55 protein-coding genes (2 of these 55 cut by a window edge) are annotated in these 57,671 nt (G+C 44.5%); 45 read left to right on the top strand and 10 right to left on the bottom strand.

The window, feature by feature from the left end; translation table 11 throughout:
- From hflX to argJ, 3 genes are all read left to right on the top strand, one after another.
- Nucleotides 1-1,023, top strand: partial view of a GTPase HflX gene (hflX, locus tag J3U64_RS04820; protein ID WP_267408492.1) — the 3' portion only. 201 nt of this gene lie to the left of the window's left edge; 1,023 of the gene's 1,224 nt are visible here — the last part of the coding sequence; its start codon lies beyond the left edge, outside the window; it ends in the stop codon at nucleotides 1,021-1,023.
- Between the two features lie 4 nt (nucleotides 1,024-1,027).
- On the top strand, nucleotides 1,028-1,786 hold the full coding sequence (gene pssA, locus J3U64_RS04815) for a CDP-diacylglycerol--serine O-phosphatidyltransferase (protein ID WP_100140537.1): 759 nt from the start codon (nucleotides 1,028-1,030) through the stop codon (nucleotides 1,784-1,786).
- 63 nt (nucleotides 1,787-1,849) lie between these two features.
- On the top strand, nucleotides 1,850-3,067 hold the full coding sequence (gene argJ / locus J3U64_RS04810) for a bifunctional glutamate N-acetyltransferase/amino-acid acetyltransferase ArgJ (protein WP_267404233.1): 1,218 nt from the start codon (nucleotides 1,850-1,852) through the stop codon (nucleotides 3,065-3,067).
- 62 nt (nucleotides 3,068-3,129) lie between these two features.
- On the opposite strand, the gene J3U64_RS04805 is transcribed toward argJ, so the two are convergent.
- Nucleotides 3,130-3,480 carry a RidA family protein gene (locus J3U64_RS04805; protein ID WP_267404234.1) on the bottom strand — a complete coding sequence of 117 codons (351 nt, stop codon included), beginning with the start codon at nucleotides 3,478-3,480 and terminating at the stop codon, nucleotides 3,130-3,132.
- 73 nt (nucleotides 3,481-3,553) lie between these two features.
- Here J3U64_RS04805 and ybaK point away from each other — a divergent pair, with 73 nt between their 5' ends.
- Nucleotides 3,554-4,042: a Cys-tRNA(Pro) deacylase gene (gene ybaK, locus J3U64_RS04800; protein ID WP_267404235.1), complete on the top strand. Its 489-nt coding sequence runs from the start codon at nucleotides 3,554-3,556 to the stop codon at nucleotides 4,040-4,042.
- Between the two features lie 67 nt (nucleotides 4,043-4,109).
- On the opposite strand, the gene J3U64_RS04795 is transcribed toward ybaK, so the two are convergent.
- Entirely contained in the window at nucleotides 4,110-5,147 is a 1,038-nt protein-coding gene (locus tag J3U64_RS04795; RefSeq protein ID WP_267408491.1) for an oxidoreductase, read from the bottom strand.
- Nucleotides 5,148-5,385: 238 nt separating this feature from the next.
- Nucleotides 5,386-6,537, bottom strand: coding sequence for a class I SAM-dependent methyltransferase (locus J3U64_RS04790; RefSeq protein WP_267408490.1), 1,152 nt, complete (start codon nucleotides 6,535-6,537; stop codon nucleotides 5,386-5,388).
- A gap of 286 nt (nucleotides 6,538-6,823) precedes the next feature.
- Here J3U64_RS04790 and mraZ point away from each other — a divergent pair, with 286 nt between their 5' ends.
- The 20 genes from mraZ to J3U64_RS04690 all read left to right on the top strand — a co-directional run bounded on the left by mraZ (nucleotide 6,824) and on the right by J3U64_RS04690 (nucleotide 31,436).
- On the top strand, nucleotides 6,824-7,279 hold the full coding sequence (mraZ, locus tag J3U64_RS04785) for a division/cell wall cluster transcriptional repressor MraZ (protein WP_037404983.1): 456 nt from the start codon (nucleotides 6,824-6,826) through the stop codon (nucleotides 7,277-7,279).
- On the top strand, nucleotides 7,276-8,217 hold the full coding sequence (gene rsmH, locus J3U64_RS04780; protein ID WP_267408489.1) for a 16S rRNA (cytosine(1402)-N(4))-methyltransferase RsmH: 942 nt from the start codon (nucleotides 7,276-7,278) through the stop codon (nucleotides 8,215-8,217). Before mraZ ends, rsmH begins: the two co-directional genes overlap by 4 nt.
- A gap of 26 nt (nucleotides 8,218-8,243) precedes the next feature.
- Nucleotides 8,244-8,516, top strand: coding sequence for a cell division protein FtsL (gene ftsL, locus J3U64_RS04775; protein ID WP_100140393.1), 273 nt, complete (start codon nucleotides 8,244-8,246; stop codon nucleotides 8,514-8,516).
- Nucleotides 8,517-8,588: 72 nt separating this feature from the next.
- Entirely contained in the window at nucleotides 8,589-10,331 is a 1,743-nt protein-coding gene (locus J3U64_RS04770) for a peptidoglycan D,D-transpeptidase FtsI family protein (RefSeq protein ID WP_267408488.1), read from the top strand.
- Nucleotides 10,332-10,401: 70 nt separating this feature from the next.
- Nucleotides 10,402-11,883 (top strand): UDP-N-acetylmuramoyl-L-alanyl-D-glutamate--2,6-diaminopimelate ligase, encoded by a 1,482-nt coding sequence (locus J3U64_RS04765; RefSeq protein WP_267408487.1) that lies wholly within the window; start codon nucleotides 10,402-10,404, stop codon nucleotides 11,881-11,883.
- Nucleotides 11,884-11,903: 20 nt separating this feature from the next.
- Nucleotides 11,904-13,262, top strand: a complete 1,359-nt coding sequence (locus tag J3U64_RS04760; protein ID WP_267408486.1) for a UDP-N-acetylmuramoyl-tripeptide--D-alanyl-D-alanine ligase — start codon at nucleotides 11,904-11,906, stop codon at nucleotides 13,260-13,262.
- Nucleotides 13,263-13,399: 137 nt separating this feature from the next.
- Nucleotides 13,400-14,485: a phospho-N-acetylmuramoyl-pentapeptide-transferase gene (mraY, locus tag J3U64_RS04755; RefSeq protein WP_100140389.1), complete on the top strand. Its 1,086-nt coding sequence runs from the start codon at nucleotides 13,400-13,402 to the stop codon at nucleotides 14,483-14,485.
- 64 nt (nucleotides 14,486-14,549) lie between these two features.
- Nucleotides 14,550-15,899, top strand: a complete 1,350-nt coding sequence (gene murD / locus J3U64_RS04750; RefSeq protein ID WP_267408485.1) for a UDP-N-acetylmuramoyl-L-alanine--D-glutamate ligase — start codon at nucleotides 14,550-14,552, stop codon at nucleotides 15,897-15,899.
- Nucleotides 15,896-17,050, top strand: coding sequence for a putative lipid II flippase FtsW (gene ftsW, locus J3U64_RS04745; protein ID WP_100140387.1), 1,155 nt, complete (start codon nucleotides 15,896-15,898; stop codon nucleotides 17,048-17,050). Before murD ends, ftsW begins: the two co-directional genes overlap by 4 nt.
- A 36-nt stretch (nucleotides 17,051-17,086) precedes the next feature.
- Nucleotides 17,087-18,154, top strand: coding sequence for an undecaprenyldiphospho-muramoylpentapeptide beta-N-acetylglucosaminyltransferase (gene murG, locus J3U64_RS04740; protein WP_267408484.1), 1,068 nt, complete (start codon nucleotides 17,087-17,089; stop codon nucleotides 18,152-18,154).
- 77 nt (nucleotides 18,155-18,231) lie between these two features.
- A complete protein-coding gene (gene murC, locus J3U64_RS04735; RefSeq protein ID WP_267408570.1) occupies nucleotides 18,232-19,632 on the top strand; it encodes a UDP-N-acetylmuramate--L-alanine ligase in 1,401 nt (466 codons plus the stop codon).
- Nucleotides 19,633-19,698: 66 nt separating this feature from the next.
- Nucleotides 19,699-20,610 (top strand): D-alanine--D-alanine ligase, encoded by a 912-nt coding sequence (locus tag J3U64_RS04730; RefSeq protein WP_267408483.1) that lies wholly within the window; start codon nucleotides 19,699-19,701, stop codon nucleotides 20,608-20,610.
- Complete coding sequence (locus J3U64_RS04725) at nucleotides 20,594-21,373, top strand: cell division protein FtsQ/DivIB (RefSeq protein ID WP_267408482.1); 780 nt, start codon at nucleotides 20,594-20,596, stop codon at nucleotides 21,371-21,373. The genes J3U64_RS04730 and J3U64_RS04725 overlap by 17 nt, the downstream gene beginning before the upstream one ends.
- Before the next feature lie 42 nt (nucleotides 21,374-21,415).
- The gene (ftsA, locus tag J3U64_RS04720) at nucleotides 21,416-22,651 is read left to right on the top strand and encodes a cell division protein FtsA (protein ID WP_267390622.1); all 1,236 of its coding nucleotides are present in this window, start codon (nucleotides 21,416-21,418) and stop codon (nucleotides 22,649-22,651) included.
- Between the two features lie 114 nt (nucleotides 22,652-22,765).
- Entirely contained in the window at nucleotides 22,766-23,944 is a 1,179-nt protein-coding gene (ftsZ, locus tag J3U64_RS04715; RefSeq protein WP_267390621.1) for a cell division protein FtsZ, read from the top strand.
- A gap of 317 nt (nucleotides 23,945-24,261) precedes the next feature.
- Nucleotides 24,262-26,580, top strand: a complete 2,319-nt coding sequence (gene parC / locus J3U64_RS04710; protein WP_267408481.1) for a DNA topoisomerase IV subunit A — start codon at nucleotides 24,262-24,264, stop codon at nucleotides 26,578-26,580.
- 6 nt (nucleotides 26,581-26,586) lie between these two features.
- On the top strand, nucleotides 26,587-28,161 hold the full coding sequence (locus tag J3U64_RS04705; RefSeq protein WP_267408480.1) for an ATP-binding protein: 1,575 nt from the start codon (nucleotides 26,587-26,589) through the stop codon (nucleotides 28,159-28,161).
- Nucleotides 28,154-29,626 carry a sigma-54-dependent transcriptional regulator gene (locus tag J3U64_RS04700; protein ID WP_267408479.1) on the top strand — a complete coding sequence of 491 codons (1,473 nt, stop codon included), beginning with the start codon at nucleotides 28,154-28,156 and terminating at the stop codon, nucleotides 29,624-29,626. The genes J3U64_RS04705 and J3U64_RS04700 overlap by 8 nt, the downstream gene beginning before the upstream one ends.
- Before the next feature lie 11 nt (nucleotides 29,627-29,637).
- Nucleotides 29,638-30,387 carry a class I SAM-dependent methyltransferase gene (locus J3U64_RS04695; RefSeq protein ID WP_267408478.1) on the top strand — a complete coding sequence of 250 codons (750 nt, stop codon included), beginning with the start codon at nucleotides 29,638-29,640 and terminating at the stop codon, nucleotides 30,385-30,387.
- Between the two features lie 71 nt (nucleotides 30,388-30,458).
- A complete protein-coding gene (locus J3U64_RS04690) occupies nucleotides 30,459-31,436 on the top strand; it encodes a hypothetical protein (RefSeq protein ID WP_267408477.1) in 978 nt (325 codons plus the stop codon).
- Between the two features lie 53 nt (nucleotides 31,437-31,489).
- Here J3U64_RS04690 and amgK read toward each other — a convergent pair whose 3' ends face one another.
- Nucleotides 31,490-32,494 carry an N-acetylmuramate/N-acetylglucosamine kinase AmgK gene (amgK, locus tag J3U64_RS04685; RefSeq protein ID WP_267408475.1) on the bottom strand — a complete coding sequence of 335 codons (1,005 nt, stop codon included), beginning with the start codon at nucleotides 32,492-32,494 and terminating at the stop codon, nucleotides 31,490-31,492.
- Nucleotides 32,495-32,553: 59 nt separating this feature from the next.
- On the opposite strand from amgK, the gene J3U64_RS04680 reads away from it, so the two are divergent.
- The 13 genes from J3U64_RS04680 (at nucleotide 32,554) to greA (ending at nucleotide 44,093) form a co-directional block, all read left to right on the top strand.
- Entirely contained in the window at nucleotides 32,554-34,887 is a 2,334-nt protein-coding gene (locus tag J3U64_RS04680; protein WP_267408474.1) for an LPS-assembly protein LptD, read from the top strand.
- On the top strand, nucleotides 34,887-35,846 hold the full coding sequence (locus J3U64_RS04675; protein WP_267408472.1) for a peptidylprolyl isomerase: 960 nt from the start codon (nucleotides 34,887-34,889) through the stop codon (nucleotides 35,844-35,846). Before J3U64_RS04680 ends, J3U64_RS04675 begins: the two co-directional genes overlap by 1 nt.
- Nucleotides 35,847-35,848: 2 nt before the next feature.
- Nucleotides 35,849-36,856 carry a 4-hydroxythreonine-4-phosphate dehydrogenase PdxA gene (pdxA, locus tag J3U64_RS04670; RefSeq protein ID WP_267408471.1) on the top strand — a complete coding sequence of 336 codons (1,008 nt, stop codon included), beginning with the start codon at nucleotides 35,849-35,851 and terminating at the stop codon, nucleotides 36,854-36,856.
- A 75-nt stretch (nucleotides 36,857-36,931) separates the two neighbouring features.
- A complete protein-coding gene (locus J3U64_RS04665) occupies nucleotides 36,932-37,732 on the top strand; it encodes an ABC transporter ATP-binding protein (protein ID WP_100157255.1) in 801 nt (266 codons plus the stop codon).
- Nucleotides 37,732-38,508 (top strand): lipid asymmetry maintenance ABC transporter permease subunit MlaE, encoded by a 777-nt coding sequence (gene mlaE, locus J3U64_RS04660; RefSeq protein ID WP_100157254.1) that lies wholly within the window; start codon nucleotides 37,732-37,734, stop codon nucleotides 38,506-38,508. Before J3U64_RS04665 ends, mlaE begins: the two co-directional genes overlap by 1 nt.
- 24 nt (nucleotides 38,509-38,532) lie before the next feature.
- Nucleotides 38,533-39,042, top strand: a complete 510-nt coding sequence (gene mlaD, locus J3U64_RS04655; RefSeq protein ID WP_267408470.1) for an outer membrane lipid asymmetry maintenance protein MlaD — start codon at nucleotides 38,533-38,535, stop codon at nucleotides 39,040-39,042.
- A gap of 52 nt (nucleotides 39,043-39,094) precedes the next feature.
- The gene (locus J3U64_RS04650) at nucleotides 39,095-39,697 is read left to right on the top strand and encodes an MlaC/ttg2D family ABC transporter substrate-binding protein (RefSeq protein WP_267408469.1); all 603 of its coding nucleotides are present in this window, start codon (nucleotides 39,095-39,097) and stop codon (nucleotides 39,695-39,697) included.
- Nucleotides 39,698-39,699: 2 nt separating this feature from the next.
- Nucleotides 39,700-39,984, top strand: coding sequence for an STAS domain-containing protein (locus J3U64_RS04645; protein ID WP_267390608.1), 285 nt, complete (start codon nucleotides 39,700-39,702; stop codon nucleotides 39,982-39,984).
- Nucleotides 39,981-40,910: a VacJ family lipoprotein gene (locus J3U64_RS04640; protein WP_267408468.1), complete on the top strand. Its 930-nt coding sequence runs from the start codon at nucleotides 39,981-39,983 to the stop codon at nucleotides 40,908-40,910. The genes J3U64_RS04645 and J3U64_RS04640 overlap by 4 nt, the downstream gene beginning before the upstream one ends.
- 73 nt (nucleotides 40,911-40,983) lie before the next feature.
- Nucleotides 40,984-41,346: a VacJ gene (locus J3U64_RS04635; protein ID WP_267390606.1), complete on the top strand. Its 363-nt coding sequence runs from the start codon at nucleotides 40,984-40,986 to the stop codon at nucleotides 41,344-41,346.
- Nucleotides 41,347-41,577: 231 nt separating this feature from the next.
- Nucleotides 41,578-42,201 carry a lytic transglycosylase domain-containing protein gene (locus J3U64_RS04630; RefSeq protein WP_267390605.1) on the top strand — a complete coding sequence of 208 codons (624 nt, stop codon included), beginning with the start codon at nucleotides 41,578-41,580 and terminating at the stop codon, nucleotides 42,199-42,201.
- An 81-nt stretch (nucleotides 42,202-42,282) separates the two neighbouring features.
- Nucleotides 42,283-42,813, top strand: coding sequence for a single-stranded DNA-binding protein (locus J3U64_RS04625; RefSeq protein WP_100151724.1), 531 nt, complete (start codon nucleotides 42,283-42,285; stop codon nucleotides 42,811-42,813).
- Between the two features lie 803 nt (nucleotides 42,814-43,616).
- The gene (gene greA, locus J3U64_RS04620) at nucleotides 43,617-44,093 is read left to right on the top strand and encodes a transcription elongation factor GreA (RefSeq protein WP_267408569.1); all 477 of its coding nucleotides are present in this window, start codon (nucleotides 43,617-43,619) and stop codon (nucleotides 44,091-44,093) included.
- 86 nt (nucleotides 44,094-44,179) lie between these two features.
- Here the strand turns inward: greA and yhbY are convergent, their stop codons facing one another.
- Nucleotides 44,180-44,470: a ribosome assembly RNA-binding protein YhbY gene (gene yhbY, locus J3U64_RS04615; RefSeq protein ID WP_267390602.1), complete on the bottom strand. Its 291-nt coding sequence runs from the start codon at nucleotides 44,468-44,470 to the stop codon at nucleotides 44,180-44,182.
- Between the two features lie 341 nt (nucleotides 44,471-44,811).
- On the opposite strand from yhbY, the gene J3U64_RS04610 reads away from it, so the two are divergent.
- From J3U64_RS04610 to J3U64_RS04590, 5 genes are all read left to right on the top strand, one after another.
- Nucleotides 44,812-45,438, top strand: a complete 627-nt coding sequence (locus J3U64_RS04610) for an RlmE family RNA methyltransferase (protein WP_267408467.1) — start codon at nucleotides 44,812-44,814, stop codon at nucleotides 45,436-45,438.
- 79 nt (nucleotides 45,439-45,517) lie between these two features.
- Nucleotides 45,518-47,494 carry an ATP-dependent zinc metalloprotease FtsH gene (ftsH, locus tag J3U64_RS04605; protein WP_100140364.1) on the top strand — a complete coding sequence of 659 codons (1,977 nt, stop codon included), beginning with the start codon at nucleotides 45,518-45,520 and terminating at the stop codon, nucleotides 47,492-47,494.
- A 382-nt stretch (nucleotides 47,495-47,876) separates the two neighbouring features.
- The gene (gene folP, locus J3U64_RS04600) at nucleotides 47,877-48,737 is read left to right on the top strand and encodes a dihydropteroate synthase (protein ID WP_267408465.1); all 861 of its coding nucleotides are present in this window, start codon (nucleotides 47,877-47,879) and stop codon (nucleotides 48,735-48,737) included.
- 297 nt (nucleotides 48,738-49,034) lie between these two features.
- Entirely contained in the window at nucleotides 49,035-50,396 is a 1,362-nt protein-coding gene (gene glmM, locus J3U64_RS04595) for a phosphoglucosamine mutase (RefSeq protein ID WP_267408464.1), read from the top strand.
- A gap of 19 nt (nucleotides 50,397-50,415) precedes the next feature.
- Nucleotides 50,416-51,090, top strand: coding sequence for a DedA family protein (locus J3U64_RS04590; protein ID WP_267404255.1), 675 nt, complete (start codon nucleotides 50,416-50,418; stop codon nucleotides 51,088-51,090).
- 62 nt (nucleotides 51,091-51,152) lie between these two features.
- On the opposite strand, the gene plsY is transcribed toward J3U64_RS04590, so the two are convergent.
- Nucleotides 51,153-51,755, bottom strand: coding sequence for a glycerol-3-phosphate 1-O-acyltransferase PlsY (gene plsY, locus J3U64_RS04585; RefSeq protein WP_267408463.1), 603 nt, complete (start codon nucleotides 51,753-51,755; stop codon nucleotides 51,153-51,155).
- Nucleotides 51,756-51,813: 58 nt separating this feature from the next.
- Here plsY and folB point away from each other — a divergent pair, with 58 nt between their 5' ends.
- Nucleotides 51,814-52,173 carry a dihydroneopterin aldolase gene (gene folB, locus J3U64_RS04580; protein ID WP_267408462.1) on the top strand — a complete coding sequence of 120 codons (360 nt, stop codon included), beginning with the start codon at nucleotides 51,814-51,816 and terminating at the stop codon, nucleotides 52,171-52,173.
- 40 nt (nucleotides 52,174-52,213) lie between these two features.
- Nucleotides 52,214-52,834, top strand: coding sequence for an NAD(P)H-hydrate epimerase (locus J3U64_RS04575; RefSeq protein WP_267408461.1), 621 nt, complete (start codon nucleotides 52,214-52,216; stop codon nucleotides 52,832-52,834).
- Here the strand turns inward: J3U64_RS04575 and J3U64_RS04570 are convergent.
- Both J3U64_RS04570 and hemN read right to left on the bottom strand, forming a co-directional pair.
- Entirely contained in the window at nucleotides 52,823-53,458 is a 636-nt protein-coding gene (locus J3U64_RS04570; RefSeq protein ID WP_267408460.1) for an NUDIX hydrolase, read from the bottom strand. The genes J3U64_RS04575 and J3U64_RS04570 overlap by 12 nt on opposite strands.
- 441 nt (nucleotides 53,459-53,899) lie before the next feature.
- Nucleotides 53,900-55,285, bottom strand: a complete 1,386-nt coding sequence (hemN, locus tag J3U64_RS04565) for an oxygen-independent coproporphyrinogen III oxidase (protein ID WP_267408459.1) — start codon at nucleotides 55,283-55,285, stop codon at nucleotides 53,900-53,902.
- A 264-nt stretch (nucleotides 55,286-55,549) separates the two neighbouring features.
- Between hemN and fnr the strand changes: the two genes are divergently transcribed.
- Nucleotides 55,550-56,290, top strand: coding sequence for a fumarate/nitrate reduction transcriptional regulator Fnr (fnr, locus tag J3U64_RS04560; protein WP_100140354.1), 741 nt, complete (start codon nucleotides 55,550-55,552; stop codon nucleotides 56,288-56,290).
- Nucleotides 56,291-56,391: 101 nt separating this feature from the next.
- Here fnr and J3U64_RS04555 read toward each other — a convergent pair whose 3' ends face one another.
- The gene (locus J3U64_RS04555) at nucleotides 56,392-57,174 is read right to left on the bottom strand and encodes a hypothetical protein (protein ID WP_267408458.1); all 783 of its coding nucleotides are present in this window, start codon (nucleotides 57,172-57,174) and stop codon (nucleotides 56,392-56,394) included.
- Nucleotides 57,175-57,241: 67 nt separating this feature from the next.
- Nucleotides 57,242-57,671, bottom strand: the end of a protein-coding gene (locus tag J3U64_RS04550; protein ID WP_267408457.1) for an NAD(P)/FAD-dependent oxidoreductase. Its footprint extends 884 nt past the window's final position; 430 of the gene's 1,314 nt are visible here — the last part of the coding sequence; its start codon lies off the right edge, out of view; its stop codon occupies nucleotides 57,242-57,244.

Here is a 57,671-nt window from a genome sequence, read left to right as displayed (position 1 = left end):
CAGGCAAATGCTGCATTGTTTGTAGGTAAAGGCAAGGCAGAAGAACTGGCTCAGCAGGTATTTGAGACGGAAGCTAATCTGGTTGTCTTTAATCACGCTCTGACACCGACACAGGAACGTAATCTGGAAAGATTGCTGCAATGTCGGGTGTTAGATCGCGTTGGTCTGATTCTGGCTATTTTTGCTCGACGGGCACAAAGTCAAGAAGGGCGCCTGCAGGTTGAGCTGGCGCAGCTGGTGCATTTATCCAGCAGGCTGGTACGTGGTTACGGACATTTGCAGAGTCAGCGTGGTGGTATAGGACTGCGCGGGCCGGGGGAAACTCGTCTGGAAACAGACCGACGCCTGATTAGACAGAAAATCACGCGCTTGCGCCATGAGTTGCAGCGAGTTCGACAGCAGCGGGCTACGCAACGTAAAAGCCGGAATCAAGGAAAATTACCGCTTTTTGCGTTGGTCGGTTATACAAATGTGGGCAAGTCCAGCTTATTTAACCGTCTAAGTAAAGCGCAAGTGGTGGCAGAGGATCAGTTGTTTGCGACGCTGGATAATACGGTGCGTCGCTTGTATCTGAATGAGCAGATCAGTGTGCTTTTATCGGATACTGTTGGTTTTGTTCGCGATTTGCCACATGGTCTGGTAGCTGCATTTGCGGCAACGCTTGAGGAAACAGCTCTGGCTGATGTGCTGCTGCATGTGGTGGATGTAACGCATCCTGAGTTCGAACGCCAAATCGACGATGTAAATACTGTATTGACGGAAATTGATGCAGCAAACATACCACAATTGATTATTTATAATAAAATTGACAGACTGGCTGCAGAGCAGCGGCCGAAGGGAATAGTACGTGACATTCGCGGGCGCCCTCAGGCTGTATATATTTCGGTAAAGGATGGTAGCGGACTAACTGATTTACGTATGGCTATGATAGAACTGGCCAGTCTGAAGCATACACCACATCATGAACAGGACGGGTTGGTGAAGCCTGTCGAGGATAAAACTAAATATGACACAACAAGCTGATGTAATGAAATCTAACCGTCCAAATCGGCCGTACCGACGCCGCCTGCGTGATAATAGTATTTATCTATTGCCCAATGCGTTTACTTTAGCCGCACTGTTTGCCGCTTTTTACGCGATTACTCAGTCTATGCATGGGCATTATGAAATTGCGGCGATTGCTGTTTTTATTTCTATGCTGCTGGACGGTATGGATGGACGGGTAGCGCGTCTCACCAATAGCCAGAGTGCATTTGGAGAACAACTAGACAGTCTGGCCGATATGGTGAGTTTTGGTGTGGCTCCAGCACTTATTGCTTATAAATGGCAATTATTCCATTTTGGTAAAATTGGCTATTCGGTAGCATTTATCTATTGTGCCTGTGCTGCTTTGCGTTTGGCTTTATTTAATACATTGATAGGTAAAGTAAGCAAGAAGTGGTTTATCGGAATTCCTAGTCCGACGGCTGCTGCACTAGTAATTGGCCTGATTTGGGTAAGTCATACTTTTCAAGGACTGCCTCATTTGGACTGGTTATGTCTGATTATTACTTTGTTTGGCGGTTTATCCATGGTGGTGCAGATACCTTTTTGGTCGTTTAAAGAAATTAATGCCTATCGTAAGGTACCCTTTTTTGTAATGATTCTGGCGGTGATTGCATTGCTGGTAGTGACGTGGGAACCATCAGTGGTGCTGTTTGCCTTTTTCTTGCTTTATAGTTTGTCTGGTTATGTGATGTTTATCTGGCGCTTACTGACGAAACGCAAGATTCAGCCTGAATCGTGATAAAAAATAATTTACTAAGGGAACAACAATAAGCTGGTTTATTCGAAATAAAGGAGGATAGCTATGGCTGTTAATCTGGCCGTGCCAAATGATAGGCAGGTTCTAGCCATTGATGGTGTACAGGTCTTTGTGGGACAAGCGGGTGTTAAAAAGCCCGATCATGATGATTTAACCCTGATAGTACTGAATGGCGTCAACAGCATCGGCGCTGTTTTCACTCAAAACCGTTTCTGTGCTGCACCGGTACAAATTGCTAAGCAGCATCTGGCTACGGATACAGGAGTGCGTGCGCTGGTGATTAATACGGGTAATGCCAATGCAGGCACTGGCCGGCAGGGTTTGGCCGATGCTGAATTTATCTGTGAAAAAGTGGCTCAACAAATTGGCTGTGCAGCAGCACAAGTGCTGCCGTTTTCAACTGGCGTGATTCTAGAACCATTACCGGTAGACAGGATCGTGGCGGCACTACCTAAAGTGAAAGTTGTACACTGGCCGCAGGCAGCAGCGGCGATTATGACCACCGATACCGTTCCCAAAATGGCCAGCCGTACAGTCTCTATAGATGGACATAAGGTACATTTCACCGGTATTGCCAAAGGTTCGGGCATGATTCATCCGAACATGGCTACAATGCTGGGATTTGTGTTTACCGATGCTGATATCGCTCAGCCATTGTTGCAGCAGATGGTGGCTGAAGTAGCAAATACTTCTTTTAATGCCATAACGGTAGATGGAGATACTTCTACCAATGATAGTTTTGTGGTGGTAGCTACCGGAAAAACTGAACTTGGTCGGATCGACTCTGAAGCCAGCAAGGATTATGCTGCAATTAAAACGGTACTGGCTGATGTAGCACTGGAGCTGGCGCAGGCTATCGTACGTGATGGTGAGGGTGCATCCAAATTTATTACTATTGATGTGCGTAATGCGTTGACGGAGGCTGAAGCCCGTCAGGTGGGTTATGCAGTAGCCCGTTCACCGCTGGTAAAAACAGCCTTTTACGCCAGTGATCCTAATCTTGGTCGTATCTTGTGTGCCATTGGTTATGCCGGTATTACTGACCTTGATGTTAGCGCTATTAAAGTGTATTTAGGTGATGTATTGGTAGCCGAAAAAGGTGGGCGCGCCTCAAGCTACACTGAAGAAGCCGGACAACAAGTTATGGCACAGGACGAAATAACAGTAACAATTGATTTGGCTCGTGGTGAAGCTCAAGCGAAGATTTATACTTGTGATTTATCTAAAGAGTATGTGGCCATTAATGCGGATTACCGCAGTTAAATATAATGTATGTAATATTCTAGCCATCAAGCCGATATAACATCAGCTTGATGGCTGTTTATTTATTTTTGTACGGCAGTAATTTTGATTTCTACTTTCCATTGCGGATTGGCCAGTGCGGCCTGCACACAGGCTCGTGCCGGTGTGTGGCCAGGGACCACCCATTTATCCCACGCTTGATTCATACCTGCATAATCCTGTAAATCATTCAAGTAAATCACGGCTTCACATATATGTTGTTTGTCGCTGCCACAGGCGGCAAGGATACTGTCAATCTGTGCCAGTACGTTGGCAGTCTGGGCGGTGATGTCTGCTTCTTCATTCGTGGGTACTTGTCCGGCCAGAAATATCAGACCATTGGCAATGGTGGCTTCAGCAAGGCGGTCACCGCTCTGGTAAAATTTGATACTCATATACAGGTTCCTGATGAAGGTAAATAAATGATGTTAGCACAGTTATTTTGGTCTGAAAGGATGCGGTGTACGGATGAGTAAAAGTAAATTTCCAGTCACGCCTGCAATTCGTTTTCTGCGCGACCATCAGATACCATATGAACCAATGGAGTATGCTTACGTTGAGCATGGAGGGACAGCACAATCTGCTTTGGCGCTTAATGTGGACGAGCATGCAGTAATTAAAACCATTGTTCTGCAAAATGAGCAGAAACAGGGACTGATTGTACTGATGCATGGTGACCGGCATATTTCTACACGTCAGCTGGCACGAGAGCTCGGCATGAAACATATCGAACCGGCCAGCCCCCAACAGGCCAGTAAATGGACAGGATATCTGGTAGGTGGTACCAGTCCGTTTGGTAATAAGGCGGGTTTACCGATATATGTCGAAGAGAGTATCTATGCTTTGCCACTGATTTATATAAATGGCGGCAAACGCGGATTTCTTGTAAAAATACAGCCACAGTATTTGGCTTGTCTGCAACCACAATCGGTGCACGTGGCTACAGAAACAGAATAAATATTAATTAGTATACGGGCCAAACCGAATAATGGTCTGGCCTGTGCGTTCTACTACAAGTGAACATTTATTTCAGTTGTCCACGCTGATAAGAATCATTAAAAGGCTTGAAGTTGTGGTCGTGAAGTTTCTGAGCAGCATCAGCCAACCAGTTTGTATTGCGGAGCAATACCCTTCCCTCCATAATCAAGTCGGCCTGTTTGGTTTGCAATATATATTCTGCTAAATCCGGACTATCCAGTAAGCCCACTGTTGCCACTGGAATTCCAACTACTTGCTTCATAGCGGTAGCAAAAGGTGTTTGATAGCCGCCGTGTAAAGGTAAATCAGGAGCGTAATCCATTACGCCACCGGTAGATACATCAATTACATCAATGCCGTCACGTTCTAACCACTGGCCTATTTGCTGCCAGTCGGCAATTGTGTTTTGCTGACCACTTTGGTCGTAGTCTGATAAAGACAGACGTACCCATAGTGAACCAGAAAAATGCGCACGGATATCGGTAACAATTTCATGCAATAGATGATATCGATTGGCTAAAGAACCACCATAGTCATCGCTGCGATGATTACTCAATGGCGAAAGGAATTCACTGATAAGATAGCCATGTGCGGCATGAATTTCAATTACATCTACGCCGGCTTGCTGTGCTCGCCTAGCTGCTGCAATAAAATCAGTACGGATTTGTTTGATTTCGTCCTGAGTAATTGCCTTTGGAATTTTGGAGCTAGAATTAAAGGCAATAGCACTGGGTGCAAGTGGCTGGAGTGCGTCTTCGGCTTTGCGTCCGGCATGAGCCAGCTGTACACCAACTTTACTGCCCAGATAATGCAACGAACCCACCAAATGAGTGAATTTTTCAGTCTGCTTATCATCCCACAAACCTAAATCATGTTTGGTGATACGTCCTTCAGGCTGTACAGCAGTGGCCTCAATCATTATCAGGCCTACATTAGCAATGGCTCGTGCCCCATAATGAGCAAAATGAAACGGCGTGACAATGCCATCTTCTTTTTTAACTTCATACATGCACATTGGTGCCATAACAACGCGGTTTTTCAGCGACAATTGGCCAATGGTAATAGGGGATAACAAGATTGACATTATGTTTTCCTTTTTTTAAGTTCCTACATGAGCGTGATTTTCTGGAACTGTTTGTCTGTAGCCATATTTAGATAAGGTTAAAATCCAGTTTATAAATAGTTATAAAAATCACAGCTTATTAATTAATGTATCTTTTTTATCGGAGTTATAATTTAAATTATTGATATAAATTGAAAATTTTTCCTAATACAGTATCTTTCCAATTCGTACTGGCTAAAAATGCTTAAATTATTTATTGCTATAATTTATGGCACAGATCGCCATATCTAAAACCCAGCCAGTCAACATCAATATTTTTTCCAAAAGCAATCACTTTAAATAATTCGCCCATTTCTTGTGTATCAAGAAGGGTATGACAGGCCGCTGCTGCCTTTATATACGCTGTTTCATCCGGCAGGCCTGTTTGTGCTAAAAGTTCGGTAATACCTAGATTCAGCAGAAAAGTTGCCTGAGTGGTATAGCCAATTAAATCGAGCTTATTTTCTACCCCAGCATCGGCTATGCAGGTGAAATTAACATGTGTAGTTAGATCGGTTAGACCGGGGTAATAAAAAGGATCATGGATGGTGTGATGGCGATAATGGCCGATTAAAGTGCCTTGTCGTCGCTGCGGATGGTAATACTGCGCCGCATCGAAACCATAATCTATCCAAATCATGGCGCCGCGGTGCAGTTTCTGTGCCAGTGTGGACACAAAAGCATGTTGTTGCGGATGCAATTCAGACTGATACATTTCGCTAGTGACAGGAAATGTTTCCATTACCTGTTGCTTTATCTGCAGATTTTTAACTGGCTGAGGAGACCAGCACAAATGGTTATCCTGCCAGCTTACGCCCATTTCTTCTATTTGATTTCCCACACACTGATATATCGGTACCGGCATGGCATCTAATACCTCATTGCCGAGCAAAATGCCGTCAAACTGTGCTGGTAAACAGCTTAAATGAACAACTTTATCGGCCAAATCAGGGATATGGGTCTGAATAAATGTGCGCTGACGCTCGGCCAGCTCGGCTGATAGTTCGATGATGTAGTAATGCTTAAGTTGTCCACTATCTAATGCAGTCAATACAGAAGTAGCTAGCTGGCCAGTACCAGCTCCAAATTCGTAAATATTGCCAGCCGTTTGTGGCAATAATGCATTTAATTGCTGTGCTAGTGTATGACCAAAAAGCGGAGTCAGTATAGGAGCAGTAATAAAATCGCCATCTTGTCCAAATTTCTGTGCACCACCGGTGTAATAACCATAAGCCGGTGTGTACAGTGCCATCTGCATGTAATCAGCAAAAGAAAGCCAACCACCCTGCTGGTTGATTTTTTGCTGAATTAACGAAGTGAGTGTTGCTGAGTTAGCCGCAGCAAGTTTATCCGGGATAGGTAAATTATCCATAGGTTATATGGTGAATATGTAAACAGAAGAGCATTATAAACGCTCCCTTCAGCCTGTGCTGTCTTGCATCAATATGCTTAAACGGCACAATGGTTAGGGTTTAGAAGAATAGTTAATTAATGTATTGAATTAGATGATTTTTTCAATAAATAGTGGTTTTTCTGAGTGGCTAAAATTTGACTTGATTGCATTGACCCTGCAAGCAAAATTGACTTATAGTGTGAATAAGTGTGTAAAGGTGTGGCAAAGTGGGGGATAATCCCGAATCACTCAACTGGAGCTAATAATGTTTGGCGGCGCGTATGAATTAAGTATAGACAGCAAAGGGCGACTGGCAATACCAGCTAAGTTTCGCGACTTGCTGGCGCGTCATTTCACTCCAGTACTGGTGGCTACGCTTGAAAAGCGCACACATTTATTACTTTATCCTGAATCATCATGGCGAAGTGTAGAGGCGCAGCTTTTGCAGCTACCGGTGGCGGGTAACAGGGTATTGCAGGCTTATCAGAATTTGCTCTTGCATAATGCAGACACTATGGAACTGGATAGTGCAGGCAGAGTTTTGTTGCCGGCGCATCTGCGTCGGTTGGTGAATTTTGAGCGTGAAGTATATGTTGTAGGTCGTGCTAATCGCATCGAAGTATGGGGTAGGGCACTGTGGGAAGAACAAAATAATGCCGCATTGGATATGGATGAAGACATGCTGGCAGCAGAGCTGGGCAAGACCCAGCTGCAATTATGAATAAATCAATGAGTAATGGCGGCCACATAACAGTGCTGCTGAATGAAGCAGTTGCTGCTTTACATGTGAAACCTAACGGTGTCTATGTTGACGGAACTTTTGGCCGTGGCGGCCATTCGCGCCAGATACTGTCGCAGCTGGGAAATAATGGCAGGCTGGTGGTGTTTGACAAGGATCCACAGGCAATAGCTGTGGCGAGGCAGCTGGCACAGCAGGATAATCGGGTACAGGTAGTACATGAAGGCTTTTCAGCGTTAAACAGCTCACTGAAGCAGTTGGGTATCAACAAGATTAACGGAGCGCTGTTTGATTTGGGGATTTCATCCCCGCAAATTGATGAAGCAGAGAGAGGCTTTAGTTTTCGCTTCGATGCACCGTTGGATATGCGCATGGATACCACACGCGGGCAATCGGCTGCAGAATGGCTGGAGGTGGCTGAGGAGCAGGCGATACACGAGGTAATTAAAAATTATGGTGAAGAACGGTTTAGTCGCCAGATTGCACGGGCAATTGTGGCACAGAGAGAAGAGAAGCCAATTACCACAACCGGCCAGCTGGCGCGTCTCGTCGCACAAGTCGTCCGTACTCGTGAGCGCGCACAGGATCCGGCCACACGTACCTTCCAGGCCATTCGCATCTTTATTAACCGTGAACTGGAAGAAATAAGCGGGGTGCTGCCACAGGCAATGGAACGCCTGAATACTGGTGGCAGGCTGGCAGTGATTTCATTCCATTCACTTGAAGATAGAATTGTAAAACATTTTATGCAACAAAATAGTCGGCCAGCGCCTCTGCCACGCTGGGCTGTGCTTAAGGAAGCGGAGCGTGAACAGCCTCCGCTACGTCTGATTGGTAAAGCGCAGAAGCCTGCTGCTGCTGAAATTGCAGCTAATCCACGCGCCCGTTCGGCAGTATTGCGTGTAGCAGAACGTAGTTGATGGAAAAGATTTATGGTTGATTGGCTATGAATAAAATCAACATTATTTTGCTGGTATTAGTACTGGCTTCAGCTTTTGCTGTTGTAACAGTACAAGATCGTTCGCGCCAGTTTTTTATAGCGTTGGATAAGGCTCAAAAAGGGGAGAGTCTTTTAAATGAAGATTTCAGCCGGCTGAAATTGGCACAGGCGCGGCTATCCAATCATCAGCTGATTCAGGACGCTTCAGCACGCCAGAATCTGCATTCACCATCATTGGCCGAGACACGGATGCTGGCTGCTCCGCGGCCTGTTAAATGATGAAATAAAAGGTTACAGATTAATGGAAACGCTGCTAACCGGCAGCACTATCCAGCAGTGGAACAAACTACTATGTTAATTAAAAACGATTATAAGCCACGCATGCTGACCCGCGAAGTGCAGCAGGTAAAACCTGTGACCACGAACGGAAGAATAGTATTGGTGCTGGGTGCTCTGGCTGTGGCCTTCGCCATGCTAATCGGACGCGGTGTGTATTTACAGACTGAAAAACACGAATTTTTAAAAGAACAAGGTGACCAGAGATTTGTGCGTACTCTGCCATTGGTAGCCACACGCGGCACAATTACTGACCGTAATGGCGCGGCACTGGCTATCAGTGCGCCGGCTGATTCTTTGTATGCAGTGCCTTCAGCCATGGAGCAGATGCCGACCGATGCGCAACTACAGCAATTGTCAGCTTTGATAGATGTGCCATTGGCAACGATTAAAAGCCGTCTCAGCCGTAATAAAGACTTTATCTATCTGAAACGTCAGCTGCCACCAGAAGTTGCCGAAAAAGTTGCTGCGCTTAATATAAAAGGCCTGGCATTTCAACATGAAAGTAAGCGTCATTATCCTATGGGGCCGATTTTTTCCCATATTATTGGTTTCACTAATATTGACGGCAAAGGACAGGAAGGCTTGGAGCTGTCCCGCGAAAGTGTTCTGCACGGTGTAGACGGTGCTAAAGTGGTATTACGCGATAACAAAGGCAACATAGTTGACAGTCTAGATTCACCACGTAACCAGCCGCCCAGAAATGGTACCAATATGGTACTGTCCGTTGATCAGCGTATTCAGTCTATTGCTTATGAGTCTTTAAATAAAGCAATGCAATTCCATCAAGCTTCAGCGGGTTCGGTAGTGGTACTGGATGGTAAAACAGGGGAAATTCTTGCACTGGTAAATTCACCGGGATATGACCCTAATAACCCTGGAGCCACAGAGAGTGATGCCCGCCGTAACCGTGCGGTAACCGATATGATTGAGCCGGGTAGTGCGATGAAACCGTTTACCATTGCTAAAGGGCTGGACAGCGGTAAAATCAGACCTAGCAGCGGTTTCAATACTCTACCGTATAAAATTGGTCCGGCCACAGTGCGGGATACACATAATTACCCTTACCTAGATGTCCGCGGCATTATTCAGAAGTCGTCTAATGTAGGTACAAGTAAAATTTCTGCTATGTTTACGCCGGAAGAAATGTACAACATGTATACTTCTATCGGTTTTGGCCATCGCATGCATTCTGGTTTTCCCGGTGAAACACCAGGGGTCGTGCGTGACTGGCATAGCTGGCGCCCTATTGAGCAGGCAACCATGTCTTTTGGATACGGCATTCAGATGAGTTTGCTCCAGTTGGCACGTGCATACACCATATTTACTAATGATGGTGTACTATTGCCGGTAAGTTTTCTGAAACTGGACAAAGCACCGCAGGGTGAGCGCATCATCCAGCCGAAAACGGCGCAGGAAGTACGGCATATGATGATTGCCGTTACCCAACCAGGTGGTACCGGCCTGCAAGGTGCGATTGACGGCTATGATGTTGCAGCTAAAACTGGTACTGCACGTATGCTTGTTGATGGTCATTACTCAGATTCCAAGCACATGGCTACATTCATTGGTTTTGCACCGGCAGATAATCCGCGAGTAATCGTAGCGGTGAATATCCAGAATCCTACTGCCAATGGCTATTATGGTGGCCCGGTTTCCGGTCCGGTATTCCATGATGTGATGGTAGGTACATTGAATGTGCTTGGTGTTTCACCCACAAGACCAGTTAATACAAGTGTGCACACTGAAAAACATTAATCTTTAGACAATCTGTGTCATCACAGATTGTTTTCTATTTATAAATAAAAATATTTGAAACGGCAGTATTATGTTTTCCCTGAAAAAGCCTTTGCCTGAGTATCATTTATCGGCTGAAACACACGCGATAGTTGCAGGAAGAAACTTGCGTGCGGACAGTCGACAGGTTCAGCTAGGCGATGTGTTTGTGGCCTGTCAGGGAGAGTATTCCGATGGTCGTGATTTTATTCAGTCTGCTATCGATAATGGGGCCGAATTTGTTTTCTGGGATGATGATGGCCATTTTCAGTGGCAGGAAAGCTGGAAAGTAAAAAACGAGCCGGTAGCAAATTTACACCAGCGTGCCGGTCTGGTAGCAGCTGCCTGCTATGATAATCCGGGCAGCAAACTAGCTATTTGGGGGGTGACCGGTACCAATGGTAAAACCTCGGTATCCCAATGGCTGGCGCAGGCATCAGATATTCTGGGTAAGAAATGCGCCATTATGGGTACGGTAGGCAATGGGTATTGGCTGCAGCTACATGATACTGTCAATACTACCATGGACGCGGTAACCAATCAGACTTGGTTGCGCCGCTTTGTTCAAGAAAATGCCTCTGCAGTGGCCATGGAAGTATCCAGTCATGGCTTGGATCAAGATCGTGTAGTGGGTGTGCCTTTTACCAGCGCTGTCTTTACTAATCTAACCCGTGATCATCTTGATTATCATCATAGCATGCAGAATTACGGTGCTTGTAAAACTTCACTTTTCTACTGGCAGGGTCTAAAACACGCCATTATTAATATTGATGATGAATTCGGCTTTCAGTTATGGCAGCAATTGCATCGTGATTGTTCGCAGTTAACTGTACTGGCTTATGGTTTTCATGCACAAGCAGATATTCACATTGCTCACTTTCAGGCCTCAGCTAATGGTATGCAAGTACAATTAAGCACCCCATGGGGAGAAGGTCTTGTGCATACCCATTTACTCGGGCGTTTCAATGCACAGAATCTGGCAGCCTGTGTCGGGGTATTGTGTGCCAACGGTTTTGCTTTCGCAGATGTACTGGCGGTCTGGCCGCATATTCGGCCAGCTACCGGACGAATGGATTGCTTGATGGGCGATAAACAGCCATTAGTAGTGGTGGATTATGCACATACGCCAGATGCGTTGGAAAAGGCATTGGCTACCTTACAAGAAATTAAACCGGCAGGTTCACATTTATGGTGTGTATTCGGCTGTGGCGGCGACCGTGACGCAGGTAAAAGACCACTAATGGGAGCGGCTGCAGCAGCAGGAGCAGATTATGTGGTGGTAACCAGTGATAATCCGCGTACAGAAAATCCAGAGGCGATTATCAATGATATTTTACCGGCAGTGGCTGAACCGGCATTGGTGGAAATCGACCGTTGCAAGGCAATTGATTATGCAGTAAAGCATGCTGCCATAGGCGATATTGTACTGATTGCTGGTAAGGGGCATGAAACCTATCAGGATATCGGTGGCCACAAGCATCATTTTTCTGATTTTGAAGTAGCGCAGGCAGCCTTACAGCAGCGTGGCTGCTGAAATGCATATATTGAAATAACATGTCGAATTTAGATCTAAATTTTATTTATCAAACTTTTGGACAGGTATTACCGAGCCATAACCAGCCGGTAAATAGGGTGATTATCGATAGCCGCCTGATTCAGCAGGGTGATGTGTTTGTGGCTATTCAGGGAGAACACTTTGATGGCCATGATTTTATTGATGAAGTGCTGGCAAAAGGAGCAGCGTTGTGCATTGTCAGCTGCTCTGACTGGAAGACTAATGCACGTTGTTTAGTGGTTGCCGATACACAACAGGCTTTAGGCCAGCTGGCTCATGCATGGCGTATGGTTGTTAATCCGCAATTGCAGGTTTTCGGTGTGACTGGTTCGGCTGGCAAAACTACTGTAAAGGAAATGCTGGCTACTATTCTGCGTTGCCACGCGGGTAAAGATGCGATTTTGGCAACTGCTGGTAATTTTAATAACCACATAGGGTTGCCATTAACATTGCTGCAATTAAAACCGCAGCATCGCTACGCCGTAATTGAGATGGGCATGAATCATGCCGGCGAACTGAGTTATTTAACTGGTTTGGCGCGTCCAGATTTTGCTCTGGTTAATAATGCTTTGCGTGCTCACATTGGCTGCGGTTTTGCAGATGTGGCCGATATCGCATGTGCTAAAAGTGAAATCTACCAAGGTTTAAATGCTAATGGGATTGGCTTTGTTCCGACTGATGACGGACAGTCTGAGCTTTATATCAAAGCTTTGCATGGTAAAAGATGTGTTCGCTTTGGTACAAAGCTGGGTGATGTGCATGCTGAAAATATTGTTTTGCAGCCATTAGGCATTGCTTTTGACCTGCACAGCCTGCAAGGTGAGACTCATATAAATATACCCGTGCCCGGATTGCATATGGTACACAATGCGGTAGCAGCCTGCGCGATGGCGCTGGCTGCTGGTTTACCTTTGTCAGCTTTGCATGGACTGAATGCATTTCAAAACGCCAAAGGCCGCTTGCAGCAGAAGCACAGTTTGAATGGTGCGCTGGTTATTGATGACACTTATAATGCCAATCCTGATGCATTCAAGGCTGCGATTGATGTACTGGCAGCTTTTCCGGCACCACGGGTCATTGTTATGGGTGCCATCGGTGAGCTTGGCAATAATGCTCCTGCTTTGCATGCTGAAGTTGGTGCCTACATGCGTGAACGAGGTATTGAGGCTGCGTTTTTTATCGGTGATAACAGCCAATATGCTGCCGAAGCTTATGGCGCTAAAGAAGCGTTTTATCAGGACAGAAACCGGCTGATTGAGGATTTACGCGCCTGGGATCAGCAAACGGCGACTATTCTGGTGAAAGGTTCACGTTTTATGCACATGGAAGATGTGGTTGCGGCTTTAACGCAAGAATAAAATGCGGTAACCATTGATTGCCGGTTTGATTGTTTGATGCTTTCGTTACCGGTTTAGGTTGTCGGAACAATTATTTCCGTCAGCAGTGATTATTTGATTAACCGTCATGGCCTGAGCTGTGGCAAGGAAAAACAACCATGCTTTTGTGGTTAGCTGAACTTTTTCATTATTGGATAAGTGGTTTTCATTTATTTCAATACACTACTTTCCGTGCTGTAATGGCTGCGCTTACGTCTATGGGACTAAGTCTTGCATTTGGACCATGGATGATCCGCAAATTAACTCAACTCAAGGTCGGACAGGCCGTTCGAGATGATGGACCCAAAACCCATCTAATTAAAAGCGGTACTCCCACAATGGGCGGAACGCTGATTTTATTGGCAATTACGGTTACAACATTATTATGGGCCAATCTGGCTAATCCTTATATTTGGGTGCTGTTGCTAGTGATGCTCAGTACCGGAGCGCTGGGCTTTTATGATGACTGGAAAAAGGTCGTTTACAAAGACCCGCATGGTGTATCGGCTAAATTCAAGATGATATGGCAATCTACCGTAGCGCTAATTGCTGGAGTGGTGCTGTTTTATGCTGCGCATTTAAGTTCAACAACTACGTTTATTGTGCCGTTTTTCAAGGAAATTGCTTATCCTTTAGGTGGTATAGGCTTTGTGGTGCTGACTTACTTTGTGATTGTTGGCACATCCAATGCGGTTAATTTGACGGATGGTTTGGATGGGTTGGCGGCTTTTCCAGTAGTGCTGGTGGCTGCGGGCTTGTCTATTTTTGCCTATGTGAGTGGACATGCAGAATTTGCACATTATTTGCAGTTGCCTCATGTGCCCGGCGCCAATGAAGTCATGATATTTGGTGCAGCCATTTGTGGTTCGTGTCTGGGTTTCCTATGGTTTAATGCTTATCCAGCACAGGTATTTATGGGTGATGTCGGTGCATTGGCTCTGGGTGCCGCCTTGGGTACGATAGCGGTGATAGTGCGTCAGGAAATTGTGCTGGTGATTATGGGCGGCTTATTTGTTGTAGAAGCTTTGTCAGTGATGCTACAGGTAGGTTCATATAAATTACGGCGTAAACGTATTTTTCTGATGGCACCGATTCACCATCATTTTGAGCAGAAAGGCTGGAAAGAGACGCAGGTAGTGGTACGTTTCTGGATTATCACCATGATTTTGGTGCTGGTGGGACTTTCTTCTCTGAAAATACGATAATGGCCTTAAAATATTAGTTTCAGGCCTTGAATGTGTAACTGAAAAATAAATGTAGGACTAAGCCATGACTGACTGGCGTAATAAAAAAGTTTTGGTTGCAGGGTTGGGACGTACCGGTGTTTCAATGCTGGCATTTTTGACTCAAGCTGGCGCTAAAGTGTCCGCATATGATATGCAGCTGGATGAAGCAACGCGTCAGTCAGTTCTCAATCATTATCAGGTTGACATTCATACAGGTGAATTGGCGGCAGTGTTGAATCAGCATCATTTTGATGTGCTGGCGTTAAGCCCAGGTATAAGCCAACGTGATACAGCAATTGTTGCTTTTAAACGTGCCGGTGGGCAAGTAGTTGGCGATGTAGCTATTTTAGCTGAACTACTGGCTGGTAGCGGTAGCAAAGTAATTGCAATTACCGGATCAAATGGCAAAACCACCACTACCAGTCTGGTAGGATTTTTATGTGAAAAGTGTGGTCTGGATACCGTCGTTGCAGGCAATATAGGCACACCGGTTCTTGAAGCTTATCTAGCACGCGACGGCAAAACCGCCGATGTGTGGGTGCTGGAACTTTCCAGTTTTCAGCTGGAAACCACTCCTTGTCTCAATGCCACTGTGGCTACAGTGCTGAATGTGTCTGAAGATCATTTGAATCGCTATGATGATTTACTTGATTATGCACACAGTAAAGACCGGATTTTTCGTGGTCACGCCATGCAGGTATTGAATGCCGACGACACATTCTGTTGTGCCATGCTGCGGCACGAACATAATGTGAAATGGTTTTCTTTACAAAAAAATACCGACTACTGGCTGAATCAAGGTGCTCTCTCTGCTGGTAATGAAGCTTTACTATCCTTTGATGCACTACCTCTGCAAGGCAAACATAACGCTTCCAATGTGCTGGCTGCGTTTGCTTTATGTGAAGCCATAGGATTATCGCGAGCGCAACTGCTGCACCATGTTGGTGCTTTCAAGGGTTTGCCGCATCGGGTTGAAAAGGTGGCTGAACTCAATGGTGTCACATTTATTGATGATTCAAAGGGAACCAATGTCGGTGCAACTTGTGCGGCATTGTTTGGGCTGGATAAACCAATCGTGTTGATAGCGGGTGGACAAGGGAAGGGACAGGATTTTTCGCCGTTGCAAACAGCTTTACGTGGTAAGGCTCGGGCAGTGTTGCTTATTGGAGTAGATGCACAGCAGCTAGGGTCTGTTCTGGACGGAGAAAATTATCCGGTTGAATACTGTGATGATTTACCGCAGGCTACTCAGCGTGCCTTTGCACTGGCTAAAGCGGGTGATATCGTGCTACTAAGTCCAGCATGTGCCAGTTATGATATGTTTAAAGGATATGCCCACCGAAGTGAAGTATTTGTTGCCAGTGTGCGACAGCTGCAGGATAGCCAGGCATGATTACCGAATCACGTTTACTCGACCGTAAATTATTACGCCGCGGCGATACATTCGACCAGTCACTGCTATGGATGGTAGTGCTGATGGCCAGTTTTAGCCTGATTATGGTGTATTCGGCTTCTATTGCTTATGCCAGACATGATGGCGGCAGTACTTATTTTTATCTAGTACGTCAGGCAGTTTTTCTGCTGTGCGGCGGGCTGCTTGGTTGTATTGCCGCGCGTATTCCTCTGCGTACATGGAAAAAACTTACACCACTAGTATTACTGCTCAGTATTCTGTTGTTGATACTGGTACTGGTGATGGGGCGTGAAATTAACGGTGCCCGCCGCTGGATTAATGTGGGTATGGTCAATATTCAGCCTACAGAAGTGTTCAAGTTGGCTATTATTCTGTATCTGTCTAGTTTCTTTACCCGTCGAGCGGAAATATTAAAAGAATTTAAAAAGGTTTGGTTTGCTGGTATTCCTGTCGGTCTTGGTCTTGGGCTGATTATGCTGGAACCGGATTTTGGATCATTTGTTGTAGTATCCGTTATTGCTGTCGGCCTGCTGTTTCTGGCTGGTTTACCTTTTCGTTGGTTTATGGCGGTTGTTGGTTTCGGTTTGCTGGCCATGATTTTGCTGGTGCTGTTTGAACCTTACCGTATGGCGCGCGTGGCCGGTTTTCTTGACCCGTGGGCTGATCCGCTTGGTAAAGGCTATCAGTTGACCCATTCATTAATGGCCATCGGTCGTGGTGGCTGGTTTGGCGTCGGGCTTGGAGCCAGTTTGGAAAAACGTTTTTATTTACCAGAAGCTCATACCGATTTTATCCTCGCGGTAATTGGAGAAGAATTCGGTTTTGTTGGTATTCTGGTACTAATGTTTTGTTATATTTGGTTGGTGATCAGAGCTTTTTCAATTGGCAAGCAGGCACGTGATCTAGAGCTGTTTTATGGTTCATTTGTTGCCAAAGGTATTGGTATTTGGTTGGGTATCCAGAGCTTTTTTAATATTGGTGTCAATATTGGACTTCTACCAACTAAAGGCTTAACTTTACCTTTGCTTTCCTATGGCGGTTCTGCGGTGATGATTATTCTTATTTGCGTGGGCTTGCTATTACGAGTTGATTATGAAAACCGACGGGTCATGCGTGGTTTTAAAGTTTAATTTATCCTCAAACATAATGAGTAAAGCGGATATTCAATGAATTCAAAAACCTTTATGGTCATGGCGGGTGGTACAGGCGGGCATATATTTCCTGCACTTGCTGTTGCTCAGGAGTTGCAGGCGCAGGGACACCGTATTGTCTGGCTAGGTAGTGAAGGTGCAATGGAAACGCGTCTGGTACCGCAATACAATATTCCGTTAGAAACTCTCTCTATTAAAGGCATTCGTGGTAACGGAATAAAACGAAAATTACTGTTGCCGTTTACTTTAGTAAAAACCATTGCTGCCGCACGGAGAATTATCCTTCGGTACAATGTTGATGCAGTTATCGGTTTTGGGGGATTTGTCTCTTTTCCCGGCGGCATCGCTGCCAGATTATGCGGCTTGCCGTTGATTGTACATGAGCAAAATGCTATTGCCGGTTTATCTAATAAAGTGCTGTCTCATTTTGCCAGTCAGGTAATGTATGCATTCCCTCAGGTTTTTACCAACCAAAACGGGCTGGTGGGTAATCCTGTTCGAGCAGATATTGCAGCATTAACCCCTCCAGCACAACGCTTTGCTGGTAGGCAGGGCGTGCTGAATATTTTGGTGGTGGGCGGTAGTCTGGGAGCCGATATATTAAATAAAGTTGTGCCCCAGGCTATGGCTTTATTGCCGGAATCGCAGCGTCCGAATCTGCTGCATCAGTCTGGACGCAATAAATTAACACAGTTACAGCATCAATATGCTGAGTGTGGTGTTAAAGCAGAATGTGTGGAATTTATCACCGATATGGTTTCTGCATACCGTGAAGCTGATCTAGTGATATGCCGTGCTGGTGCACTGACTATAGCTGAACTAACCGCTGCTGGCTTAGGCGCGATTTTGGTGCCTTATCCGCATGCCGTTGACGACCATCAGACTGCTAATGCACAGTATATGGTTAAGGATGGCGCGGCCGTGCTAATGCCTCAAACTAGCCTAAATGCTCAGTCCCTGCAAACGGTACTGGCTGATTTGTCACGCGAACAATGTTTGCAGATGGCAGAGAAAGCTCGGGCATTGGCTCAGCCGGATAGTGCGGCTAAAGTCGCAGCGGCGGCAGTGGCTAGTGTGCTTTGAACAATAATTAAAGAATGGCCGGAATATGTTGTATAGCCTGAGCCGGCCGGAAAAGTAAATATAGTATGAAAGAAAATATGAAAGACCGTATCCGTCACATACATTTTGTGGGTATCGGTGGTACGGGTATGTGCGGTATTGCTGAAGTTTTACATAATGAAGGCTATCAGATTAGTGGTTCTGATTTAGCTGATAATGCCGCTACTCAACATTTGCGTGCTATCGGCGTACAGATTAGCTGTGGTCATAGTGCAGATAATATTTGTGGTGCTGATGTGGTTGTGACCTCAACCGCGGTAAAGAAAGACAATCCGGAAGTGGTGGCTGCACTGGAACAAAAAATTCCGGTTATTCCTCGTGCCATGATGTTGGCTGAAATCATGCGTTTCGGACGGGGTATTGCGATTGCCGGTACACATGGAAAAACCACAACTACAAGCCTAACTGCTTCTGTGCTCGCTGCTGCCGGACTGGATCCGACTTTCGTTATCGGCGGACGCTTAACTGCTGCCGGCAGCAATGCCAAGCTGGGTAAAGGGGAATATATTGTTGCTGAAGCTGATGAATCCGACGCATCTTTTCTATATCTGACTCCTCTATTCACAGTTGTGACCAATATAGATACTGATCACATGGATACTTATGACCATGATGTTGAAAAACTGCATCAGGCCTTTGTTGACTTTGTGCATCGAATGCCATTTTACGGCAAAGCCTTCTTATGTATTGACAGTGAACATGTGCGTCAGATATTGCCGCTGATTCAGAAACCCTTTGTTACTTACGGACTGGATGACAGTGCCGATTTATATGCTAGCAATATAGAAGCCTGCGGTGCGCAGATGCGTTTTGATGTTCATACGCGCAAAAAAGGTGTTAATCCATTCAGTGTAACGGTCAATATGCCGGGACAGCATAATGTTTTAAATGCACTTGCTGTAATCGGTGTAGCACTGGAAATCGGTGTTTCTGTTTCCGCAATACAGATTGGGCTAGAAAGCTTTGCCGGTGTTGGTCGCCGTTTTCAGCAATACGGTGATATTTCTTTGCCGGATGGCGGTAAAGCATTACTTATTGATGATTATGGACATCATCCGGTGGAAATGTCTGCTACTATTGCTGCGGCGCGTGGTGCCTATCCAGACCGCCGGCTGGTAGTGGCTTTTCAGCCGCATCGCTATACCCGAACCCGTGACCTTTTTGAAGATTTTGTACAGGTACTGACTAAAGCTGATGGCGTAGTGTTAACGGAAGTATACGCAGCAGGTGAGGATCCAATTGTGGCCGCAGACAGTAAAGCATTAATGCGAGCTATTCGGGTTTTAGGCAAAGTTGAACCGATTTATGTAGCAAACGTGGATGAAATGGCACCCACTTTATTAAATGTGTTGCAAGATGGTGATGTTTTGCTCAATATGGGTGCTGGTAGTATCAATAAAGTACCAGCCATGATTACAGAAATGGCCGCAGCTATTTAGGTATGGCAATCTATATCTTGTGCAAAAATAGTAATAATTGAAAGAAATACAGGAAATAATAAAGTAATGAATAATTTTGGTAAAGTCGCCGTACTGATGGGTGGCTTCTCCAGTGAACGTGAGGTGTCACTGGCCAGTGGCGCGGCAATTTTAACAGCGCTCAAAAGCCGATGTGTGGATGCACATGCTTTTGACCCAGCTGAGCGACCCTTGTCTGACTTGGTCAGTGAAAAGTTTAAATATGCTTTCAATATTTTGCATGGTTCCTTTGGGGAAGACGGTGTGGTGCAAGGCGCACTAGAAGCCTTGGGTATACCTTATACGGGTTGTGGCGTAGCTGCTAGTGCTATAGGTATGGACAAATTTCGCAGCCGTCTTATCTGGCAGGGTGTTGGTTTACCCTGTGTACCCTTTATTGTATTACATGACGATAGTGATTTTGCTGATGTAGAAGCAAAACTGGGTTTGCCTCTGTTTGTTAAACCGGCAGCCGAAGGCAGTAGTGTAGGTGTGATGAAAATCAGACAGACGGGTGAACTGGCTAAGGCTTATCAGGAGCTTAAACAATATCACGGTGAAATTCTGGCAGAACGTGCTATTGAGGGTGGAGAATATACCTGTGCTATTTTGGGTGAGAAGGTGTTGCCCAGTATACGTATTCTTCCGGCAACTGACTTTTATGATTATGAGGCCAAATACCACCGTGATGATACCGTTTATTTATGTCCCGCAGATCTGACACCCCCAGATGAGCAGCACATGCGGGATCTGACAGCCCGGGCATTTAAAGCTCTGGGGGGGCGCGGCTGGGGAAGAGTAGATTTTCTCCGTGATGCAGACGGAACGATTTATATTCTGGAAGTCAATACTGTGCCAGGCATGACAGGTCACAGTCTGGTGCCTAAAGCGGCACGTGAAATTGGCTTGAGTTTTGAAGATTTGTGTGTTGAAATTTTAAGTCATGCGACTTTGGGATAATGCGCAGGCCTTAAAACGGCTTTATCGCTGGTTATATGTTTGTGTATTGTTCTGTCTGCTTGGTGCAGGCGGAACGTGGCTGGTTCACTCACCTTACTTTCCGGTACGGCAAATAAAAGTGTTACAGCCGTTGAAAAATTTGCAGTCTTCCGAAATTGAAGAAATCAGTAAGCAGTATTTGCGTGGTAATATTTTTACCGTGAATGTTAGTGCTGCACAGGCGGCTTTAGCTAAACTGCCATGGGTCGCCAAAGTTCAGGTAAAGCGGATATGGCCTGATACTGTACAGCTGGAGATTAAAGAGCGGGTACCTATGGCACGTTGGAATGCTCAGCAACTGGTGGACAACGATGGACAAATATTTACTGCAACCAGTCAGCAACAGTTGCCATTATTTACTGGAACCAACAGTTCCGCTCGCTACATGACTGTACATTTGCTAACATTCGAAAGTTTGCTACAACCAACCGGCTTGCATATTCAGCAATTACAGCTGAGTGACCGTTCTGCCTGGCAGTTGAAACTGACTAATGGTATGACACTGCGACTGGGGCGGGAAAAAGTAGAGCAGCGTCTGTCGCATTTTGTCTGGGCATGGCCTCAGGTATTGCACAATCAGGCCGCTGCTATTGACTATGTGGATTTGCGCTATCCAGATGGTTTTGCAATACGTTATAAAAACAAAGCTGTATCAGCTTCTGCTGACGTTAATCTTTCAGAAGATGCTGCAACAATGGATCAGCAGGAAGCACAGTTGGATTGATCCGGACAGACCGATTGATAATTTGAATTTAAAGTGATGACCATGGTTAAAGGTAAAAAATACATCAGTGCGTTGGATATCGGCACGTCAAAAGTAATCGCCCTGATTGGTGAAGTACAGGAAGACAACCAAATCCACATTGTTGGTCTGGGACAAGCGCCGTCTCGCGGTTTGAAGGCAGGGATGGTGACCAATATCGAAACCACAGCACAGGCTATCAAGCAGGCCATGGAAGAAGCACAGATGATGGCTGATGTACCGGTAGAAAGCGTTACCACCGGCATTGCGGGCAATCATATCCGTAGTTTCAATTCGCAGGGTGTGGTAAAAATCAAGGATGGTGAAGTTAGTCAGGCCGATATCGACCGTGCGATTGAAACCGCTAAAGCAGTAAATATTCCGCCTGACCACGATATTCTGCATACAGTGGTACAGGAATTTATTATTGATAATCAGCCTGGAGTACGCGAACCAATCGGAATGAGCGGTGTGCGTCTGGATACACGCATTCACATTATCACCGGTGCAGTTACTGCCATGCAGAATATTCAGAAATGCGTCAATCGTTGCGGTTTGCAAATCAGCAAAATGATTCTTCAGCCGTTGGCGAGCGGACAAGCGGTGTTGACTGAAGATGAAAAGGATCTTGGCGTCTGTGTAATTGATATCGGCGGAGGTACCACTGATATTGCTGTTTATACCAACGGAGCTATCCGGCATACAGCTGTCATTCCAGTTGCGGGAGACTTGATTACCAAGGATTTGGCTCAGGCACTACGCACACCGCACAGTGCTGCTGAATACATCAAAATCAACCATGGCGTAGCGCTGGCTACAATGGATGGACTGGATGACATGATTGAAGTGCCCAGTGTTGGAGATCGCAATCCACGTCAGATTTCACGCCGGACATTGGCCAGTGTGATTGGTCCGCGTGTGGAAGAAATTCTGGAGCTGACATTAAACGAATTACGCCGTTCCGGCTTTCCGGAGGATGTGCTCACGTCCGGTGTGGTTTTAACTGGTGGTGCGTCATTATTACCCGGCATGGTAGAACTAGCTGAAGATGTATTCAATCTGCCGGCGCGTATTGGCGTTCCACAGGAAATGGGCGGTGTATCCGAGCGGATTCGCAACCCGCGTTATGCCACCGCAATTGGCCTATTGCAGGCAGCATGTGAAGATGACAGTAAAAATGACCTGCCTGTTGCCACTGCTGCCGAACCGAAAGAGTCATGGCTTTCCAAATTACAAGCTTGGTTTAAAAACAATTTTTAACTTATCTAACACAATAAATGACAGAACTTTTGCGCATTGTGTATAACTGTCGATATAATGATAGTTATACAAGGGTTTAAAATGATTATGCGCATGTTTTGTCAGGAGACATAAATGCAACTGGTATATGATGTTGTGGAGACAGTAGTCGGTGCTGCCGTTATCAAAGTCATTGGTATTGGCGGTGGTGGCTGTAATGCTATTAACAATATGGTTGAAAATGCGGTTGCCGGTATTGAGTTTATCAGTGCTAATACTGACGCACAGTCTTTACAAAACAGTAAAGCCTCAAAACGCATTCAACTGGGTAACAATCTAACCCGGGGTCTCGGAGCTGGCGCTGATCCAGAAATTGGTCGGAATGCAGCCATGGAAGACCGTGAAGCATTGTCAGATGCCATCCGCGGTGCCAACATGCTGTTTATCACTACTGGCATGGGTGGCGGTACTGGTACAGGCGCAGCACCTGTTGTGGCTGAGCTGGCCAAGGAAATGGGTATTCTGACCGTTGCAGTGGTGACCCGTCCGTTTGAATATGAAGGTAAGCGTATTCAAGTGGCGAACAACGGCATAGAAATTCTGAAAAATACCGTTGATTCTCTGATTGTGATTCCAAATGACAAACTGATGTCAGCATTGGGCGAAGATGTCAGCATGCGTGAAGCATTCCGTGCTGCAGATAATGTATTACGCAATGCGGTGGCTGGTATTGCTGAGGTTATTACCAATCCGGGTATCATCAATCTTGACTTTGCTGATGTGAAAAACGTGATGAGCATCATGGGTATGGCAATGATGGGTTCAGGCAGTGCTCATGGCGTTGATCGTGCCCGTATTGCTACTGAGCAGGCTATTGCCAGCCCGCTGCTTGATGACGTGACACTGGATGGTGCGCAGGGAGTGCTGGTAAACATTACTACTGCTCCAGGTTGTCTTAAAATGTCAGAATACAAAGAAATCATGAGTATGATTGATGAATATGCTCATGACGAAGCTGCGTTGAAATATGGCACTTCTGAAGATGCCAGCATGGAAGAAGGCGAAATACGCGTTACCATTATTGCTACTGGATTACAAGAACAGAAAGTTTTGCATCATCAGCAGCAAAGCAATCTGCGTGTTTTGCAAACGGTACAGGCTACTGGTACCGAAGATGCCTATCCGGATATTGGTAGCGTTGTACGCTCTGGCCGCAGTGCACGTAGTATGAATCTGGCTGCTGCTGATTTTTCTAATCAGTCCGTTCTGGATGATTTTGAAATTCCTGCTGTGATTCGTCGACAGGCAGATTAATATTTATAAAAATATTAAAGCTGTCCAGAATGAAATTCTGGACGGCTTTTTATTTTCTTAAATTCAAAGAAACGCTATTTTTGATTCTAGCTAAATAAACCGAAAAAATTTATTGCAAAAGCGTTTCAGATTGCAGACACAATTTGTAGAGTCTGATCTAAAACTACGAAACTAAGCAATAATTTATTTGTAGGGAAGTTCAAGAGTTTTAAATTATATAGTCAGAAATATGTAGGTTGGGCTGGAAACCTGAAATCCCTTACAATAGATAGCTAAATTAATCTGTTTCAGATAAAAATTAGTGAAGTCAGAATAATATGAGTGACGTAATCCAACAATCAGACCACGGTGAAGATTATCTCCTTTTAGGGCAGTATGCTGAACGTGCTTATCTAGCCTATGCTATGAGTGTGGTGAAAGGTCGGGCATTGCCGGATGTGGCAGACGGTCAAAAACCGGTACAGCGGCGCATTCTGTATGCCATGAAAGATATGGGCTTGGTACATGGCTCCAAGCCAGTGAAATCGGCACGCGTGGTGGGTGAAATTCTGGGTAAATATCATCCGCATGGTGATGCATCTGCCTATGATGCGATGGTACGCATGGCTCAGGATTTTACTTTACGCTATCCATTGATTGACGGTATCGGTAATTTCGGATCACGCGATGGCGATAGTGCTGCAGCCATGCGTTATACAGAAGCACGTTTAACTCCGATTGCTGAATTGCTGCTGTCCGAAATTGACATGGGTACGGTGGATTTCATTCCCAATTATGATGGTGCCTTTGTTGAACCTACGGTTTTGCCAGCTCGACTGCCGATGATTTTGTTGAATGGCGCTTCTGGTATTGCAGTTGGTCTGGCTACAGAAATTCCTTCACATAATCTACGTGAAGTTAGCGCGGCGGCTATAGCATTATTGAAACAACCTACTTTAGATACTGCAGCTTTAATGCAGCATCTACCTGGCCCTGATTTCGCTGGCGGCGGGCAGATTATTACTTCACCGGAGGATATTCAGGTTATTTATGCTCAGGGTAAAGGCAGTATTCGAGTACGGGCACGGTACGAAATAGAAAAACTGGCACGTGGACACTGGCGGGCAATAGTAACCGAGCTACCTCCGGGTACTTCTGCGCAAAAAATATTGGCAGAGATAGAAGAACAGACTAATCCTAAACCTAAAACCGGTAAAAAAAATCTGACTCAGGAGCAAATGAATACGCGCACACTGATGCTTTCGCTGCTGGAGAGAGTGCGAGATGAATCAGATGGACAGGCTCCGGTGCGGCTGGTGTTCGAACCGAAATCCAGTCGCATTCAGCCGGATGAATTCATGAATACATTACTGGCTCAAACCAGTCTTGAGGGAAATGTAGCGATTAATCTGGTAATGATGGGGCAGGATAATAAACCTGCGCAAAAAAATCTTGTTCAGATTCTGCGTGAGTGGCTTGATTTTCGTATTCTGACTGTTACACGACGTTTGCAGTATCGGTTAGAGCAGGTAGAAAAACGTATTCATATTTTGCAAGGCAGGCAGACTGTATTCCTGCATATAGATGAAGTTATTCGTGTTATCCGTGAATCAGATGAACCAAAACAAGAATTGATATCGGCATTCGGCTTAAGTGAGATACAGGCGGATGATATTCTGGAAATTCGTTTGCGTCAGTTGGCCAGATTGGAATGGATTAAACTAGAAACAGAATTGAATAAACTGCAGCAGGAGCGTGAGCAATTAGTTTCGTTACTGGAAAATGAAATTGCCAAGAAAAATTTGGTAATTAAGGAAATTGAGGAAGATACCAAACTTTATGGCGATAACCGCCGCACTCTGATTCAGCCGGCAGAGCGCGCTACACTTACTCAGATGACAGCCGATGAGCCGGTTACGCTGGTATTATCGAAGAAAGGCTGGCTGAAAACGCGGGTTGGGCATAATTTAGATTTGAGCCAGACCACCTTCAAAGAGGGCGATGGCCTAATGCAGGCCGTGGAAGGTCGTACGGTATGGCCGGTTATCCTGCTGGACTCGCACGGACGTGCCTACAGCGTTGACGCAGCCAGCATTCCTGGTGGTCGCGGTGATGGCGTGCCGGCCGGTTCACTAGTTGAGCTTGATCAAGGGGCGACAATCGTTGCAATGCTCACTGCCTTACCTCAGCAGCATTACCTTTTGGCCAACAGTGGTGGCTATGGTTTTGTGATTGCCTTCAAAGATTTGGTTAGCCGTACTAAAAACGGCAAAGTGGTGATGACGGTTAATGATAATGAAACATTATTGCCACCTCTGCAGGTGCCGGCCAAATCCTTGTCCGCCGGTAGCCAAACCGAGCTGATTGCTGTTTCCAGTGCAAACCGTCTTCTTGCTTTTCCTTTACTTGAACTCAAAGTGATGGCTAAAGGGCGCGGTCTGCAAATCATGAGTTTGCCGTCTGATGAGACATTAAATTACATTGTGCTGTCAGACTCACCAGAATTTACGTTGGAAACTCAAGGTAAACGAGGTGGCCGTCATCAGGAAACACTGCGTGTACAGGATATCAGTAACAGGAGAGGACACAAAGGTAAAGAATTAAGCGTTTCGGGCGCAATTCTGGCTATATACGGTACTTTGAATGATGGAAATTAAGCCGGTATGAAAACCCGTATTCATGGCTGGCCGCAATATCTGGACAGGCTTTCTGCCTTACTTAATATTGCCCGCATGAGCCTGTTGTTTTCCATCATGACTTTTTACGTCCTGACCCGAAACATGGATGAACCGGAACTAAGCGTACCAATATTCAATAAACCTGAGCTCTACAGCTGGGCGGCACTTTACGGTTTTCTGATTTTGTTTTCGATGCTGGTACCGCGTTGGCAAAATCAGCCAGACGCCCTCCCCAATGTTAATGCGGCTGTAGACATCACCATGATTGCATGGCTGATGAGTATGGCTGGAGGTGTGGACAGCGGCTTTGGTATTTTGTTGTTGCCATTTGTGGCTGCCGCTTGCTTGTTTAGCCGTGGTCGTTATCCGCTAATATATGCAGGATATGTCACCTTACTGATTGTAATCATTACTTGGTTGCAAATTAGCCGTAATGGTTTTGAAAATATCAGTATGCGGATTTGTACCATCGCGTTCATGCTGATTGCAGCTGTTTACCTTGTGGCTGGGCTGACCGCTTATGTGGCCACTTCACTAGCTCGCTCGCAAAATCTGCAATATCAGCAATCAAAGATGCTCGACAGTTATCGCCACCTGCTGGATCGTGCTTTTAATTATGTGCAGGAAGGGGTAGTGGTATTAGATGAGAGTGGCATGATATGGTTAATTAACCGTAAAGCACAGAAATATTTTCCTATGCTGGTGGTGGATACTCGCACAGTTATTTTTCGTCAGATTATGCATTACTGGCACACAGAGCAGAAAAATATATTTGAAATCAACTGTACCCTCAATGGTTTGCCGATGCGAGTACATGCGCGACTGCTACAGGAGGCCAATACACCCTTATTGATGTTGTCTATGCGTGCCCGTACTGAAATAGATCAGGAGGCTATGGCTCTCAAACTGGCATCTTTAGGGCAATTAACCGCTAATCTGGCGCATGAAATACGCAATCCGATGTCCGCTGTACGTCAAGCCAATGAACTATTGCAGGAGGAAGAAAACGATCCGGCACGGCTGAAACTGTTTCATATTGTGGACAATAATATCAGTCGGATTGATAAAATGCTTGAAGACATCGGCGTCTTAAATAAACGTGATAAGAAAAACAGGCAGGTTATTGATTTGCGCGTTTTCTGGTCTGCGTTTGTACAGGAATTCATACTGATTAAACCTCAGGCTTTGCATTGTATTCAGCTTGAAGCCGACAGCGAACCTTTGGTAGTCAGTTGTGACTCAATACATTTGCAACAGATAATGTGGAATCTAATGAATAATGCTTGGCGACACAGCCAGCAGAATAAAGAGGCTGTTAGGGTTGTCATGCGCAAAGAATGGCAGCAGAAAGTTTCAATTATAGTGATAGATAATGGTGCGGGTGTGAGTGCAGAGAATCAGTTACATCTATTTGAGCCATTTTTTACTACTGAGCCCAGTGGTACGGGGCTGGGGCTGTATGTGGCGCGTGAACTGGCTTTAGCCAATCACGGACAGTTAAATTACAGTCCGCAATTAAATGGATTTGAATTGACTTTGCCAAGGATGGTTGATGAATAGTCAGGTAGAATTAAAAAAGCCAGTGCTGGTAATAGATGATGAAGCTGATATTCGTGATTTAATGGAATTAACCCTGATAAAAATGGGTTTATCTGTCCAGACCGCTGCCGGCGTGGCTGAAGCCAAAAAAGCATTACGTAATCATGCTTTCTCTCTGGTACTTACTGATATGCGTATGCCAGACGGATCTGGTCTGGAAATTGTAGATTATATAACCGAACATAATCTGGATATTCCCATTGCTGTGATTACTGCTTACGGTAATGCAGTGCAAGCAGTGCAGGCACTAAAAAATGGTGCTTTTGATTATCTGCAAAAACCCATTACTCTGGCACAACTACGCACATTAGTTAAATCTGTGCTGACAATCAACCATAGTTCTGATACCGACTCCATTACTAAAGCAGCCACAAGCACTAAACAATCTGAAGTGAAATCCCAGAATGTTTCTGAGCCAGGTAGAGGGAACCAAAGTGCTGCTCAAGAGCGATTGCTTGGTCACTCCCCTTTAATTGCTGAAGTGCGACAATTAATAAGCAAACTGACTAAATCCAATGTACCCGTCTATATTGCCGGAGAATCCGGTAGTGGAAAAGAGCAAGCAGCCCGCAGTATTCATGAACAATCAGCACGTAAAGATAAAGCATTTGTTGCAGTCAATTGCGGGGCGATTCCTGAAGCATTGATGGAAAGTGAGTTTTTTGGTTATAAAAAAGGGAGTTTTACCGGCGCAGATAATGACAGAGCAGGATTTTTTCAGCATGCAGATGGTGGTACATTATTTTTGGATGAAGTGGCTGATTTGCCTTTATCCATGCAGGTAAAGCTTTTGCGTGCCATTCAGGAACGAGCTGTTCGCCGGATTGGTGAAATGGAAGAAAAGCAGGTTGATGTCCGTATTATCTGTGCTACTCATAAAGACCTGAATGCTTTGGTAGAAACGGGACAATTTCGGCAGGATTTGTTTTACCGTCTAAATGTGGTGTCCATAACCATGCCCCCCTTACGTGAATTACGTGATGATTTACCAGAACTGATTCATGTTTTGTTGCGACGTATTCTACGTGATGAAACCATGAGCCTGAGCCCAGCAGCTGAGCAAGCTTTATTGCAATATAGCTATCCCGGCAATTTTCGCGAGCTGGAAAATATATTAGAACGAGCAATCGCGTTATCAAAAAATCATATTATCGAAGTTGATGATTTACAGATTCAAAGTTTCTCATTTGATAATCAGCGTAATTTATCGGCAGATAGTGTCCGTAATCCTGCCGAGGAAAATCCTGCAAGGACAGATTTTCAGTTTGGTCATACCCAGATTCAGGACTATCTCGACGATGTAGAACGTCATATTCTGCAGCAGGCATTAGCACAGACCCGTTATAACCGTACACAAGCGGCAAAACTGCTGGGCATCAGCTTTAGATCAATGCGTTATCGAATGGAACGATTGGGTATTGCCTAATGATACAAGCAATGGTTCTAACTGGGCAGATTGTAGACCTCAGTAAATTGTGTATGCCTCTGCAAAATCTATTAGAGACAGAAAAACTGCACTTTCAGCCGCAGCCACCTGCGCATGGTTTGTACTTATATTATGATGATTACGGCCTTGCTCTGGCCAAAGTCGGAAATAAGGGTGTTGTACGTGTGGATTTCGTGCAGGGAACAGCTAGGCACCGGCGCCTGTTTGGCGGTGGTGAGCTGCTGGCTCGTGCCGTACAGGCTAAAACTCAGCCGCTGGTCTGGGATGCTACTGGTGGGCTGGGTCGAGATGCGTTTGTGATGGCTTCTCTGGGATTAGAGGTGGTAGTATTTGAATGCAATCCTTATGTCCATGCTTTGTTGGCTGATGGTTTGCAAAGAGCACACGCAGATCATCATACAGCTCAGATAGCACAGCGGATTGATCTGAAATATGGCAGTATTACTAGTAAAGCGGCAATGCAAAAAACGGATTCCTTGCCAGATGTGATATATCTGGATCCAATGTACCCCCAAAAGCAGAAATCAGCGGCGGTAAAAAAGGAAATGGCTTATTTCCATGAGCTGCTGGGAACTGCTGATGAGAATAACGATATGGATTTATTACTGGCAGCACAACAACTTGCTTGTAAACGAGTGATTGTGAAACGGCCAGCTAATGGTAGATTTTTGGCAGAAAAACAGCCAGCTTTTCAGTATTTAGGCAAAACCACGCGTTTTGATGGGTATATTCCATTATAATTTATTTAGGCGGCATTTTTTAGAAAAGAGTCACTAATATAGCAATTTTGTAGCATAGGGGAGAATATTAAATGGCCAGAAAAATATGGGCCTACGCCAAAGATGAACATGAGAAATTTGTTTACAACAAGCAATTGGAAAAGCTTGAAATCTTTTATATCTGGGATGTGCTGAAATTAAAACAGCAACACCCTGAAGCTTATTCAGGACTCAAGTTTTATTCAACCGAATTTGATGAAATCAACCGGCAGGAATTAATACCAACAGAATATGGATTTTTCAGATATCAATCGGATGAAGTAGATAAGAACAGGCAAGAATCAATATATCATTCAACAGCAATGTTGGTTTTGCAGGAAATGTCTGAAATAAACTTCACAATTGATAATGATAATTATCATTTTAGTTTTTCAAAATTCCTAGTTGAACCATGCCTGAAATTTCAACATTTTGATAAAAATGAAGAAAAATATTATCCGGATTTAGTCGGTTATTTTAGTGAAGACTGTGAATTATACGATAAATGGAATGGATGTCTGGCGATTGAAGTAGTTTTTACTAATCCCTGTTATCAGAAAAAAATAAAATCATTTGAGAAAAATCATATTCCCATTATCGAAGTCAGCATCTCAAAAAAACTAAAACTTGATACAGAATTCTGTGGAGAAATAAATTTTACAGTTGATGAAGTTAAAAAATATTACCATGCGCTGAAACAAATATTTGCAAAAAAAGTGTATGGCAAAATCCGTTCGGATCCTGTATCAAAAAAATATCATCAAAATGAAATAAACAATCTTGAAATTTTATATGAACAGACTTTACTTGAACTAGAACAGTTAAAACATCTGAATAATATTCAGCTATTTGATCAATATGTACAGCTGAATCAGGAATATGAAAAATTGCAAGCCAATGTGTCTAATTTGCATCAAATGATGAGTAATATGCAGCAAAGAGAATGGAGTTTGAATACCCGTTTAAATCATTATTTGAATATGGGGTTTTGGCAGAGACTAAAGTTTTTGTTGCAGATACCCATTGAATAATTAATAAAAGCTGCTAATCATTTAGCAGCTTGCTTGATTATTGCAAAATATTTTCAGAAAGTATAGCCAGTCTGAATTTCTTCAGCTCCGATCAATTCAGTGATTAATTGTAATAATGGGCGCAATTCATGATAACGTCGGCTAGTCTTACGTAAATATTTTAGGAAGCGATGAATTTCACTACGGTATTTGTCTTTACCATCACGATAATACAATCGGGCAAAAATACCGGCTACTTTCAGATGACGCTGCACGCCCATCAATTCAAAATCACGGTAGAAATGGTCAAAATCATTATGAACCGGTACTCCGGCAGCCCGAGCCTTCTCCCAGTATCGAATAACGATGTCCAGTACAAATTCTTCATCCCATTCAATAAAAGCATCGCGAAGCAACGAGACTAAATCATAAGTAATTGGACCGTATAATGCATCCTGAAAATCCAGAATACCGGGGCGGTCACGAGTAAGCATAATATTACGTACAATGTAGTCACGGTGTACATAAACCTGTGGTTGAGCCAGAATGACCGGTAAAACGGCAGATATAGCCTGTTGCCACAGATGTTTCTGTTTTTCAGTCAGAGATAAGCCAAGTTCTTTTTGTACATACCATTCTGGAAACAGTTGCATTTCTCGTGTCATGACCGTTTCATCATATATTGGTAGTTGATCTGGTAGACTAGCCTTTTGCAGGGTAATTAACTCATCAACTGCTTCAAGTAATAGTATTTTATGCACTTCTGGACGTTTATCTTGCAATAGTGCTGCCAGATAGGGCGTATGTCCGAAATCCTCCAATGCCATAAATCCTTTTTGCGCGTCTGCATGATAGATTTTGGGTACATTTATGGCCTGAAAAAGGTGCTGGACCTTGATATAAGGCTGAATGCTCATTTTATCAGGTGGCGCATCCATACAGATTACACTGTGGTTATCCTTGAAAACAGCTCGGAAATAACGGCGGAAATCAGCATCAGCAGCAGCAAAGCTAAGAACAAAATCCTGTTGCGGATAACATGTATGTAACCATTTTTTTAGTTCGGATTCTCGTTGCATGGCATTTTTCAGGTTAAAATAAACGCTATTTTAACTGGCAAAGCCGTTTAGGTGATACTTTGTCCTACATATTTTCCCCCAAACCATTGGCATTGGCCTTAACAACTGTGTTTTGTGCTTTTCCAGCACTAGCTTTGGCTGCTTCTCCTCTTTCTATGGGTGAGGGTAATGTCTGTACCGCACCTCAGCGTCCGAAACATTTTGTCAAACCTGTGCAAAGCAGTGGTGAATCCAATCCGGGTACAGACGTAACGCGGGTTGTGGCTGATGACGTCAATGGACAATCACAAGTGCAAGTGCATGCCAAAGGCAATGTGATTATTGAACGTAATGATGTCACCCTGAACTCAGACTGGGCTGATTATGATCAGCAAAGCCAGATTATCAAAGCTGGAGACCATTTTACACTGGATAATGGTGAAAGCCGCGTCAGCGGCGAGCATGTAACTTATGACATGGCTAAAAGTACCGGAGTGGGTGATGCCGGCCGCTTTGAAATGGAGAAGGACAACCGTCGTCTACAAGGCGTTGGTGACGAAATACAGATGGGCGGTAAAAATCGCTATCGTTTGCAAAGTGCCAAGTTCAATACCTGTAATCCAGGTGATGACAGCTGGTATATTCGTTCCGGTAGTATTGATTTGGATTACGATAAAAACGTTGGTGTGGCTCGTAATGCAACACTGGTTTTTGGCGGAGTGCCTCTATTCTATACACCATGGATCGATTTTCCACTAAATGGCAGCCGTAAAAGCGGTTTTCTTGCTCCAACCATTAAGGGCGGTTCTGATGGTTTTGAGCTGATGACCCCCTATTATCTGAATCTGGCTCCGAATTATGATGCTACCATCCGACCCCATTTAATCAGTAGCCGTGGTATCCAACTCGGAGGTGATTTTCGCTATCTACAACCGAAATATCAGGGACAGATTAGTGCTGACTGGGTACCCAGTGACCAGAAGAGTAGCCACAAAAATCGTGCTGAAGTAGATTTCACCCATACTCAACAGCTAGCAAAAGGCTTGAGCGGTGGCATTGATTATCATCAGGTTTCAGATGATGATTATCGCCGAGATTTCTGGAGCGGTGATAGTGGTAGTGTAAATTTGAACCGGCAGGCTTGGCTAAATTATCATCAAGATATATGGGGTGGTACATTTGACGGTAACCTGATGGTGCAAAAATATCAGACTTTAGCTTCTACCAGTGGCTATAAAGATCAACCTTATTCACGCCTGCCACGCCTATCTGCTACATGGAATCGTTACTTTGGCAACCATTATGCCGTAAATGTATATGCAGAAGCTACCCGATTTGAAGGTAAAGAAACTGGGCATAAAGATTGGCTGAATAAATATCCGAATGGTACGCGGCTGGTATTATTTCCATCTTTGACCGCTGATTACTCTACCACATGGGGATATATACGGCCTAAGTTGAGTTTTCATGCCACACATTATGATATGAGCAAACAGAATAATCAGGATAAACGCAGCATGGATCGTGCAGTTCCTTTGCTCAGCGTAGATTCAGGTATGACGTTTGAGCGGTTGTGGAAAACTGGAAACATGCATAAAGGGTTTATTCAGACACTGGAACCACGCTTGTTCTATACATATATACCACGACGCAATCAAGAAAATATGCCCTTATTTGATACAGCTGAAAACAGTTTTACTTATGATCAGTTGTTCCGTGAAAACCGGTATTCCGGTCAGGATAGAATCAATGCGGCTAATTTTCTGACTACTGCTTTGCAATCACGTGTATATGATAGTACTACTGGCATTGAACGATTTGCGGCTGGTATTGGTCAGCGTTTTTATTTTCAGGATGATAATGTTAAACTGAATGAAAACACTCCGAAAAACAAAGAACGTAAACGCTCAGACATGGTGGCTTTTGGTCGTGCGGCTCTGAGTAATCACATTACAGCTGAATCTAAATGGCATTACAATCAGGATCTGAAAACATCTGAAAGTTATAATTTTGGCATCCGCTATACGCCAAAACCTGGTAAAACCGTTAGTGTTCGTTACAAATATGGTCGTGATGAAAATCTCTATGATGATGTTTATGGCAAAATGCGTTCTATTGATGTAGGCGTGCAGTGGCCGGTAAGCCGCAATTATTATCTTGTTGCACGTCAAAATTATGATTTTGCTCACAGTGTCACTCTTAATCAGACCATTGGTCTGGAATATCAGAGTCCTTGCCACTGCTGGAGTGCGGGCCTAGTTGGTACTCGCTATACAGATGACTATAAAAAACGTAAAACCGCCGTATTATTTCAATTACAGTTGCGAGACCTGACCGGAGTGGGTAATGGTCCTCTTAGCCAGCTTGGTTCACAAATTCCCGGTTATAGCAATACTTACGAGGTAAAACATTAATGAAGCGCATACATAAATGGTTGGCAACAAGCATAATGGCCGTGGCCATTCCTTCTGCACTGGCACTAGATATCAAACCGGTTGATAACATTGTTGCTGTCGTCAATGATGATGTAATAACTAAGCAAGAGCTGGATTTGGTGACTAATCAGATGCGTTCACAACTGCCTAAAGGCAAATCAGTTAGTGCAGCTGATTTAGAGCAGCAGGCACTGGCACAATTGATACGCAAAGATTTATTGGTACAAGCGGCCAAACGTGCCAATATTCGTTTGAGTAATGCCGATGTAAATGAAGCAATTGAACAATTTGCCGCTCAGCGCCATATGACGGCTAAAGAGCTAATTCAGCGTATTGCCAAAGAAGGTATCAGTGAAAATCAACTGCGACGCACCATGACTGAAAATCTTTTAGCTCAAAAAATAGAGCAGAGTGAAGTGATGGGTAAAAGTCAGGTAAGTGATGCTGAAATTGATGATGCCATTGCCCGTGCTCAGCAGGAGGGTCGTCCTTTACCTCCACCTATCACAGCATATTCCTATCATGTGCAACATATTCTCTTGAAAAATGATAATGATATTACTCGCAAACTGATTGAGCAGATTGCCCAGCAGGCACGTTCTGGTGCATCGTTTGAACAGTTAGCTCGCCAGTATTCTCAAGATGGCAGTGCTCAAAATGGTGGTGATTTGGGCTGGATTCTAGATGGTGAAACTGTCCCGCCGTTTGAGGCGGCTGTTAAATCTTTACAGCCGGGACAGATATCGATGCCAGTTCGTACTCAATTCGGATGGCATGTAATTCGATTGATTGATGTCAGAAGCAATGACACTCCAGCAGAACGTCAGCGTAATGGCATGCGTGCAGTGCTGGTGCAGGAAAAACGAGAACTATTATTACAGAATTTCCTGAAGCAATTGGAGGATCAGGCATATATCAATGTTCGACCTCAGGACTAAAAATGGTGAGTGGGGTGAATTTTTCTCATCAGCAGCCTGTGATTGCCATTACCAGTGGCGAGCCTTCAGGAATTGGTCCGGATATCTGTTTGGATCTGGCTGGCGCTGATTTGCCGGTACGCATTGTGGTTCTGGGTGACAAACAGCTGTTGGAGCAGCGGGCTGCATCATTGGGTAAACATATTTTCATTCAGTCTTATCAGCGAGATACTCAACCGAAAAAAGGGATGCTGGAAGTTTGTCATATTCCCGTGCAAGTACCAGTTCGGGCCGGTTTGTTGGATGTTCACAATGCAGACTATGTATTGCAGTTGCTAAATAGAGCATATGCAGGTATTGAGCAAGGTGAATTTGCGGCCATGGTCACTGCACCAGTACACAAAGGAATCATCAATGATAGCGGTATACCTTTCAGTGGACATACCGAATATTTGGCAGCAAAAAGTGATACGCCCTTAGTGGTTATGATGCTGGCTGGAGGCGGTTTGAAAGTAGCTCTGGCTACAACTCATTTACCATTGCGAAAAGTAGCTGATGCGCTGACGGCTGAATTATTGACAGAAGTTCTTATTATCCTACATCGTGACTTACAGCATAAATTTGGTCTGTCACAGCCACGCATTCTTGTTGCCGGACTCAATCCACATGCCGGAGAAAACGGTCATTTAGGACATGAAGAAAATACTATTATCACTCCTGTGATTAAGAAGTTGCAACAGCAAAATATGCAAGTCAGCGGCCCTTTTCCAGCAGATACACTATTTCAGCCATTTATGCTTAAAGAAGCAGACGCGGTTTTGGCTATGTATCATGATCAGGGACTGCCTGTATTAAAATATGCCAGTTTTGGCGAAGGAGTGAATATCACTCTGGGATTACCATTTATACGTACTTCAGTAGATCATGGCACTGCTCTGGACCTTGCCGGGACGGGGAAAGCCAGCAGCGGCAGTTTATTTGCCGCGGTCAGCAGTGCGATTGAAATGTGTCACAGAAGTAAGTTCGAATAATGCACTTACCCGTAATTGATAAATACGGGCAGACATCATAAAATCAGATTAACGTACGGCATGGAAAATATTGATATGGCTACGCCGTTTATTGAAATGAAGGATGTGGTTTTTGCCTATGGCGATCGACCCATTCTTAAAAACATAAATTTTAAGCTGGAGCAAGGCAGTTTTACCGCTATCATGGGCAGTTCTGGTAGCGGTAAGACCACCTTGCTACGCTTGATTACTGGTCAGATTACCGCGCAGCAGGGACAGGTGCTGATTAATGGCCGCGATATTGCTAAATTCAGCCGCGAAGAGTTGTATCATCATCGCCGCAATATGGGTGTTCTGTTTCAGTTTGGTGCGCTGTTTACAGATTTGTCGGTTTTCGATAATGTGGCTTTTCCGATGCGCGAACACACTGATTTACCAGAAAGCATGATTCATGATCTGGTAATCATGAAGCTGAATGCGGTAGGTTTGCGTGGCGTAGAAAAATTAATGCCGTCCGAACTTTCCGGCGGTATGTCCCGCCGAGTGGCACTAGCACGCACTATCGCACTTGATCCGGCCTTATTGCTATATGATGAACCATTTACCGGTCTGGATCCAATTTCGCTGGGCGTGATAGCAGGCTTGGTAAGTAAAGTAAACAAAGCTTTGCAAACCACGAGTGTAATGGTGACACACGATATACAGCAATCACTGGATATAGCCAGCCATGTGGTTTTTCTGGCACATGGCGAAATTATTTTTTCCGGTTCACCACACCAAATGCGTGAACTGGATTCACCATGGGTAAATCAGTTTATACATGGTCAGGCTGACGGGCCGGTGGCCTTTCGCTATCCGGCAACCACTACCTTACAACAGGATTTAGACATCGCGTGATGAAAGCTATAGAAGAACTGGGTGCAAAAACCCTCAGTTTTGTCCAGCACCTTGGGCGCGCCACTTTATTTCTGTTTGCTGCTTTGTTGCGCAGCGGAACAGTGTTACGCCGGCCGGGACTGATGATAAGGCAAATGTATTTTTCTGGGGTACTTTCCATTATTATCATTGCCGTATCTGGCCTATTTGTCGGTATGGTGCTGGGATTACAAGCTTATACACAGCTGGCGAAATTTAAATCGGCTGATATATTGGGTTATATGGTAGCTGCGGCTATGCTGCGCGAACTGGGACCTGTACTGGCAGCCATTCTATTTGCCAGCAGCGCAGGAGGTGCCATGACCAGTGAAATCGGGCTAATGAAAACGACAGAGCAGCTGGAAGCTATGAATGTTATGGCCATTGATCCGGTGGCTAGAGTTGTGGCACCACGGTTTTGGGCAGGTGTGCTCTCCATGCCTTTGTTGGCTTCCATCTTTAATGTGGCCGGTGTCTATGGTGCTTATCTGATTGGCGTAAAATACTTTGGTATGGATGATGGTGTATTTTGGGGGCAGATGCAGAATAATCTGGATTTCTATTATGATGTGGTAAACGGCCTGATTAAATCGCTGGTATTTGGTGTGATCGTCACACTGATTGCAGTTTATCAGGGTTTTTATGCACAACCTACTTCAGAAGGTATTCTGCGCGCCAATACACGAACTGTGGTATCCAGCTCCCTGACCATCCTGGCAGTGGATTTTATGCTGACCGCACTGATGTTTACCAAATAAGATATGGATTAACAGGATAATGATATGAAAAAAAACAGTCTAGAAATGCTGGTTGGTCTATTTGTCTTAATAGGCATCGTAGCAGTATTGTTTTTATCTTTTCGTGTAGCAGGCGGAAATGGTATCGGTTCTTCACAGCCTACTTATACTTTATCTGCATCATTCAGTGATATTGGAGGGCTCAAAGCACAGGCCCCAGTTAAAGCTGCTGGTGTAGTGGTAGGACGGGTAGACAAAATAGTACTTGATCCAAAAACCTATTGGGCAAAAGTAACTTTAAAAATTGATAAACAGTACCAATTTAGCACAGATACTTCTGCACAAATTCTGACTTCTGGATTACTCGGTGATCAGTATGTGGGGCTTGAGCAGGGTGGAGATCCAGATAATCTTGCCGACGGAGATACCATTACCATTACTAGCTCTGCTTTGGTACTGGAACAGCTTATTGGGAAATTTATGACCAACTTTGCTGAAGGCAACGCTAAAGATGATCACAAAAAAACGGCTGACAGCACTGCTGCCAGTGAATAAAAGCAATTGAAGTTGTAAAACTAATAAAATTTAATTTTAAGGCTTATTTATAATGAAACTAAACAAATCTAAATTTTTGGGTGCATTAAGTATTTGTATCATGAGTATCAGCATGGCTATTGCTTCGCCACAACAGGCTGTAGGCCAGCTAAAGGAGAATGCTACTCAAGTACTGAATATACTGGGGGCCGCTAATGGTAAAAATGACGAGCAGGTACGGCGTCAGGCGGAAAATTATGCCATTCCTTATTTTGATTTTGAACGCATGACTGCTCTGGCCGTTGGAGCACCTTGGCGTACTGCTACACCTGCCCAGCAACAGGATCTGACAAAAGAATTTAAAACACTACTGATTCGTACCTATTCCGGTACCATGCTCAAATTCAGAAACGCAAAAGCGAATGTATACAACAATCCTGTTGTTAATAAAAACGGGCGTGAAATAATTGTACGTGTGGATGTCACCACTCCTAACAGTAAACCAGTACGTATGGATTACACAATGTATCAGTCTGGCAATATGTACCGGATTTATAATGTTGCTGTAGAAGGAGCCAGCTTGGTTACTGTATACCGTAACCAATTTAATCAGACCATCAGCCAGAAAGGTATTGACGGTCTGGTAGCTGAGTTACGCGCTAAAAACGGTAGATAATTATGCAAACCACTGTGCAGGGAAAAACCCTGATGATTCATGACAAAGTCACCATGAGTACAGTAGGAGAGAACGATTATAAGCAGTTCAGTGACTGTATTCGCAGTGGTAAAGTTGAAAAAGTGGATGTCAGTGGGGTGACCGAAGCCGATTCAGCCTGTGTAGCTTTACTCGTGGCTGCTAAAAGATTGGCACACAGACAGAAATTTATGTTGCACATCGCAGGTGTGCCGGCAGGGCTGATTACCCTAATGGCACTGTACGGTGTAGAGGAATCGTTACAATGAGTAAAAAAAAATTACTGGCTACCACACTGTTGTTGTTTCTGTGTCAGGCGGGCTGGGCTGAAGATCAGCCCTATAAAGATCCGTATGAAGGTTATAACCGGGTGATGTTTAATATCAACGATCACTTGGATCAATATATCATGACACCTGTTGCACGTGGATATCGTAAAGTTACACCTTCTCCGGTACGAACCGGAGTAAACAACTTTTTCAATAATCTGCGAGATGTAGTTAGTTTCGGCAGTAATCTGCTGCGACTGGATATTGAGAAAGCCAGTACAGATTTTGTTCGAGTAGGGATCAATACTACTTTTGGTTTGGGTGGATTACTGGATATTGCTGACGCAGGCCAAATTCCAAATAATAAAAATACTCTTGGTGACACATTTGCTTCTTGGGGCTGGAAAAACAGTAATTATTTTGTTTATCCGATATTTGGACCGTCTACTGTGCGCGATAGTATTGGCAGCACTATTACAGACGCCTTTCCTGTTGAAAATGCCATTTTTAAGGATGATGTTGTACGTTGGAGTCTGGCCGGATTGAATGGTGTTGCCACTCGTGAAAGCTTACTGGATGTAACTGACAGTTTGAATGATGCTGCGTTGGATCGTTACACTTATATGCGTGATGTGTATATGAAATTACGCAATAAGCAGGTAGGAGGAACACTGTTTCCAGATGATGACGATGACGACGATGATGATATAGATACTCTGGTGGCTCCTGACAGTGATGCAGCTAATACTCAGCCGCAATCTGCAAAACAGGTTGACCAAGCTCCGGTTGTGAAAGCCGATAAAGCAGCTGTTTCTACTGACAACACTGCTGCTGATAAGGCTGAGACTATTTCAGATGAATCAGCCGATAAAACTCAACCAGATAGTGCAGCGACATCTGTTTCATCTTACTGGGATATGCACTAAATCTGTGTCAATGTCTTTTTAAAACGCCAGTTATTAATTGAAATTCAGCTTATAGCACAACAGGAATACAAATATGTATGAAGTTAACCGCAGTGTATTTTTGCTTGTACCGCTTGATCCTTTTTGGATATGGCTGCAAAATCTGCCGAATATAGATCTGGATGAATTGTCACTTGAAATATTACAGCAGGACGCAAATGCTTATCTGACTTCTGCCTGTGAAGATATAGATGACTTGTGGGTGGAAATAGAAGAACGTTATCAGGATATCTTTGCTGCAGAGCTGGCGGACTGGTGTGAGGATGAAAATCTCTGGCCAGCCATAAATCTGGAGATATTCAAAAGCTGGTTTGGAATAAAAATTTCCACAGTAGTCACTGATTTGGCACAGGAAGAACTGGCGCGAGAAGCTTTTGTACCAATTACCTTGAATTAAAATAGAGAAATCATTAATTAAAAAAGCCAATGTTATGCATCGGCTTTTTTGCATTGCCTGACTGTTCTCAGTCATTATTCTGTTGTATTGAAAAATTCTTTGGCTTATCTGTTAAACTATATTATCTTACCAATACTTTAATCCTAATAACATGATTTAAAATATCACACCTAATGTATACCCAAAATTTCAAAACGGTTTGTCCACCGTATAGATTCGGAATTTATCCATATGCAGTACAGTAGTAAGTCGATATCGCGTCGACATTTGCTTCTAGCAGGCAGTGCAGCGGTATTTGGAGCAACTCTACCTCGCTTTGCTATGGCTGGTGCACAACGCGAGGAAACTCTTTCTGATGATGTGGCTTCTGTAATGCGTAATGCGGTCAGCAATGCTAATCCCCCACGGCTTATATTTGCTTCTGCAGCAGAGGCAAATCGTTGGTTAAACGCGATGTCAACAAGACTGACGCCATATGTTCCAGATGATTATGCGCGCAAACGTTTACTGACTAATATTCAATACGAATCCATGCGCGCCGGTCTGGATACGCAGGTAATACTCGGTCTGATAGAAGTAGAAAGCCGTTTCCGACAATATGCAATTTCCGGCGTTGGCGCACGCGGTTTAATGCAGGTTATGCCATTCTGGGTCAGACAGATTGGTCGGCCGGAACATAACTTATTCGATATTCGCACTAACTTACGCTATGGTTGTACCATTCTGCGATATTATCGCAATCGTGAGAATGGTAATATGGCTCGCGCACTTGCGCGGTATAATGGTAGTTTAGGACGGACTACTTATTCAAATGCGGTTATCAGCGCTTGGCAGCGGCACTGGCAATGGGCGTGAACCCATTCTGCAATAGCACAGATTTACTTTTAACATGGGTTGTCCTGTAAGACAGCCTGCACTTATTATTAGGAAACCACCATGTCTGTTAATAAAGTCATCCTGGTTGGCCGTTTGGGTCGAGACCCTGAAACGCGTTATATGCCTAGTGGCGATGCCGTAACCAACTTTTCCATTGCTACTGATGAACAGTGGCGTGACCGTAATGGCGAGCGCCAGACCCGAACCGAATGGCACAATATCACGCTGTTTGGCAAACTGGGCGAAATTGCCAGCCAGTATCTGCGCAAGGGAAGTCAGGTATTTATCGAAGGCCGAATCCAGAGCCGTAAATATAGTGGTAAGGATGGAATAGAACGAACGGCTTATGACATCATCGGAAGTGAAATGAAAATGCTGGGTAGCCGCAATGATACAGGCGCAGCAGGTGGCAGCTATGATCAGATGGGCGGCGGAGCTGATTATGCTCAGGGTGGTAATTTTAGTCAGGGTGGCTATGATGCTGCACCTGCCGCCTCTAGCCCACCACCGGCTGCTCCACGTCGTCAGGCTCCACGTCCAGCACCTGCACCGGCACCAATAGATGATATTGATGATGATATCCCATTTTAATATTGATTTTTTTGTTGTTTCTTATCTGAATCAGCAATTTGAAATTTCAAATCTATGAAGATCTTGCCTTTTGGATGAATTGTCCAAAAGGCATTTTGTTTAACCACAGCTGGAAATGATATTTATAAATTAAATACGGTTGATAAATTGTATATTTAAGCTATAAATTATTGATATTTGTATCGTACATACAAATTTTGCACTATTCGATATTAGCTAATAGTAGAGAAATTAGCCTAATAATTATAAAATATTATAATAAATGAATATTTTTTTACTCTCAAAACAAATTGACGATAAATTATTCAATAAATATAGCGAGTATTATTGGTAGCGAATTTTTGGGATTTTGTACTGAGTAGTGCAAATTTCTATATAAAAATTTTTATTTTCTTAATCATTTTATTCATGCCTGTTAATGTAAATTTAATCCTATGTATCAATTTGTTTTAACCAGCAGTGTATTGTACTGATTCACTTCAGCCATGAAATTCAAAGAGCAAAAGAAACAGTAAGTATTTGGGAGTATTAGTCTAAGATAATTAAGTTGAAGTTTGCCTATGTGGGTTTAATTTTTGCTTAAATATGTGTCAGAAACAACTAAATTAAGTTTAAATACTAATGTGAGCTCGATGACTATGATGTGCAGGCTGCCTTGGTTGTAACCATTGCTATTTTTTATACTGGTCTGCTAAAATAGCATACATGGAACAGCGCAAGCCGCCAGAATCGGGCGGCTTGCTTTTTGTTATTAATACGAAATACCGCAAGTGTATTTAGCTGTGGTATCTTGGAGAAATATGATGCAAAAAATTCCGTTGACCATATTGGGCGCTGATTTGCTGAAACAGGAACTACAAGAACTGAAGAGCGTGGCTCGTCCGGCGGTAATTGAAGCGATTGCTGAAGCTCGTTCGCATGGGGATTTGTCCGAAAATGCAGAATATGAAGCGGCCAAGGAAAAACAGGGTTTTATTGAAGGTCGTATTGCAGAAATTGAGCACAAGTTGTCTCTAGCACATATTATCGACCCGAAAGAAACCAATGCCGATGGTAAGGTGGTATTCGGTGCTACTGTGAAAATGCAGGATCTGGAAACTGAGGAAGTGGTGAGTTATCAGATTGTTGGAGAAGATGAAGCCGATATCAAACACGCTAAGATTTTTGTTGGTTCGCCGATAGCACGTGCACTCATTGGTAAGGAAGAAGGCGATGTGGCTGAAGTTCAGGCACCGGGTGGGGTGCGTGAATACGAAATTCTGGAGGTTTTCTATATTTAATCAGCCTGCTGAGCGCTGATTTTTTCTTCCGGTTAAATGCCGCCGCTCAAATAACTAAGCGATTCATAGAATGAATCGCTTTTTGTTTATTCATTTTTTTCGGTTTTGCGTCGATATAACACCAGCTGTTTGCCTATATGTTGTATCAGTTCAGCGCCTGTTGCAGAGCACAAAGCTTCGGCAATAGCGATGCGTGCTGTGCGGTCGTCACCTGCCACTTGTACTTTAATCAGTTCGTGTGCATCTAGATTTCGGCTGGTTTCTGTGATGATTTCTTCTGTTAATCCGTTCTGGCCAATCAGTACCACTGCATGCAGCTGATGTGCACGCGCTTTCAATGCCATTTTATCTTTGCTGTTTAATTTGTCAGTTGCCATTTAAGTTTCCATATCGCTGTATCGGCTAATTGGTTGAGCAGATACACAGGTTAAGTTCAGATTGAGCTATTCTAATTGAGGCGGACAAATTTTTATAGTTAATATCTATCCTTTTCTATGAAAAAAGGATAATGTAGGTCTGTCCTGATTTGCAATGGGTAATTGGTAAAACATGGGTTTTTTAGAAGATTAAAGAATTTGTTATTTATATAATTTGAGGCTGGCTGATGTAGCCTACATGTTTTTAATTGTGCTTAATTTCGCGGTTTTACACGGGCTAAGCTCTGTATTCTGTTGCGATTTCACGATACAATGATGAAGTTTTTTCAAGAATTTGTATCATGGGTGTTCGTTCTAAATCTTCCAGTGCATGGCTCAATGAGCATGTAAATGATCATTATGTTCATCTGGCACAAAAAGAGGGCTATCGAGCTCGTGCAGCCTATAAGTTGCTGGAAATCAATGAAAAAGATCATCTGATAAAGTCTGGTGCGGTAGTGGCTGACCTTGGCAGTGCGCCAGGTAGCTGGTCGCAGGTTGCCGTGAAGCTGGCTGGGAAGCAGGGCAAGGTTTTTGCGTTGGATATTCTGCCCATGGAACCGGTGGCTGGGGTGGAGTTTATTCAAGGTGATTTCCGGAATAATGAAGTTCTGCAGCAGTTTGAAAGTTTGCTAGCCAGCTGTGCGTTAGATCTTGTAATTTGTGATATGGCACCCAATATGTCAGGCAATAACATTACTGATCAGGCACGCAGTTTGTATCTTGCTGAGCTGGGTCTGGAGTTTGCGCAGGCACATCTGAAACAAAATGGAGATTTCCTAGTGAAGGTGTTTCAGGGCAGTGGTTTGCAAGAGTTTCAGCAGTTAATGAAAAACAGCTTTGCTCAGGTTATGATTCGTAAGCCTAAGGCTTCACGAGACCGCTCTAGTGAGATTTATCTGCTTGGTCGCGGTAAAAAACAGTTGTGACGGCCTGTGCCTGTGTAGGTTTGGGTCAGATTCACTATTCTAAACAACAATTATTTAACCTCCTTAGGAGTTTGTGACAGTGCGGAATACCGTAAAGAATCTTTTGGTCTGGCTGGTGCTGGCGCTTGTGCTTATGGCCGCATTCAATGCCATCACTGAGAAAAAAGAGAGTAAACAGCAGATTGAATACTCTCAATTTATTCAGCAGGTTAACAAGGGTGAGATTGCTAGCGTAAATATTGAAGGTTCGGTGATTAATGGCTTCCAAGTTAAAGGCTTGCGCAATGATAAATCAGCCTTTACGACTAATGCGCCGACTCCGCTGGAAACTAATTTTGTTAGTAATCTGATGGCGAAGAATATCCGTGTCAATGTGATTCCGGAAGAAAAACCGGGATTTCTGACTAATCTATTTTTCAGTCTTTTGCCAGTATTGCTGCTGATCGGGGTATGGTTCTATTTTATGCGCTCTATGCAGGGTGGCGGCGGCGGAAAAGGCGGTGCCTTTTCTTTCGGTAAAAGCCGTGCCCGTTTACTGGATAAAGAAGCCAATAAAATTACCTTTGCCGATGTGGCAGGGTGTGATGAGGCAAAAGAAGAAGTTCAGGAAATTGTGGATTATCTGCGTGCACCGCAACGCTATCAGACGCTGGGTGGCCGTGTGCCCCGTGGTATTCTGATGTGTGGTAGCCCTGGTACTGGTAAAACTTTGCTGGCTAAGGCAATTGCCGGAGAGGCTCAGGTACCTTTTTTCAGTATTTCAGGTTCTGATTTTGTAGAAATGTTTGTCGGTGTGGGTGCTTCACGTGTGCGCGATATGTTCGAGCAGGCAAAGAAAAATGCTCCGTGTATTATTTTCATCGATGAAATTGATGCAGTAGGCCGCCAGCGCGGTGCTGGTTTAGGTGGTGGTAATGATGAACGTGAGCAGACATTAAATCAGCTGCTAGTGGAAATGGATGGTTTTGAAAGCAATACAACAGTTATTGTGATTGCTGCTACTAACCGTCCGGATGTGCTGGATCCGGCACTGATGCGTCCTGGTCGCTTTGACCGTCAGGTTGTGGTTCCTTTGCCTGATATTCGTGGCCGTGAACAGATTCTAAAAGTGCATGCTAATAAAGTACCGCTGGATCAATCAGTGGATCTACCGGTGCTGGCACGTGGTACGCCTGGATTTTCCGGTGCTGATCTGGCCAATTTGGTGAATGAGGCTGCGCTGTTTGCTGGTCGTCGCAACAAAACTAAAGTAGACATGAGCGACTTTGAGGATGCTAAAGATAAAATTTATATGGGACCGGAACGTCGCTCTATGGTGATGCATGAGGACGAGAAAAAAGCTACTGCTTACCATGAATCCGGTCATGCAGTGGTTGCAGAAACGCTGGACTATACTGACCCTGTGCATAAAGTAACGATTATGCCGCGCGGTCGTGCATTAGGTCTGACTTGGCAGTTGCCGGAACGTGACCGTATCAGTATGTATGAAGACCAGATGTTGAATCAGATTTCCATTCTGTTTGGTGGTCGTATCGCGGAGCAGCTGTTTATTGGTCGCGTGTCTACCGGTGCTTCTAACGACTTCGAACGGGCGACTCAGATTGCGCGAGAAATGGTGACGCGTTATGGGATGTCGAAGAAGATGGGGCCGGTGGTTTATGGTGAAAATGAGAATGAAGTATTCCTTGGCCGTTCCGTAACGCAGTCGAAAAATATTTCTGAAAAAACCATGCAGGAAGTGGATGCTGAAGTGCGGCGTATTCTTGATGAGCAATATGAAGTTGCTTATAAGATTCTGGATGAAAACCGTGACAAGATGCATACCATGGCTAAAGCACTGATTGAGTGGGAAACCATTGATCGTGATCAGGTACTGGAAATTATGGCTGGTAAGCAGCCCAGTCCACCAAAGGACTACAGTGATAATGTTGTAAAAGAAGCTGAAACCGAGCAACCTGTAGCAGAAGCTTCAGCTAGTGAAAATGCGCAGGTACCGGCGGACACAGCTGATGCTGGCTCGAAAGCGCCTGAACCAGAGCAGAAGTCAGAGCAATAATATATTTGTTTTACAACGGCAGCCAAAGCTGCCGTTTTTTACATCTGCAAGCAGTATTGTTGAATATTTCTCATAGTATGATATTTGGTTATTATTATGATATTTAGCCTTGTGAATGATGATGTTATGAGCTGGTAATAAAAGCTAATTAAGCAAAATGAAAAAATTCGTCTAGATGATAAATGTATGTAATTTAATTTATATTCACAGGCTGTTGATAGGCTACTGGTCTATGGGTATGAATGAGTTGCCTTTTTTTCAGTTTGAGATGGACACTAAGTACAAAAAGTTTTGATGTGCCGGCAATGATGCTTAGCTGTATTAGTAAGAAAGTAATTAAGGTGTAGTGTTATTAATTAGTGCAGAAAGATAGTAATTAGTTATGAATAATTTAAAGCATGCTCACTGGCAGTGTGGCCGATTTCAAATAGATTTGAAGCAGCCAAAAATCATGGGGATTGTTAATTTAACGCCGGACTCTTTTTCTGATGGTGGTCGTTACAATACTTCACTGACCGTGGCTCTGAATCATGCGGAACAATTACTGAAAGACGGGGCAGATATTTTAGATGTTGGCGGCGAAAGCTCGCGTCCGGGTTCTGATTATGTTTCTCCGGAGGAAGAATGGGCTCGGATTGAACCACTATTGCGTGAATTAAGAAGATGGAATGTGCCGGTAACGGTGGATACACGGCGGGCATGGGTGATGCGCCGATTGCTCGAAGCGCAACTGGCTGATGGTATCAATGATATTCAGGCACTTGAAGATGCTGATGCGGTGACGGTGCTGTCTCAGCAGCCAGATGTGGGTGTGTGTTTGATGCATATGCAGGGAAAACCGGAAAATATGCAGCATAATCCGGTATATGAAGATGTAGTGGCCGAAGTGGGAAGTTATCTACACCGACGAGTACAGGTATGTGAACAGGCCGGAATTAGCCGTGAGCGCCTGACAATAGACCCTGGCTTTGGTTTTGGTAAAACGCTGGAGCATAATATTGCTTTGATGCAGCATTTTGCTACATGGCAGGAAATGAGTGGCTGTCCGGCTTTGATAGGGGTATCGCGTAAAACAATGATTGGTCTGCTGACGGCCGAAAGCGAGCCGCAACAGCGAGTGGCAGGCAGTGTGGTGGCTGCGGTAGCCGCAGTGGCACGCGGAGCAGCTATTGTGCGAGTCCATGATGTGCGCGAAACAAGACAGGGTTTACAGATATGGTCTGCCTTGGGCTTTGGTGTTTAATTTAGCCGCTTTAATCAATATGGTTCCACTTTTTTGTTCTGATAAAATATTTGAGTAATGAATAAGTGTAGGTTTGGCAGAAAACGGTTTTATGCTGGCATTTAGTACGCAAGATTTCCTGAGCCAATCTACAGAATAAGTATTCTGCACATTTGTTAGGCTAATATTGATTGGGTAAATAGTATGCTGTAGATAAAATGGCTTGTTTTTGAGGTCTCAAATACCATTTTATTTACTGACTGAACAGGCGTGCCTGTTCTACAATAACAATTTTGTTTTATTTGGTCGGAGCAGGTAATGGCAAAGAAATATTTCGGTACGGACGGGGTGCGAGGTGAGGTTGGTAAGTTTCCGATTACGCCTGAATTTGTACTGAAATTGGCTTATGCGGCAGGTCATGTGCTGGTGCAGCATGGAACGGATCATCAACCCACTGTACTGATTGGTAAGGATACCCGTATCTCTGGCTATATGCTCGAGGCTGCGATGGAGGCTGGTTTTACTGCAGCTGGTGTTAATGTACTGCTTACCGGACCTTTGCCTACCCCAGGTGTCGCATATCTGACTCGTGCTTTACGTCTGGATTGTGGTGTGATGATTTCGGCTTCGCACAATCCTTACCATGATAATGGAATTAAATTTTTTGCAGAGGGCGGAATAAAGCTGAGCGATCATCTGGAGCTGGAGATTGAAGCTGAGTTGGAAAAACCAATGCAGACAGTGCCCTCCAGCCAGCTTGGCCGTGCGCGGCGTATTAATGGCGCTGTTGATCGGTATATTGAATTTTGTAAGTCCACTTTTCCGAGCCATCTTAATCTGCGCGGCATGAAGTTGGTGATTGATACTGCCAATGGTGCTGCTTATGATGTGGCGCCGAAGGTTTTCCATGAATTGGGTGCCGATGTGGTATGCATCGGTGATAAACCGGATGGTTATAATATTAATCAGAAAATCGGCGCTACTTATACAAAATCACTTCAGGCAGCTGTATTGCAAAACGAAGCAGATTATGGTGTTGCGCTGGATGGAGATGGTGACCGTCTGATGATGGTGGATAAAACCGGCAAAGTCTACGATGGTGATGCGCTAATCTATGTTATTGCCAAGGCACGTGCAGCATCCGGCTGTCTTCATGGTGGTGTGGTGGGTACCGCAATGACGAATCTGGCGATGGAGCAGGCATTTAGTAAGCAAGGAATAGATTTTGTCCGTGCTAAAGTGGGTGACCGATATGTTCTGGAACAGTTGCATCAGCATCAATGGTCGCTAGGTGGAGAAGCTTCAGGCCATATCGTTTGTCTGGATAAGCATAATACTGGTGATGGCATTATTGCAGCTTTACAGGTCTTTGCAGCCATGCAGGAATTGGAGCTGGATTTGGCCAGTATACTGACGGATTGGCAGCCTTTTCCCCAAACGATGATTAATGTGCATATTGAGCCTGGGCAGGACTGGCAAAGTGTGGCTAATCCCGTGGCAGATGAGGTATCAGTAGAATTGGGTGAAGATGGCCGGGTAGTTCTGCGTCCTTCAGGTACAGAACCGGTGGTGCGGGTAATGGTTGAAGCACGCCAGAATGAAGTTGCGCGGCAGGCTGCAGAAAAAATTGCTGCTGCGATTGAAGCAGGTGCGGCTGACAGAATCTGTCCGGCCGGATAGAAGGAAGAACGGACATTTTATGTTTGCTTTGCTGGAAGCTTTTTTTACTGAGTATGGCTATGCTGCGGTCTTTCTGGTGCTGGTAGCTTGTGGCTTCGGCGTGCCGGTACCGGAAGATCTAACGCTGGTTGCCGGAGGGGTAATCGCCGGACTGGGCCATGCACATGTCCACACAATGTTTTTGGTGGGTATGGCTGGTGTGCTGGTGGGCGACGGCTTGATGTTTACAGCCGGACGGGTGTTTGGCCATCGTATTCTGAAATTCCGTTTCGTACAGCGGGTGATGACGCCTAAACGTTATGCTCAGGTACAGGATAAGTTTGATAAATACGGTAGTCGAGTGCTGTTTATTGCTCGTTTTCTGCCCGGATTGCGTACGCCGATTTATATCACAGCAGGTGTCAGTGGTAAGGTGTCGATTCTGAAATTCTTGCTGATGGATGGTCTGGCAGCAATGATTTCTGTACCGGTATGGGTTTATCTGGGTGAATATGGTGCGGAGAATATTGATTGGCTAATGCATAAAGTGCATCAGTTTCAGGCTGTGGTATATTTGCTTATTGCTGTAGGTGTGCTGGCTTTGATGTATTACTGGTGGAAAAAAAGACAGCGTATACAATTTTTTAAACGTAAGATTGCTGAAATTCGTGAACGTAGGCGTACGCGTAAACAGCAGCGTCAAGACTTGAAATAAGTTTGATAGTATAAAAAAGACAGTCTGCTGACTGTCTTTTTTATTGGTTGCAGCTGAATGATTTATTTGTTTTGACCAATTTTACTCTCACGACCGCTAAACAGATTTTTTATGTTGCTTTTGTGACGGCAGAGTACAAGTAAATCAATTACCACTACAGCATATACCCAGCTGGTGTGCGGTATCAGCCACCAAGCGATAAAAGGGCTAATCAGGGTAGCGATTAGCGCAGCCAGTGAAGAAACTTTGAAACCAAAGGCCATAATTAGCCATACACCGGCACAGAGTAAGGCAGTAGGCCATGATAGAGCAAGAAGTATACCCAATGCTGTGGCCACGCCCTTGCCACCTTTGAATTTGAAAAATACTGGCCACATATGGCCGAGTAGAACTGCAATAGCTGTGATAGCGATGGTATCGTTACTTATTTGCCATGCTGTCTGGAAATGGATGGCCAGCCACACAGCCAGCCAGCCTTTCAGTGCATCTCCAAGCAAGGTCAGGGCAGCGGCACTTTTTCTGCCACTGCGCAAGACATTGGTGGCTCCGGGGTTGCCGGAACCGTAGCTGTGCGGGTCAGGCATGCTCATGCAGCGCGACACAATCACGGCAAAAGACAGGGAACCGAGCAAATAAGCTCCGATAATCGCAAAGTAATTGGCCATAAAATGGTTTCTTTAGTCTACAATCTGAGGGTTTGCATTTTAGCTCAGAGGGTTGTACATGGATACTATCTTTTTACATGGCATGACTGCGCAGACGCTGATTGGGGTTTATCAGTGGGAGCGCCAGCAGCGACAGACGTTGCTGTTGGATCTGGATATCGGTACTGATTTCCGTCAGGCTGCACATAGCGATAATATTGACGATACAATTCATTACGCCAAAGTGGTAGAAAATTTGCGCGAAGCACTGGCTGAAGAGGAGTTTCTATTGCTGGAAGCGCTGGCTGAATATATAGCGCAATTTATACTGACGCGTTTTGGTGCCTTGTGGGTACGAGTTAAAGTGATAAAACCGGGTATTTTGGCTGGTGTTAAAGAGGTTGGTGTGTTGATTGAGCGCTCGCGTCTGGCGGTCTGAACGGGCAGAACACAGTGGTAGATGTTTTAGAGGAAAAGATATGTCTGCTCTGATATGGACTGTAGCAAAGATGAAGGCATGGGAAGATGAGCAAAACCGAACTGGTCTGAGCTATGCCCGAATGATGGAACATGCTGGCAGTCGCGCTGCTGCTGATTTGATGAACCGTATTTCTTATCCTCAGCATACGCTGGTACTTTGTGGTAGAGGTAATAATGCCGGTGATGGTCTGGTGCTGGCTCGTATCTTGTCCGAACACCACTGGCCGGTGACAATTATGTGGTTGCAAGGGCAGCAATTGTCACCTCTGGCAGAGGTAAATAGGACTCGATTGCCTGCAGAGGTGGTTTATGCCGAGCTTATGCAGTTAAACAAAGTGTTGCCAGAAATGCAGCTGATAGTGGACGCGGTGTATGGAACTGGATTCAGAGGTGAGCTGCCTGAGGTGGTAATGCAGTGTTTTGCTACTGTGGCGCAAGCCAGTGTATTCAGGGTGACACTGGATATACCCAGTGGTTTGGCCGGAGATGGGGATAAAGTAGCTGCTGGCAGTTTTCAGGCACAGCTGACTTATGCTTTCCAGGCATTAAAACCGGCTCACTGCTTGGCACAGGCAGTGCCTTTATGTGGTGAGATACAGTGCATTGACTTATCTGACTGATGCCACTGATCTGCTGCTGCACCATGCCTGATAACATTGCGCCATGTGCAGTAACATAGCTGCGGTGGCTCCCCATAGATGCCGTTGCTGATGGTGTAAATGATAAACTGGAAACCAAAGTTGCTGGTATTGAAAAGTGCTTTGCTGATACAGACTACTGTCCAGAACAATGGACAGGGGCACAGCAAATATGTCACTAACTTCAGCCTGATTGGCTTGCCAATGTAATTGTGCTTTACTCCAGGCCAGTACTGGCACGACTTTAAATCCGCTGGGTAGATAACAAGGTGGTAGTGTGCCCGCCAGATGCCACTGGCTGGAATTCAATCCGATTTCTTCTTTACTTTCGCGCAGTGCGGCGCAGATTGGGGTTTCATTAGCTTCCAGTTGTCCACCAGGAAAAGCAATTTGTCCGCTATGCTGCCGCAACTGCTGACTGCGCTGACTGAGCCAGATTTGTGGCGTGCCTTGATTCCAGTCGAAGGGCATGAGCACTGCAGCTTGTCGATAGGTAATTGATAACTGACGCAAGGATTGCTGGGGTTGGTTTAGTAGCGTATGCGCAGTTGTATGATTACTGGCGTAATGCAAGAATTGGTTGAGGCTGTCTGTTGTGGGAAACATGATATTGGCTAGTATGTGCATTTATATAATATATATATGTTTTGTGCTTAAATAGCCAGAAGCGATGTAGATAAGCAATGGATAAAGCGAAATGATCAAATTAAATTTGATTGTAGCTTTGAATAATTTAGTTGGATCCAGAAGGTTTTAACTATAACATGTTAATATATTGGATAAATATGAGCATGAATTAAACGCATCAGGAAGTTTGCATTATACGTGGCAGTATGATGTACGTTGGGCAGCTCAGGAATTACGCAATGAAAAAAGTTAAAACCTGTTTACAAATGTTGTGATTTGCCCTGAGAACTGAATGAATTTTAACAGTTAAGATTATTTATTATTCAGTAAAAGCAAACCCTAGCTGCAGTTGCTTTTATTAATTCTGGCAACATTAGCTTTGCTACGGGTAAACGAGTGCTTGCTGATGAATTCAACTCACTATAATGTACGCGAATATTGGGCTTCGGTGCGTTTTTGTCGCAGGTAGTAGTCAAATATCATGGCGATGTTGCGTATCAGCAGACGTCCTTTGGGGGTAACTTGAAGTTGATCATCCGAGAGGTTGAGCAGTCCTAATTGCGAAAGTTGCTGTAAATCAGTCTGTTCAGCTGCGAAATAGGTTTGAAAAGGCTTCTGCATGGCTTCGCGGTAATCTTGAAAACTGAGCTGGAAGCGACACATTAAATCCTGTATGACTTGCCGGCGCAGAATATCATCAGCGTTGAGCTGGTATCCACGCATTACCGGTAGGCGGTTTTCATCTAGTGCTTGATAGTAGGCTGTGAGTTCTTTTTCATTCTGGCTATAAGTGTTAGCAATTTTGCTAATGCTGGACACCCCTATAGCAATTAAATCGCAATCAGCGTGCGTAGAATACCCTTGAAAATTGCGTTGTAGACGTCCCTCTGACAGAGCGATGGCCAGTTCGTCGGTTGGTCTGGCAAAATGATCCATACCGATAAAAATGTAGCCTTGTTCCAGCAGGTACTGAACGGTGTTTTGCAGAATATCCAGTTTGACTCTGCTGTCTGGTACAGCGTTGGTATCTATGCGCCGTTGTGGTTTAAACAGATGTGGCAGGTGGGCATAGTGATACATGGCGATACGATCCGGCATTAGTTCCAGCACGTGTCTGAGTGTGCAGTGCATAGATGCTTCTGTCTGATGCGGTAGGCCGTAGATTAAGTCCACACTGACTGAATGAAAGCCATTACAGCGCGCGGCTTCGATGACGTCCCGAGTTTCGGCTTCGCTCTGAATGCGGTTAACCGCTTGCTGTACGGCAGGATTGAAATCCTGAATACCGACGCTCATGCGGTTAAAACCAAGTTTGCCCAGATGGGCAACGGTATCAGCGGTAACTTTACGTGGGTCTATTTCGATTGAATATTCGCCGTCTGTTGTGAGCGTGAAGTAGCGGCTGATGCTGGCAAAGATGTGGCTTAGCTGCTCGTTATTGAGGAAGGTGGGCGTACCTCCGCCGAAATGCAGTTGTGCCAGTAAAGGCTTACCCGGCCAGTTCTGAGCCAGTAAAGCCAGCTCTTTGTCTAGATACTGAATATAGAGATCAGCACGGCTGGTGTCTTTGGTGATGATTTTATTGCAGCCGCAGTAATAGCATATGGTATTGCAGAACGGAACGTGTACGTACAGCGATACAGGCTGTATGCCTATGTTTTGTTGTAAGGTAGACTTTAATTGTGCTGCGGTAAAGCTGGTGTTGAAGCGGTCTGCTGTGGGGTAGGATGTGTAGCGTGGGCCGGATGATGGTAGGGATGCGATGAGGTTGCGGTCAAATTCGATGTTGAAGCGTCGTGTGTTCATATGTTGGTAGTGATTATTCTAGCTTGCAAGCTCGGTGGAAATAGATAAGAGTGATAATTATTTGTGGTAGAATAAGCACATGCGCGAGTAAAGTAAAGCATTGGCTACATATCAGGTCTATTCTGCATTAGAACAGGGTCTGATGCAAATTTCAATTGATTATGTCAGTATAGTGAATGATTGTTTTAAATAATTTTGATTTGTGTCAATGTGTTGTTATAGATGTTCTTTCTCAGAAAATAACCGGTATTTAATAAATTAATTATGATCAGATTGCATAAACAGGGCGAAATAGTTCAAAAACTGTGTGAGAAATGTTCTTTGCATATTCTTTGTATGCCGGTGATGCTGAAAGAACGTGAACTCACTGATCTTGGGGCAATTATTCGCCAGAGCCGTCGCCTGAAAAAAGGTGAATATCTGTTTCGTGCCGGTGAACCTTTCACAGCAATTTTTGCTGTGCGTACCGGCTTTTTTAAAACGATAGTCAATAGTCAGGATGGGCGGGATCAGGTGACTGGTTTTTTTATGTCTGGTGAATTGCTCGGTCTGGATGGTATTTGTAACAACAATCATGGCTGTGATGCGGTGGCGCTGGAAGATAGTGAGGTGTGTGAGCTGCCGTTTAATAATATGGAGGATGCCGGTAGTTTGTTGCCTTCATTGCAGATACATTTCTATCGTTTGATGAGTCAGGAAATTCTCCGCACACAGGAACTGATGCTAATGCTGGGCAATATGCGTGCAGAAGAACGTTTGGCCGGCTTTTTGGTTAATTTGTCGCATCGCTTGAGTTTCCGTGGATTTGCCGCCAATGATTTTATTTTGCGGATGTCACGTGAAGAAATTGGCAGCTATCTGGGACTAAAGCTGGAAACGGTAAGTCGTACTTTGTCGAAATTCCAGCAAGAAGGCTGGATTAAAGTGGAGCATAAACATATTCAGCTGTTGCAGCCGTGGATGTTGCAGGAGATGGTTATGCATTGTCAGAAGGCAGTTGGATAAATTTTCAAGCTGAGTAAAAAACAAGGCTGTAGCTCTGAAGATGGCTACAGCCTTTTGCTTTAAATGCTTGATCTGTGCAGGAAGAACGTGAAAATCTGGGCTTAGGCAAAAGTAGCCATGGCGGCCAGTTTGATTGTGTCCTTACCATAAATGTTGGCGTTGAAATGGCGCATCCAACGAATCTTACGCAGGCTTTTGGCTACTGTCTGAAACACCTCTTGTGGCTGTTGTTGTAGAATACTGTCCCACAATGCTTTTGCCTGTTCGGCAACGCCAAAATCCTGCATTAAACGAGCTCCGGAATGTAGATAGCATAACCAATCGCGTGCATGGCAGTGTGGCAAAGTCATTACAGACAATGGATCGTCTTCAAAATCTATAAAGCCAATGCTGTTATGGTTGATATAAATCATGTTGCGGGCAAAGGTTTCACTTAGATATTGGTTGCGCCTGTGAACATCTTCTATCGCGTTAAGGCCAAGTTGCCAGCGTTGCAGCAGGATTTCAGGCTCGGATTTTTGCTTTTTCCACTCTTTTTCCAGATTGTGTTCGCCCATGTGGCTAATCATCAAAGCATCAGGCTGCTGAGCCAGAATAGTCGGTACCTGTACCCCAGCTGTGCTAAGTGTTTGCAGGCGGGTTGCTTCGGTTTGCAATGAGGATATACCACCCAGATTGGGTACGGGTAGTAGAATGTCTATTCCACTGATTTTCTGAATAATTTTTAATAAGCGATAGCGCCATATACTGTTGCGTGCCCCTGCCTGCCGAACCCAAACTTTTTCTCCGTTTGCCAGTGTATGGCTTTGCATCAGGCCGGTTTGTATGCGTAGGCATTGTTCTAGAGCGTGTTGATAAAAAGCATGAGTATCGGAAACGGACATGTAATTTACTGCTGAATTTTAAAACTGGGAATTGATTGTACTATAGTTGGGTTGGTTACTCTTTAATTTAAGGTAATAAATCTTTTAGACGGTAATAAGCAACGCCCAACCATTGTGACGGTAGGCGCAGCAGCTTACCACCCGGAAAGTTTCGATGCGGGATGGTTTCAAATAAACGCAGGCGGCTGTCATCTCCGCTGATGGCTTCGGCAATTATCTGCCCACCTAGCCCGGTAGCAGCCATGCCGTGACCGGAAAATCCTTGTAAAAAATAAAGTTGTGGATTGAGACGGCCGAAATGAGGAGCTCGATTCATGCTAATGTCTACCCGTCCGCCCCAAGTATATTCTATTCGTACGTCATTCAGCTGTGGAAACACTTTTAGCATATCGCTGCGCATGCTGCGTATAAGTTGTTGCTGAGCAGGTTCTCGGCCGGAATAATTGACTTTGCCGCCGAAAAGTAGTCGGTTGTCAGCACTGAGGCGGAAATAATCC

It is taken from the genome of Snodgrassella sp. B3800 (assembly GCF_026535865.1).
GTDB classification, from domain to species: domain Bacteria; phylum Pseudomonadota; class Gammaproteobacteria; order Burkholderiales; family Neisseriaceae; genus Snodgrassella; species Snodgrassella alvi_E.
This window is presented reverse-complemented; position numbering and strand designations above follow the sequence as displayed.

Excerpts from the sequence above, each read along its gene's own strand:
- J3U64_RS04630 (WP_267390605.1), top strand. The coding sequence starts at position 41,578 with ATGCAGTACAGTAGTAAGTCGATATCGCGTCGACATTTGCTTCTAGCA.
- J3U64_RS04610 (WP_267408467.1), top strand. The coding sequence starts at position 44,812 with ATGGGTGTTCGTTCTAAATCTTCCAGTGCATGGCTCAATGAGCATGTA.
- J3U64_RS04805 (WP_267404234.1), bottom strand. The coding sequence starts at position 3,480 with ATGAGTATCAAATTTTACCAGAGCGGTGACCGCCTTGCTGAAGCCACC.
- mraZ (WP_037404983.1), top strand. The coding sequence starts at position 6,824 with ATGTTTGGCGGCGCGTATGAATTAAGTATAGACAGCAAAGGGCGACTG.
- ftsW (WP_100140387.1), top strand. The coding sequence starts at position 15,896 with ATGATTACCGAATCACGTTTACTCGACCGTAAATTATTACGCCGCGGC.
- J3U64_RS04695 (WP_267408478.1), top strand. The coding sequence starts at position 29,638 with ATGGTTCTAACTGGGCAGATTGTAGACCTCAGTAAATTGTGTATGCCT.
- mlaD (WP_267408470.1), top strand. The coding sequence starts at position 38,533 with ATGAAAAAAAACAGTCTAGAAATGCTGGTTGGTCTATTTGTCTTAATA.
- ftsL (WP_100140393.1), top strand. The coding sequence starts at position 8,244 with ATGAATAAAATCAACATTATTTTGCTGGTATTAGTACTGGCTTCAGCT.
- greA (WP_267408569.1), top strand. The coding sequence starts at position 43,617 with ATGCAAAAAATTCCGTTGACCATATTGGGCGCTGATTTGCTGAAACAG.
- parC (WP_267408481.1), top strand. The coding sequence starts at position 24,262 with ATGAGTGACGTAATCCAACAATCAGACCACGGTGAAGATTATCTCCTT.
- J3U64_RS04770 (WP_267408488.1), top strand. The coding sequence starts at position 8,589 with ATGTTAATTAAAAACGATTATAAGCCACGCATGCTGACCCGCGAAGTG.
- J3U64_RS04590 (WP_267404255.1), top strand. The coding sequence starts at position 50,416 with ATGTTTGCTTTGCTGGAAGCTTTTTTTACTGAGTATGGCTATGCTGCG.
- J3U64_RS04700 (WP_267408479.1), top strand. The coding sequence starts at position 28,154 with ATGAATAGTCAGGTAGAATTAAAAAAGCCAGTGCTGGTAATAGATGAT.
- murD (WP_267408485.1), top strand. The coding sequence starts at position 14,550 with ATGACTGACTGGCGTAATAAAAAAGTTTTGGTTGCAGGGTTGGGACGT.
- folP (WP_267408465.1), top strand. The coding sequence starts at position 47,877 with ATGAATAATTTAAAGCATGCTCACTGGCAGTGTGGCCGATTTCAAATA.
- murC (WP_267408570.1), top strand. The coding sequence starts at position 18,232 with ATGAAAGACCGTATCCGTCACATACATTTTGTGGGTATCGGTGGTACG.
- plsY (WP_267408463.1), bottom strand. The coding sequence starts at position 51,755 with ATGGCCAATTACTTTGCGATTATCGGAGCTTATTTGCTCGGTTCCCTG.
- mlaE (WP_100157254.1), top strand. The coding sequence starts at position 37,732 with ATGAAAGCTATAGAAGAACTGGGTGCAAAAACCCTCAGTTTTGTCCAG.
- J3U64_RS04640 (WP_267408468.1), top strand. The coding sequence starts at position 39,981 with ATGAGTAAAAAAAAATTACTGGCTACCACACTGTTGTTGTTTCTGTGT.
- J3U64_RS04795 (WP_267408491.1), bottom strand. The coding sequence starts at position 5,147 with ATGTCAATCTTGTTATCCCCTATTACCATTGGCCAATTGTCGCTGAAA.
- argJ (WP_267404233.1), top strand. The coding sequence starts at position 1,850 with ATGGCTGTTAATCTGGCCGTGCCAAATGATAGGCAGGTTCTAGCCATT.
- J3U64_RS04690 (WP_267408477.1), top strand. The coding sequence starts at position 30,459 with ATGGCCAGAAAAATATGGGCCTACGCCAAAGATGAACATGAGAAATTT.
- ybaK (WP_267404235.1), top strand. The coding sequence starts at position 3,554 with ATGAGTAAAAGTAAATTTCCAGTCACGCCTGCAATTCGTTTTCTGCGC.
- pdxA (WP_267408471.1), top strand. The coding sequence starts at position 35,849 with ATGGTGAGTGGGGTGAATTTTTCTCATCAGCAGCCTGTGATTGCCATT.
- J3U64_RS04635 (WP_267390606.1), top strand. The coding sequence starts at position 40,984 with ATGTATGAAGTTAACCGCAGTGTATTTTTGCTTGTACCGCTTGATCCT.
- J3U64_RS04555 (WP_267408458.1), bottom strand. The coding sequence starts at position 57,174 with ATGTCCGTTTCCGATACTCATGCTTTTTATCAACACGCTCTAGAACAA.
- amgK (WP_267408475.1), bottom strand. The coding sequence starts at position 32,494 with ATGCAACGAGAATCCGAACTAAAAAAATGGTTACATACATGTTATCCG.
- J3U64_RS04760 (WP_267408486.1), top strand. The coding sequence starts at position 11,904 with ATGTCGAATTTAGATCTAAATTTTATTTATCAAACTTTTGGACAGGTA.
- fnr (WP_100140354.1), top strand. The coding sequence starts at position 55,550 with ATGATCAGATTGCATAAACAGGGCGAAATAGTTCAAAAACTGTGTGAG.
- yhbY (WP_267390602.1), bottom strand. The coding sequence starts at position 44,470 with ATGGCAACTGACAAATTAAACAGCAAAGATAAAATGGCATTGAAAGCG.
- J3U64_RS04765 (WP_267408487.1), top strand. The coding sequence starts at position 10,402 with ATGTTTTCCCTGAAAAAGCCTTTGCCTGAGTATCATTTATCGGCTGAA.
- ftsZ (WP_267390621.1), top strand. The coding sequence starts at position 22,766 with ATGCAACTGGTATATGATGTTGTGGAGACAGTAGTCGGTGCTGCCGTT.
- J3U64_RS04665 (WP_100157255.1), top strand. The coding sequence starts at position 36,932 with ATGGCTACGCCGTTTATTGAAATGAAGGATGTGGTTTTTGCCTATGGC.
- J3U64_RS04575 (WP_267408461.1), top strand. The coding sequence starts at position 52,214 with ATGTCTGCTCTGATATGGACTGTAGCAAAGATGAAGGCATGGGAAGAT.
- ftsA (WP_267390622.1), top strand. The coding sequence starts at position 21,416 with ATGGTTAAAGGTAAAAAATACATCAGTGCGTTGGATATCGGCACGTCA.
- J3U64_RS04625 (WP_100151724.1), top strand. The coding sequence starts at position 42,283 with ATGTCTGTTAATAAAGTCATCCTGGTTGGCCGTTTGGGTCGAGACCCT.
- J3U64_RS04650 (WP_267408469.1), top strand. The coding sequence starts at position 39,095 with ATGAAACTAAACAAATCTAAATTTTTGGGTGCATTAAGTATTTGTATC.
- J3U64_RS04645 (WP_267390608.1), top strand. The coding sequence starts at position 39,700 with ATGCAAACCACTGTGCAGGGAAAAACCCTGATGATTCATGACAAAGTC.
- J3U64_RS04675 (WP_267408472.1), top strand. The coding sequence starts at position 34,887 with ATGAAGCGCATACATAAATGGTTGGCAACAAGCATAATGGCCGTGGCC.
- J3U64_RS04570 (WP_267408460.1), bottom strand. The coding sequence starts at position 53,458 with ATGTTTCCCACAACAGACAGCCTCAACCAATTCTTGCATTACGCCAGT.
- J3U64_RS04705 (WP_267408480.1), top strand. The coding sequence starts at position 26,587 with ATGAAAACCCGTATTCATGGCTGGCCGCAATATCTGGACAGGCTTTCT.
- J3U64_RS04790 (WP_267408490.1), bottom strand. The coding sequence starts at position 6,537 with ATGGATAATTTACCTATCCCGGATAAACTTGCTGCGGCTAACTCAGCA.
- murG (WP_267408484.1), top strand. The coding sequence starts at position 17,087 with ATGAATTCAAAAACCTTTATGGTCATGGCGGGTGGTACAGGCGGGCAT.
- glmM (WP_267408464.1), top strand. The coding sequence starts at position 49,035 with ATGGCAAAGAAATATTTCGGTACGGACGGGGTGCGAGGTGAGGTTGGT.
- rsmH (WP_267408489.1), top strand. The coding sequence starts at position 7,276 with ATGAATAAATCAATGAGTAATGGCGGCCACATAACAGTGCTGCTGAAT.
- mraY (WP_100140389.1), top strand. The coding sequence starts at position 13,400 with ATGCTTTTGTGGTTAGCTGAACTTTTTCATTATTGGATAAGTGGTTTT.
- J3U64_RS04725 (WP_267408482.1), top strand. The coding sequence starts at position 20,594 with ATGCGACTTTGGGATAATGCGCAGGCCTTAAAACGGCTTTATCGCTGG.
- hemN (WP_267408459.1), bottom strand. The coding sequence starts at position 55,285 with ATGAACACACGACGCTTCAACATCGAATTTGACCGCAACCTCATCGCA.
- folB (WP_267408462.1), top strand. The coding sequence starts at position 51,814 with ATGGATACTATCTTTTTACATGGCATGACTGCGCAGACGCTGATTGGG.
- pssA (WP_100140537.1), top strand. The coding sequence starts at position 1,028 with ATGAAATCTAACCGTCCAAATCGGCCGTACCGACGCCGCCTGCGTGAT.
- J3U64_RS04730 (WP_267408483.1), top strand. The coding sequence starts at position 19,699 with ATGAATAATTTTGGTAAAGTCGCCGTACTGATGGGTGGCTTCTCCAGT.